This window comes from Paenibacillus rhizophilus (genome assembly GCF_003854965.1).
Classification (GTDB): Bacteria; Bacillota; Bacilli; order Paenibacillales; family Paenibacillaceae; genus Paenibacillus_AQ; species Paenibacillus_AQ rhizophilus.
Genome location: NZ_RQPI01000008.1, coordinates 172,542 through 216,516, shown reverse-complemented (window position 1 = coordinate 216,516; position 43,975 = coordinate 172,542). Strand labels below are relative to the sequence as shown.

Below are 43,975 nucleotides of genomic sequence, written 5' to 3'. Positions count from 1 at the left end.
TATGCACCAGAAGGTCTTATCCGGTATTAGCTACCGTTTCCGGTAGTTATCCCAGTCCAAGGGGCAGGTTACCTACGTGTTACTCACCCGTCCGCCGCTAAGTCATCTTGAGAGCAAGCTCTCAAGATGACTCCGCTCGACTTGCATGTATTAGGCACGCCGCCAGCGTTCGTCCTGAGCCAGGATCAAACTCTCCAATAAAGTATTGAAAGAGCGATTCGCTCATTTTGAAACATCTGACGAGAATTTGCATTCTCTTCATTTTGGAACTCGCCAGAAGCGAATTCCCACTCACTCGTTGTTCAGTTTTCAAAGATCAAACTTTTTTGCCGCCGTTCAACTTTGCCTCAGCAGCAACTTTTATAATATATCATATCGGTCCGTTTAATGCAAGCTCTTTTTTTAATTTCTTTTTGAAGCAGAACTCGTATTTCTTGGCCGGAATTAGAATATACCATGAACTCAAAATGAATACAAGCATTAATTTAATTTTAACTTCGGGGCCTCTCATTATTCCGCAAGCCGAAATCCATACCTCGTCCAGAACCGTTCTTCCAGTTCGGTATAATACTCCGGAGAGACGACTGGGCGGGCTCCGCGCAAAATTTCCCGGAGATAGTGCCCCGGCGGAGGCATCTCTGAATTTTTGTCCACAACCACGAACGTTACCGCATCCTGCACGCTTCCGTCTTCGCACTGAACAGGCAGAACCGCTGGACGATACATCCCGCTATCTACACCTTCCCTGAGATATAGGTACTCATCAAGACATTCCGTTGGTATCCGGTAAAGCTTCCCCTCCGTTTTGCCCCCGGTTTCAACGAGATCGGCCCGCCCGCCGTCCTTGGCCCTATACGTAAATAGAAGATTGAATCCGTCCGCTGCCGCACGCCCCTTCACATCCTCAAACCATCCTGCAGCTCCTGCGAGTGTGATTCTTTCCAAGTCCATGCAGCTTCCATAGGCAAAATAAAGCACATGCGAACTCCGCCTCAGCAGATGCAGTTTCCAGTCTCCACCGGCAATCACGTCCTGCCCCCGCTCCAGGTATACATACACCCAGGCTTCCTGCTGTCCGCTGTCCGTCGTCACAACCGCTCTGATCCGCTCATATTCATTCGCCGGATTTCCCTGGCCGTAATAATCCTCCAGTTCATCCAGCCGGGCCAGCACTTCCGGTGGCATTTCATACAGCTCGCCTGCCACCACGCCGGAGCCTTCCTGCACCATAGCCGGATAGCCCTGCCGCGTATCCATTAAAACGCCCTTGCTTTGCGCCATCAACGCAATCGGCCGGGCGTTGCACAATAGATGATGATTTTCCTCACCCTGCCGCAATGTTCCGTATACAAAAACAAGTTCCATGTCGTGTTTTCCCTTCTTATCAGGATGTAGACTTACTTTTCACTCTATCATACCACTTACTATGAAGAGATTTAAAAGGACAGTAAATGGCCTAACCGGATGCTTTAGAGCACATGGATTACAAGTAAACGGGTTACATTAATACCATGCTTATCGCCTAAAGGAGGAGAACCATGGACAGTACCCATGAATTTGTAGAAAAATTGCACGACACTCAGAAAAAGGACGAAAAAAACAAGCACCGTGCAAAAGGCAATCAAGGCAGCAAGCTCCCTAACAAGCAGCACAGCACGAACAAATAGCATGCGCTATGGCTGTAGCGTTAGCGAATGGTAATGGACCTTACGCAAAAAAGCGCCCCGAGCTTATGATGACCGGGGCGCTTTTGCATTATATGAAGATAAGCCCTACTAAGCATCATATTCTCCCGAAACAAACTCGTTCTCCGAAATCACCTTGAACCCTTCCCGTCTCAGCAAAGCCGCCGTTACGCCTTCTCCGGGGATTTTATTGCCCGCAAACCGGCCGTCATAAATCATGTTACTACCGCAAGAGGGGCTGTTTTCTTTTAGAACGATGAGCGAAGCATGGTGCTCCCGCGCCGTTTCGAGAGCTTTAAAGGCCCCCGCGATAAAAAGCCCGGTAACATCCTTGCCAGACCGGTCAATGACCTTGGCCTTTCCGGTTAAAACGTCTTCTCCTGTTCCAAAGGCAATCTCGGCCGGCTCGCGCGGCGTAGGACAGCCGCCGAACACTTCGGGGCAGACAAGCACGGCCTTGTTCTCACGGGCCAATTGTTGTATTTTCTCCTGCACATTATGTGAGCCGTCATACCTGCACTCGACACCGGCAAGGCAAGAGCTGACGAGAATCATGGCTGTTTCCTCCTTTGCTGGAGATGTCTTAGATAACAAAAAAGAGCAGATCCCCAACCTTGCTGCGGGCTGGAGCTGCTCTCTGGCTTCAGGCTCGTCCCTGTTTCAGGACTGTACTGTTATTTTACCGAAGACCATTTGCTTTCCAGCCACTTGTCGAAGTCTTCGCCTTTTTCGCCTTCATAAGCGTCATACACGTCGATTCTCATCTTCTTCAGCTTCTCTTTGAACTCTTCATACGTATGTTCCCGGGGAAGGCTTTTCTTGATTCGCAGCAGAATTTTGGACAAGCCTTTGAACAGCTCGGGCTTGTCCTTGGAAGGCGCCGCCACACTCTCTCCGAATGCTTCAAGCTTCCGGTAAGCCGCTTCCTGCACGGTGTACACCAGATCGCTTTCCACCAGACGCGTCAGGATGTCGATAACTTGTCTGTGGGGGTAATTTCCCAGCTCCTCGACCGCGGCAAGACGGGCTTTCCAATCCGCGGAACGTCCTGCAGCCTTTTTCAATTCCGCATAATTCTCAGGCAGTCCATTGCTCGTTTCTTCGGTGCTTATTTCCTCAACGTTCATTTCTTCATTATTCAAACGGCACAATCCCCTTCTGTGATCAATCTTGTGATAGGGATATTTTAGCTTAGTCCGGGGCTGGACTCAACATTCCCCTGGAAAAGAGCGGCAGACCCATATTAAATTCCTCTAATTTCTTAGCTCTCTTGATCTGCATTCGTACTCTTTGGAAAATAGCTTCCACATCCCAGCCCCTATCCGGATTTTTTGTAATAGGCATCCAATCCCGCTTTAATCCCTTTCACAATCTTGTCCTGATACTCAGGCATACTTAGCAGCCGGTCTTCCTTCCGGTTTGTCATGAAGCCCATTTCGATCAGCACCGAGGGGACCTTCGACCAGTTGAAGCCCGTCAGATCGTCACGGGGTTTTAGCCCCTGGGACTTCGCGCCGGTTTCTCTCAGAATCGCCTCCGACAGAACTTTGGCAGCGGCCAGGCTCTCCTGGGTAATGTCTTTGGTGTACCGGCTTTTTGCGGAAGGGTAGAGAAACGACATACCTTGTACACCGCTGCTGTCGCTTCCGTCGGCATGGATTCTCAATATGAGATCGGAGTCTGCTTTATTGCACTGGATGGCCCGCTCGCGATTCGAAATGTTCACCTCGTTGCTTCGTCGGATCATTTCGACTTTGTAATCATTGTCCAGCGCTTTCTCCAGTTTCAGCGCCACTTCCAGCGTCAACTTGTATTCCGGTTTGCCGGTAGCCACTCCCCGGGTGCCGCTGGATACTTTCGGTTTCATTGCCTTGCTTCCCGGAGCGACTGGCTCCTTGTCATTGTTGCCTTTGCCCTGGTGGCCCGCGTCGATGCAAATGATCGGCTTGTCGGCGGCGGAGGACGCCGTATTGCCGGCAGATGCGATGATTTCAGGCGACTCTGTCCGGAATGCAGTGCCCTTGGGTGCCATATCAGCACCCGCCGTGTTATCGAGGACCCCAGTCACCGAATCTGCGGTGTCAGACTCGGCTATGTCCCCTGGCGGCGCGGCCCCGGTTGATAGGGGCGAAGCATTCTCTTCCGTCAGCGCGGCAGCAGCGCCCGTTTCTCTTTCGCCGGACGGCTGGCCGGCTGCAGGCGCACAGCCCGTACATACAAGAGTCAAGCATATGGCCAATATCACGCTCAATCTTCGCATAGTGAACTCCTATTCGTTCAGTTCGGCCAAGGGTTGCCGCTGTATAATTTCTTCACGCCATTGTCGGAGCATAACGATCCTGGATCAGAACGATCTTAGTAAATCGAACATTCCTCCCGTCCGAAATTGCTCACCTGCCACTTATCGGACAGACTGTCCCACACAAGCGTATACGTGTTCAGATCAGCCTCGTGTACCTGTTTGTTATTCATCAGTACCGGAAACAGCTTGAAAAATTTAATTTTGTAAGAACCGTTCTGCAATTGGTCGATAGATTCCACCCGGTAATTCTCCAGCGGATCAATGATTTTGGGCTTACCCTGGTTACTGGCTTTAACATAGTCGATTTCAATGCGGTTTCTAAGGTTAGTGTAAAATTCAGAGTCTTCATCCACATTGTCTCCCACCACGCCGAAGTCCAATGTATTGACCGCCTGCGCATAATTGACCTGATACTCGAACAGACCGTTCTGTACATCAACGGAATTCTTGTCCAGCTTCCGCTCATACGTCAGCTCTCTCGTCTGCGCCTGGTTCCGGGGAGAATTCAAATTCATGGCAAAAGAAAACGGTTGACCGGGCGCAATCTTTTGACGTGGAGTATAAGTGAGCTTGTACTGCTTGACGTATCTTTGAAAGACTGTGTCGTAAATGCGGTGCAGTTCGGTTTCCAGGTCGTCGTCGGTGCTGAGATAAAAGGACTGGCCACCCGTTTCCTGGGCGATATATTTCAGGCTTTGGTCGTCCTCGCTGCCGAACCCGACGGTATAAATCGGAATGCCAAGCTGTCTGGACAGATCGACAACCGACTGCAGAGACGAACCGTAATTAGAGTCCTTGCCGTCTGTAAACGCAATGATATATTTCGGTCCCTGCTGCTCATTGGTATCGTATAGAGCCTTGGTCAAGGAGTCAAACAGTGCGGTTCTCCCGCCATCCGAAGCCAGTCCGGAAAGATATTGACTGACCCCAGTCCGATCGGATGTAAAAGTTATGTCGGCAACGGCAGGCACATAGTCGGAAAAAGTCAAGACCTCGAACCGCCCCTTGGCGCTTGAAGGGATGCCGTCAATAAACTGAACTGCGGCCTGCCGCACGAGATCCATCTTCGACTCAGACACGTTCATATTCGGCGGGTCCTGCATACTGCCGCTCTTGTCGAGGACAAGGTTAACGCTGACCGTGTCACTCTCCTCTACCAGAGAAAGCTTCTCCACCGGCAGACCGTTAATGGTGACCATGTCCTTGGCAAGCTGCATCGGCTGTATTTCCTGTTTGAATTCCGGATCAGCAAAGAGTGAAAAATATACATCTACTCCGCCATTCTCGTAACGCGCAGAGTCGACCTGGTTCACCTTAATGTACGCCGGATCGGCTGGAAAAACCACTGGAGAAGGTGATTGCTTGGGCGAAGCGGCAGGGGCTGCCGCCATGGCCGGAGCCGTGGGTGGCTTGCCTCCGTCCGATGCTTCCGGGGTGGCCTGTGCGCTCTGCTCGCTACCGCTTCCGGCGCCGTTGTCCCTCGTCCCCCACATAAAGGCGCCTCCGGCAATCAATAGCACCGCAACGGCTGCGATAACCGGCAGCCGCCAGGACCGCCGACGCCGCGTCCGCACAAGAGTCTCCATCGGCGGTGCCGCACCGGGAAATCCACTGCCGGATGACGCCAGATTGAATTCGGATGGCTTGGCTTCGGTTGCGGCCATTCCTGTTGTTATGCCATCCGGCTGCGAACCCGCAGTCCGGTTATCTTCATCTGGCGGTGCCGATCCGCGCGTGAGCGCACTGCCGCATTTTTTACAGTAACGGCCTTTAGGTCCCGCTTCCGTTCCACATTGACTACAAAACATATTCTCCCGCCTTTACTCTTTATCTTGAATAACGGATTGGTTTGATTTCAATTTGTTCCGGCTTGCTTTTGTCGTACGAAGTAATAGCAGCACAGAAGCAGCAAAATCGAAATAACGAAGCTTGCAAAAAAGATCGGCACCGCTCGAAAGCCCACAAAAAAGGTTCCACCCTCCCAATAGTCCGACAGCGACTCCCCCTGTACCGAAAACCCGAAGGCGGATATTCTAGCGATGACTGCCATGACCACTCCATAGGCCAGACTGAAAACCGTAATGGAACGCAGGTCGTTGAGGTTACTGGCTCTATTCCGAGTAAAACCGATGCCCACCCATATCAAAATGATTAAAGCAAGGATCAGTCCGCTATAAACATAGCCGTCTATAAAATGCATTGACAAATAATCGCTGGAAACGGGCATGCCGGTTCCGTCCTCCGAATCACGGCCCCACAATATCGAATAGCGCATCTGCTCGCCGTCTCCTCCGAAATGCAGCGTGCCCAAATGGGCAAAATTCCAGAAATACGTTCCAAGCTGCGGCGCAATCAGAAGGATTAGGCGAAAAGGAAACTGCCTGCCGAATTTCACACCTACAATTACAACTGCCAGTATAGAAAGGACAAATATACCGAGCGCGGCTGTACGGATGGCTTGCTCAACTGCACTTTTCCTGAAGAACCCGCTTCGATCGTTGTGTATAAGAGCATATAATCGGTATCCCGCCCAGCTGAACAGAAAGCCGAATATCCAGCCAAAAATGAACGCTTCCCAGGACGAAAAGGAATAATTAATGCGCCCCGACAAAGCCGACGAAAATAAATCCAGGCTGATCTCCCGGGAGAAGCCGGCAAATGCGGAGACGGCCAGCAGAAACAAGCCGTAGTATAAGCCGATGGCTAGCGAAACGGAAAGACCGGCGCGTTCATCGGATAACCTGTATCTGCGGGCGGATATATAGCCGCCGATGACAAGAGCCGCCAGCGGGACAATAAGCAGGGCAATAAGACCCGCGAAGATTTCCACACTGCCTCCCGCCGCATCAGAGTCTCCTCCCGTTATGAGCAGACGGGAATGCACCAAATTCACCGCCATAACAGCTTCCGGCACACCGATCAATTTAAAATCGCTGTCCGCGCCATATTGATTCATGAGCTCCTGAATAGGCAACTCCTGCCCCATCAGATCGGGCACTTGCTTGTTAAGGGTATAGCTGATCAGCAGGCAAAGAAGCAGTACACCGACAATCGCCACGATACCGCCCAGAGCTCCTCTTATTAAGGATGTCTTGTAATCGAAGGCCAGCGCTGCTTCGGCCGGTTTTCGGCCGACGGCAATTCCCGGCCTCCTGCCTATGACAGCCGCCGGTCTTACCATGATTTCGTTCCCCGCCTCTTCGCCGCAGATTATGCAGTAACCGGCATGCTTTGCCATGCCGGCTCCACAGGCCGAACAAAATTGGGCATCCGCCGGTTGAAGCGAGACTTCCCCCAAGTCGGTTCCCAGTTCCACTCCGTCATTGACGCAGTAGACGGCATAGTCGAAATTGTTAGTTCCGCATCTGGAACAGTACAAGGCTAGCACCCCTCTCGCGATTTAAAATGGGCCGCTGCGCCGCAGCAAGGACAGTAAGCCGCCTCCTGCGGAATTTCGGCCTCGCATGACGCACATGAAGTTTTGAGCTGAACTGTGATCGATTCCAGCTCTGCGTTCTTCCGTCCGCAAGCGGTGCAGAAAGGCTGGTCCTTCGGCAAAAAGGTTCCGCAGCCACATTTAACGCCACCAGGGAGCGGAGTATTCAATTCCTTGATGACCTTCAATGCCTCATAAATAATCTTATCCTGCGCAGTGAGCGGCTGGACGGTCTGAAGCAGTTCTTCGTTCTGAATCCGCCCTTCCCGGATCATTCGATAGACCTGTTTCCCCAACTCCAGATAAATTTTCGTTTTTTGCTGTGAAGCCTCCTTGATCTGCCGTTTCAGTTCAGCTGTCTCCTGCATATTCTGAAGCTTCTTTTTCCCCTGTTGGATACCTCCTTTGACTGTATTGAATCCTTCTTCGAATTTTGCTTGTACTTCCGGCATGACCAATCCCTCCTTGGCTTACACTCTTTCAACTGCCTTCTAAATTTTCAGCGTCCGCTCCGCCCATGATCCATTCTTTCTAGTCCATCAGGATCAGATTATGTATTTACAATGCTGCTATTTTCACAATGTACACAAGCAATTCAACAAATTCCATTAAATTCCTCACCCTGAGTCGCATTAATTATCGGCCCGATCGAGGCAATGGCAAATAACCGCTATCCGTAAGGGAGAGCGGTTGACTTAAAAGTTCACTATAATTGAGCATTCACACCTCTTAATCGGCAGCACGCACTATCGATACGGGCGCCGATCCCTCTGCTACCCCTTTTTCCGGGACGGCTTTATGCTCAAGATTCGGAATGATTCTCGAAGAAATAAAGGCGACTATGGGCACGGTTAAGACTACGCCGAAACAGCCGGTAAGTCCCAATAAAGCCTCTATCGTGACCATGTTCATGTTGACCAGTTGGGTAAAAGGAAGCTTGACCGCATAGAGAACCATAAGCGAGGCGAGCGCGGAGCCGGTAAAGGCCAGAATCAGCGTGTTCGCCATAGTCCCCATAATATCCCGGCCGACATTGACGCCGGATTTGAACAACTCTTTTCGGCTGAGATTCGGATTGTTCAAATAGATCTCATGCACCGTTGAGGCGATGGAAATGCCGATATCCATGATGGCCCCAAGGGAGGACAGCAGGATTCCGGCGAACAGCAACCCTTTAAGCTGCATCCCGGTCTGATCGGCGACGACAATCAGGACTTCGACCTGATCCGTGTTATAGCCTGAGATATGAAGCAAATTCCCTGAAATATAGGCAATAACCCCGGAAAGAGCCACTCCAATACCCGTGCCGACAATCGCTGCGGCGGTCTTGGAGCTCCAGCCGTTAAGCAGCAGGAGGGTGACACAGGTAATAAGGATGACAACCAGAACAGAAGCGAGAATCGGAGAATAGCCTCTGTATAACATAGGGATAAACAAATAAACAATACAGGCAAAAGTAAAGACGATGCCGAATACCGACTTCAGGCCCTTTTTTCCGCCGATCCACCACAGCAGTCCGAAAAACAGCAGCGCCATCGCATACAAAATCGGAGCTCTGTGATAACTGTATACCGTTACCAAATAGTTATTCGCATTGGCCGAATCAATATTTACGATAAGGGTCTGCCCTTGTTTGGCAACCACGTTTAAATAAGCGCTGACGTTGTTGGTGACGGTAAGGACTTCGCCCTTATGTTCGCCGGAAAGAATTTTCAGCTCAAGTTCCTGTGAGCCGTGATATAAATCCCCCCGCTGCTCATCCCTTTGCAGATCCTCGCTGATTACTTTCAGCACTTTGGCTTTTTCATATTTTTGGGATGTCGTCGTTCCCTGATCGTTATACTTGGGCTCGGGAGCTTGATTGAACAAATATATAGCTATCGAGATAATTAGAAGTAAAGTGGTAAAAAGCAAAGTGTTCCTGTTAATGAAAGCAGGCATCTTATTCCCTCCACAGATGATAGATTTATGCAAAATGCCCGGTTAAAAAAAGAGCCGCTGCGCCAGCCAGATCCCGCCGAGCAACAGCGCAATGCCGGAGCCTGCGAATACCGCGCCTCTGGAGAACCTCCAGCGGTGCAGCAGAACAAGCAGCGGGAGCAAAAGGGCGATCAGCGCCACCTGGACGGTTTCGATTCCGAGATTAAAGCTAATTAAGGCCGCCGCCAGCTGGCTTTTGGGCAGATTCATGGATTTCAAAATATCGGCAAAGCCCATGCCGTGGATCAAGCCGAATACAAAAGTGAGCATCCATCGGCGGCTGACCTCCCTTCGAATCATGTTGTCCACCGCGACGAAACAGATGCTGAGCGCGATCCCCGGCTCCACAATCCCGGAAGGAACATCGATAATGCCCAGCACGGTCAAGGTCAGGGTAATGCTGTGGGCGACGGTAAAAGCTGTAATCATCGCGGCATACTGCCTGAAGCTCTGCTTGGCGATAAGCAGCGAGAACAAAAACAGCAGATGGTCGTACCCCGTTAAAATATGGTTAATGCCAAGCTTGAAAAAGGAGTACCAGCCTGAGAGGTTTTCCGAAGTGCCGTCGGAACCGCCATGCACCTGTCCGGCTTGCCCGCCGCCGCTTTGCGGGGCTTGGCCTTTCCCCGACAGACCGGCATAGTCGTTCTCTGTCAGCTGCATCGTCCATATCCGGTGCTTCCCGGATAAAGCCTCCGTGCTGGTGCGGCCGCCATAATGAACCGTAAGCAGATTAACATAATTGGTCGCTTTGTCTTGTTCATACAGGTTGTCCGCCAGTGAAATCGCCGCGGAGGAAGAGACGGCTGGATAGGATACTTTCAGCTCGGCCTTTTCTGTGTTCCCTTGCTTACTTAGGGCAAATCTCCCCAGCCGGGTCCATTCGTAAGGTTTATTGTTTATTTCCAATTGTATATTTTCTTTGAGCAGGACCAGAAGCCGTTCCTTGATTCCGTCGAACTCCTTGGGCGAAAGCACACCGTCCTTATTGGTATCTCCGCCGGTTAGTTCAATTACGGACAACTGGTCCAGCGCATAAGTCATTTCCGTGGCCGATTGAGTCAAAGTTAGCGTAGTATAGCCGGCGCTATAAGCATGAGCGTCCGCTTTTTGTTGAAGCGGCATCACAAGCAGCGCCAAAGCGGATACCAGGCAAAGGGAATATCGAAGCCAAGCGCGGCATCGAATCACATTGCGAATATGAGGCATTGTCTTTCCTCCCAAAAAGAAACGGCACGCCATCTCTTAAAGACGGCATTCGTTACTCGTAGAAAAATAAGGACGCTTATAAGTGCGCGGCTTATACATGCTTGCAATTGGAAAATATAACAAGAATGCCGCTCGTTAAGAACGGCATTCCCGTTGCTCTTACTCTTACAGTTTCAGCAGATTATAGATCGCCACAGCCGCCTCCGCGCGGGTTGTAATGCCGCGAGGCTGGAACGTGTTCTCTTCGCGTCCGCCAACAAGATCAAGGGCAGCCGCTTGTTTGACATAGGACAAGGCCCACGATGAGATTTTGGATTCATCCTTGAATGATGCCGCAGGATTCGTAGAAGCTGCGCCGTGCTGCTTCGCATATCCGCGCATAAGCATAGTAACCATTTCCTCGCGGGTGATATTGGATTTGGCTCCGAAAGTCGCGGAGCTGTTCCCCTTAACGATTCCCGCTTTTACGGCCGCCGCAACCGAATCGGCATACCAGTCTCCGGCTTTCACATCTTTAAAAGCCACATCGCCTGTTCCCGTAAGCTGGAGGGCTCTGACCAGCATGGCCGTAAATTCGGCGCGAGTTACGCTGCGTTTAGGTTCGAAAGCACTGCTGCTTGTACCGTTCAGAATCTGCTTGGAGACCAGATCTTGAATGGCCGAAGCCGCCCAATATCCTGATGGAACATCGGTAAACGATGGTGCAGCCGCGGTTCCGCCATTGCTGCCGCTTGCTGCAGATGCGCTGGAAGCGGACGGACTCGGTGCGGCAGTGTCGGCCGGCGCCGCCACGCCTGTGCCGACTGGTGTCCCCGGGCCTGCTGGCGTGCCCGGCGAGACGCTCGAACCTGCGGGAGGCACCGGCACATTGGCAGTAACCTCGGCCGTGCCGTTTTCTATGACGGAAGCCGCTGTTCTGTGTTTATTTTGCGTAGTCAGCACAGAGCTTGTAAGTTGAACGCTTGTGGTTACCGAACTTTGCTTGGTGGCCTTAAGCTCGAAGGTCAGCTTAATAGCATCCTTATACGTTCCATACACATAGGACCGGATCGGAGCCGCAAGATTTGCGCTTACTTTTACTTCTCCCCCGTTATCCGTATAAGTAAAGGTTCCGCTATCCGGGGTTACCAGTTCCACCTTTTTAAGGCTGATCTTTGAGGTGTCGTACTTAAACGTCGTATCCAGTTTTTGCACCGCATTGGCGTTCTTGATCGCGTAATAATATTCAATGCCCGACGCTGTGTAGTCCAGTTTTGCTTGCTTGGTATAAATTTTTACGGGTTCAGCATCCTTAACCAGTCCGTAGCTGTCGAGCTTCTGCAGCGTATCCGAACGGTAGGTATTCACCGAAATGCTGTTAGGGGTAACGTTGATAGTCGAGAAGGTCGGTGTATGGAGCTGGCTTCTGACCTCGGAGTAAATTTCGGGAATCGCCTGCAGTTCATAGTATTTGCTTCCGCTCGCGGAGTTAGCGGTGACGTAAGTGTTGCCGGCAGGATTTACGTCTCTTCCCTGTCCGTCCACAAGCTGTCTGCCCTGCACGTTATCACCGTTCATCACATAGGTTCTGACATAGGAATGGTCATGGCCCATGAAGATCATGTCTACATCCAGCTTGTCGAAGAAAGGAAACAGGGCTTGTCTGAGACCGGTAATCTTGACTTCCGTGGAGTGAGGACCGGCGCCGTAAATATCATGATGGAAAGTAACGATTCTCCACTTCGTGTTCGGAACCTTCGCGACGGTCTCTTCCATAAACTGACCATGCTCAGCGCCGTTCAAATTGTTAGTGTTCAGCACCATGAACAGCGTGTCGCCGTAAGTATAATAGTAGTCGCCGCTGGCGTTGGTGCTGCCAAGAGTCGATTCGTTAGGCACGTTATAATGATATTTATAGTTCACACTGGTGTCGTGGTTGCCGACAACCGTCGCCACAGGCAGATTTCTCAGCACGTCAGGACTTTCAAAAGCGTCATATTCCGTTTCGCTGGTGCTATGCTCGACCTGGTCGCCCGCGGACATAATAAAGCTGAAAGCCGGGAAATTTCCGACTGCCTGATTCAGCGTTTTGGTCCAGCCGTAAGTATCATTCGTCACACTGCCGGAAGAACCGATCTGGGGGTCGCCGACAAACATCAAGGAGTAATTATAAGGATCTTGAGTGGCAAAATCGTAGGTCGGGCTCCAATGCCCGCTGGTACCGTCACCCACGCGGTATACATATTGGGTCTTCGGAGCAAGGCCCGTGGCCGTAACCTTGTTGGAGTAGTAAACTACCTCCGTAACCGTTGCGGCTTGAGAAGCTGTACCTGTGAAAGACATTACTTTGGAGCCCGTTGGGAAGACGCTGCCCGTCATATCGGATCTTTTTACCATCTGAACAATACTGGCTGCCGGTTCCCCGGGTGTGTACCATGTAAAATTCAATTGGCTCTCCTCTGCCCCGGGATTAAGCGCAATATCCTTGACGGCATAAGGAACTGCAGCCTTCACGACACTTACCGGACTAAGATTCGCATTGATGCCGGGAAGCTTCGAAGGAAGCACGCTCAGAACCAGCAGTGCCGACAATGTCAAAATGCATGCACTATACAGCCGCCGCTGCTCCTTACTGAATTTCTTCAACAATTAAAACACCCCTTACCTAAGATTTGTCCACGCTTGTACCAATATAGTCCTCATTTGTTAACGGAAATGCCGGGAAAGATTATCCATGTATAAATATGTAAGATGCACAAAACGTCTCAAGGGCAAAGCGGATCCTAACGTCAGACATAGGCCTTTACTGGGAGGTTTTTAATTTTAATTTAGAAGCTTTTTATTAGGAACACAATGAGGCCGAACAAGCCTGCCGCCGCCTGAAGCGCGGGAACCGACCGTCCGATTGAGCGCAACAGCAGAATTGCGGCATACCAAACCGCGGCAGCGATAACCAAACCGGCTTCGACGCCGGCAATAAAGGCAATCCACGAAGCGGCAAAATAGCCATCCTCCGCCCGGAGTCCGTATAATGCTTCGGCGAACCCGAATCCGTGCAATAGGCCGAATAATCCGGCAAGCCCGATCAGGAACTTAAAGTTGCTCCGGTTCGGCAAAAGAATCAAGGCGGCGCAAATCAAACTCAGCGGAAGAATGGACGCGGTAAAAGAAGCAGGCATATCCGCGATATTCAGAGCGGCTAGGGTCAGGGACAATGAAATTGCTCCCGCGAATACGGCAGCCGCCGCAAGACTTTGCTTCAACGAGCGGCACCCTGTCAGCAGGAGCATAATAAACAGAAGAGACTCAATTCCCTTAAATAAACGCCCGATTCCAAGCTGAACAAAATGGCTGGCCGTATCGTTCAGACTCGCACCGCCCACATGAATATCCCTAAGTTCGTTCACAATTACGGCCTCTTTCTTCAAATCGCCCAGATTGACCGTTACATAATTGATATGCCATTGATCGCTGTCGAAAACGAGGTCGTAATGAAATAGGAGACTTCTTGGAACTCTATCGGCCGGATACGTCAATACAGCTTCCGCAAACGGCTGGAGCTCGTTTTCTTTTTGAATGACGCGGAGATCGGTCAGCTTTCCTGTCAGCGGCAGAGAATCCGCATATAGGCTTGTATGTGACAGCAGGTAATGCTCCACATCCCCCTTGCTCCCGGTGACGAACCGTTCCAGCACCTCGGGAGTAGACAATCCTATGTCCGGATCATTCGGGGCCGCCGCCGCTCTCAGATCGTACATATCAATCTGCAGCACATACTTAATAAATCCATCGCCCGCCGAAATATCCGAATAGGCCAGACTATTGTTTCCATGGGCCAATGAAACCGGCGCCCCTGACGCAAGCATGAAACCCAGCATTGAAAAAAATACAGCCAACCGTCTGCTCCATTTCCAAACCACTTCCCCATCCTCCTAAACCGCCGCCTGCCGTTCTTGGCAGCATCAAATACTTCCAGCATAAACCTGGGAAATGATAGGAACGTAAAAATAAAGGGGGCTTTATGTAAAACGGGGGAGTTAGATATTGCTCGCTCTTTCGGATCAAAGCAAAAAAGGGCGGCCGCCCCTTATGGGACAGCCACCCGTTCATGTATAGCCATTCATTTCCCGTATAACTGTTGCCTCAACCCTATCGTACCTCCACCTTAGCCTTCCGGTAAATCAGCGCCCCGAGGGAGAACGCCGCCGCGCCCCACAGGGTGAGGATGCCGATGCCGCTCCAGAACGCGGCGTTGAAGAGGCCGGAACCATACACCATGCCGTCCCGCATCCCTTCCACGAAATAGGTCAGCGGCAGCACCCGGGTGACTGGTTTCAGCCAGTCGGGCAAGGTGCTGGTGGCGAAGAAGACTCCGCTGATGAACATCATCAGGAAGCTGGTGATGTTCGCCACACCCATGTAGGACTCCAGGGATTTGCTGAAGGAAGAAATCAGATAGCCGAGGGCGTTGAAGGCCAGAACCCCGATGAAAAAGGCGATTATCAGTACCGGCAGATTAAGGTTCAGGTTCGCGCCGAAGCCGAAGACGCCGATGACGGTCAGCAGGACAATCTGCACGAAGCTGAGCACGAAACGGACCATCATGCCTCCAAGGCCATACAGCCCCATCCGCATCGGGGTCATGCGCAGCCGCTTGAGCAGGCCGGACCTGCGGATCTCGACCATGTCGACCATCCCGAACAGTCCGGCCTGGGCGATGGACAGGGAGATCATGCCGGTTAGAAGGAATTCGGCGCTGCTGATGTCCTTGCTGCCGCTGGACACCGACGACGTCTGCAGCCGGTAAGCCGGTTCGATTCCCGCCGCCGCAAAGCTGGCTTCCTGGACGTACCGGTCCAGAATGCCCCGGATTGCCTGGGTGGTGGCGTTGCTCTCATTCTCGGCATTGACGATCAGGCGGATGTCGCCGCCGTTCCCGTTCTCCGGCAGAACGATGGCCGCGTCCACATCCTTGCCTTTCACCCATGAATCGGCCTGGTCGCTATCGACGGCCTGCTCCGACTTCCACTCGAAGACCGGAATCTTCCGCAGACCGGCCTCCAGAGAATCGCTGGCCGTGCTAGACGTCGGCTTAACCAGCGCCACCTTCGCCTTGAAGTCTCCGCCGTCCCCTCCTCCGCCGAAAATAACCATAAACAGCACCATGAGAATAACCGGGAAAAATAAATTCCAGAACCAGACCGCCTTCTCCCGGAACATCGTCTTCAATTGAGCAATAAATAATTTCTTGAGCTGGGTGCCTGCGTTCATGATCAATCCCTCCATTCCTTGCCCGTGAAGGCAATAAAGACATCTTCAAGGCTCATTTCGCGAATGGATACATGCTCGACCCGGTAACCATGCTCCTTGGTGAATCCAAGCAGTCCATATAACGCCTGCTCCGGTTCAGGCGACCAGAGGGTCAGGTTCGCACTGTCCCGTTCCATCCTCACAATCTCTTGACGGTCCCGGAGCGCTTGCTCGGTCCGCGCAGCCGCATCTTCCCCATCGAAAAAAGACAGCCGCACTTCCCGCTCCCGCGTCAGCTTGCCGATTAGAGCCGCCGGCGTGTCGAGACTGATGACCGTGCCCTGATCGACGATGCAGACGCGGTCGCTCAGTTTTTCCGCCTCTTCCATGTAGTGGGTCGTCAAAATGATAGTTGCGCCAAGCTGCTTTAGTTGAAGAATAATATCCCAAATGTTGCGGCGCGCTTGGGGATCGAGTCCCGTAGTCGGCTCATCGAGAAAAATCACCTGCGGGTCGTTGATCATCGCAAGACCGATGGCCAAACGCTGACGCTGCCCGCCGGACAACGATTTAACCCGCTTGTTCCGGTGCTCGGTCAGATTAATCATTTCCAGCACCTCTGCAGTCGATTTGCGCTTAGGGTAAAATGAAGCGAATAAGTCCAGATTCTCCTCGGCGGTAAGCAGATCGAACAAGGCGCTCGACTGGGGCTGTACGCCGATCCGCGTCTTGATCTCGCTTTCGTCCTTGCCCCAGGACAATCCCGCAATGGTAATACTGCCGATATCCGGCGGCTGCAAGCCTTCGATCATCTCCAGGGTTGTCGTCTTGCCCGCTCCGTTCGGTCCGATAATCGTAAAGACTTCTCCCGCTTCCACCGTGAAGCTGATGTCTTGAACAGCCTTGACGTCACCAAAATATTTTCTCAAGTTTTTAACCTCAAGGATCGTCAATGGTACCCCTCCCATATATCCGTTTCTGCAATTCAGCTCTATTATAATCCGAAGGCCGAAATGGCCCAAACCGTCCGCAAGCCGATTTCGGACTCGGTCCAGGGATGTAGGCAAAAAAATAACCCGCTCCAGCCTATGGGTCGAATACGGGTTATAGAACTATAGGTTTCTCAGAAGGCGCACGGTCATTTCTCCTCGCCGAATGTTTTTCTCCATGTCCATAAAAAGGGCCGCAAAGCGAAGTAAAGAAAGTGCAGGCGCCTCGGCAGCGGCAGCGTCTTCGCATCCGCCGCATACGGATGCAGAAATCCGAGCGCGTAGAGGAGCTGCTGCCCCCGCGATAAAATCGCCGGCTGATAATATTTGAAATGCCGCTCTACTTCAGGCGGCAGCGGCGGATTATGCAGATTGACCATTCGCCCCACGTAGAACATGGCAAGCCGGGCCAGACGGCGGGCTTTCGGCCTCTCCGCCAAGCGGGACAGGCCGGGATCAATCGGCGCCTTCAATAAATCGGCGGCCAACAGAAGGGCCTGTCCTCCGACATCTTCATAGCCGTAGCGATGAAGAAGCCGGGTCAATATGCCGGGGTCCGGCTGCTGCAGCAGCAGCTGCTTGATATCCAGCAGCCATCTCAATCTGGACCAGCCGTGCCTGGCTCCGTGCGCGGACAAGAACAGAACCAAATCCTCCGGTCCCAAATAATGAATATTCCGGCCCAGGAGATTGCTGGTCCTCCTCCGCTCCCACAGTTCATCGAAGTCCGGCTCCCTGGAAGGCGCCGGACTCAACCTCCAGTGGACCTCGGCCTTAATATTGTTGCCGGGGTGGTGGAACGTCTTATGATGCTGCCTCCATTTCCAGTCTCCCAGAATAGCCTCGAATTCTTCTTCCTCTACATAGCCGAGCCTGACTAGCAGGGCTTCCGCTTCGGCCAGCTTGCCTAAGGGCACGATAAAATCGAGATCGCGGGATGTGCGGAGCGAGATATCGCCGTACAAATCCTGCGCCAGCACCGGACCTTTCAGAAACAGAGCGCGGATGCCCGCGCCTACAAGCTCATCGCCGAGCCTGCCCATTTCGCCGCTGAGGTGGAGCATCTGAACGGTATTTTTACAGTATTCTTGTTTCAGCCATTGGATGAGCTCTGAAGGAATCGGCCCTTCATGCATGCGGCTAAGCTTCGGATACAGGAAAGGATATACGCGATGATGCATGGCAAGCTGCATAAACTGTTTCCAATCGACGTCCGCGAACATCTCAGGCTGCCGATCTGCCGTCTCATCAACCTTGACCGCGGCAAGCAGCGTAAGTAGAAGCAATAGTTCCGCAGATAAAATCCCTTTATCAAGCGCGTACCGGTCAGCCATAGGGGACTCTCCTTCATACCGCGATGTATTTTGAAGTGAGCGTAACACCGCTGCCAGAAATATGTCAAACTCTTTGCCTCTCTTCGCATTACTTGCCACTGGTTCCGCCTGGTCCAATTCTCATTGCCCCCTTTAATTCTCCCTACTTCGATATCCGTATTCCACGCTAGCTTTCGCTCAAAGGCAGCCTCTAGCCGCAAAAAGTATCTGAGTGATTCCTGATATGAAAACCTGCATTCACACCTTTTAATCAATATTTTGACCATTAAAAATCAAGTAATATGCCGGCGATCAGTCATGCCATCCATCGTTATGCAGCGGTGGGATGAAGGGGGCAGGGGATCGGCTGTTCAGGTGGAGCCTGCGTTTTCCTGCAAACCTGCAGGTTTTTCGGCGTATTTTGCTTAGAAAGAAGGAAATGGTTGCAATAGTGCAGTCATTGGATGCTTAAACGCCGGAATGAGGAGAATGGAAGTGTAATGCATGCATCTTTGCAGGCATTGGTTTTGGTGGAGAAGCTTATGGGGAAAAAAGATGTACACCTGCAGTTATTCTTCGAAACCTTCCGCCGCTGAGACCACTTGCTTTGAGGGGGGGGGGGCTATGTAAAAGCCAAACAACCCGCTGTCGGCTTAAGCGCCTACAGCGGGCTGTTTACTCCTGCATAATATACTTCCCTGTTTTACACCATTATCTTGCAAATATCGTTCGTGAACTCCACCGGATCGCCGACCGGCAGCCCTTCGATAAGCAGCGCCTGGTTGTACAGCAGATTCGTGTAGAGCGCCAGCTTCTCCTTGTCCTTGTTCTGGGCATCCTTCAGGGACTTGAAGACGTCATGGTTAACGTTGATTTCCAGCACCTTGTCGGCCTGGACATCGCCGGCGTTCGGCATCGCCCGGAGCGTTTTTTCCATCTCGATGGTCAGATCGCCTTCAGAGGACAGGCAGACCGGATGGGATTTCAGCCGTTTGGACGCCTTGACGCTCTTGACCTTGCCGCCGAGCACGTCCTTCATCGCTTCGAACAGATCCTTGTTCTCGGTATCGGCGCTTTCCGCCGCTTTCTCCTGTTCTTCCGTATCGATGCCAAGGTCGCCGCTGGAGACGGATTTGAACTCTTTGTCCTTGTAACTCATCAGGATTTTGATAGCGAATTCGTCGATATCGTCGGTAAAATACAAGATTTCGTAGCCTTTATCGGCCACCAGCTCCGTCTGCGGCAGCTTCTCGATCCGTTCGATGGACTCACCTGAAGCGTAGTAGATGTATTTCTGATCCTCGGGCATTCTCGACACGTATTCGTCCAGGCTGACCAGCTTCTTCTCCTTGGAGGAGTGGAACAGCAGAAGATCTTGAAGCGTATCCTTGTTGACGCCGTAATCGTTATAGATGCCGAATTTTAGGCCTCTGCCGAACGCGCCATAGAACTTCTCGTACTTCTCTCTCTCGTCCTTGAGCAGACTTAGCAGAGCGCTCTTGATCTTGTTCTTGATGTTCTTCGCGATCAGGCTGAGCTGGCGGTCATGCTGAAGCAGCTCGCGGGAGATATTCAGCGACAGATCCTCGGAATCGACCATGCCTTTGACGAAGCTGAAATAGTCGGGAAGCAGATCGCCGCATTTGTTCATGATGAGGACGCCATTCGAGTACAGCTCCAGGCCTTTTTCATACTCCTTGGTGTAATAATCGAAAGGCGTATTCTCCGGAATGAACAGGATCGCGTTGTACACCACCGCGCCGTCGGCGCTGATATGGATATGCTTCAACGGCTTATCGAAGCCGTAGCGCTTCTCCTGATAGAAGTTCTCGTAGTCCTCTTCTTTCAGCTCGCTCTTGTTCTTGCGCCAAATCGGGACCATGCTGTTGACGGTCTGCTCTTCCGTGATTTCCTCGTACTCGTTCTCCGCGCCTTCCTTCGGCACACTGCGGGTAACGTCCATCTTGATCGGATAGCGGATAAAATCGGAGTATTTCTTGATGATCGATCTCAGCCGGTACTCTTCCAGATATTCGTCGTAGTTGTCTTCCTCGGTGTTCTCCTTGATCTTCAAAATAATATCGGTGCCGACCGAAGCCTTCTCGCAAGGCTCAATCGTATAGCCATCCGCGCCTTCGGACTCCCATTTGAGAGCCGTATCGCTGCCGAGCGGCCGGCTGATCACCGTAATATTGTCGGCTACCATGAAAGCGGAATAGAAGCCTACCCCGAACTGGCCGATAATATTATGGCCGTCCTTCGCTTCGTTCTCCTTCTTGAAGGCGAGCGAGCCGCTCTTCGCGATAACGCCGAGATTGCTCTCCAGCTCTTCCTGCGTCATGCCGATTCCCGTATCGGAGACGCTCAGGGTGCGGTTCTCTTTGTCGACAGTGATTTTAATGAAATAATCCTCTTTGTTGAACGTGAGCGTATCGTCGGTCAGCGCTTTGTAATAAATCTTGTCGATCGCGTCGCTGGAATTGGAAATGAGCTCGCGGAGAAAAATCTCACGCTGTGTGTAAATCGAGTTGATCATCATCTCCAGCAATCGTTTGGATTCCGCTTGAAACTGCTTTTTGACCATGCCTAGTCTCCTTCCAAGATAAAATACAAATGAATGCATATTTAGCACTCTAACTCTTTGAGTGCTAATCCCTATTTTTATATACCACATTCATATAATGAGGTCAATATCCTAAAGTCGAATCTAAAATTACCCCTGTGGACAGTTGACTTTGGTATAGCTGAATGTTAACTTATTATTATAATAACGTTCTCTATAAAGAACATGAAATCGTATTGAATTCCTTTGATTTATCCTCCCAAATTTCCTATTAAGGAGTGGATTATCAATGATGAAACAGCCAAAGATTTTATCGATAGATACCGTTCTTGTTCAATGCGAAGGCAACATTGTCAGCGATATGGATGGCGAAAAGGTGATGCTCAGCGTACAAAAAGGAAAGTATTTTAACCTGGGACAGGTTGGAGGAGATATTTGGAGCGCAATCAGCACTCCCCGGTCTGTAAAGGAAATTATAGAATCTCTTCAACAAATCTATGAAATTGACGCTGACATTTGCGAGCAGGACGTCATTCCTTTTTTACAGCATCTGCTGAAAGAAGATCTGATCCGTGTGGCTGATGCCGAATGAAGCTCGTAAGCAAACTCCGGTTGTTGTTCACATTGGACAAGACTACCCTTTTGTTTTATTTGGAAGCCTTTGTGCTATTGGGATGGGCGCGCACCCTCCTCTTCTACAAGTTCTCCAAAGTGGCTCCTTCGCTCGGTGAAAGAGGACAGGAGACGGATCGGGACAGCGATTCAGAACATACTCCCTCGATGAGGCATATTGCCAATTCCATTAATACGATCAGCAAATATACACCATGGGACAGCAAATGCCTGGTAAGGGCTATAGCGGGTATGAAAATGCTGGAGAGAAGGGGCATCGGCTGCACCCTTTATTTAGGAACGGCCAAGGACAAGGACGGAAATCTGATAGCCCATGCTTGGCTTCGCAGCGGTCCTTATTATATTTCCGGAGCGGAAGTCATGGATCAGTTTGTTATCGTCGACAAATTCGCCAAATCTGCGGGTACCAGCTAAGTAACGGAGGTCAGCTATGATCGGTAAACGGATACAACAGCTTCGTAAAAAGAAGAACTATTCCCTTACGGAATTGTCCGAAAGAGCCGGAGTTGCCAAATCTTATTTAAGCTCGATCGAACGCGGAATCCAGAAGAATCCCTCCATTCAGTTTCTGGAAAAGGTCGGCTCCGTTCTGGGCATAACCGTAGAAGAATTCCTGCATTCGGATCAGCGGAAGGAAGACGCCGAGCAGACGGATATGGAATGGAACGACTTAATTAAGGAAGCAATGCACTCCGGCATCAGCAAAAGAGAGTTTCGCGACTTCCTGGAGTACAACAAATGGAGGATGGAACGACGGTAGCCAGCGTGAACTTATACATTTTTTTATTTTAAGAAGAAACGGCTTCGCCGTCCTCTGGAAGAGGAAGGCATCTGTTTCTCGTAAAAATATCAGGCTAAGGATAAGCGCTAAGCTTATACTTTCTGATATTTCAAAAAAAGCCTTCTCTCCAGCAATTACGCCTTCGAGACGGCTCTGTTTTACTTCGCTTTTTCCAGTTCACTCTCCGCATAGCCTCCGGGATTCACCGATTGCCACCGCCACGTATCTTCGCACATCTCTTCAATTCCGCGGTTAGCCTGCCATTGCAATTCTTCATTCGCCCTGGACGTATCTGCGTAGCAGACGGCGATATCGCCCGCTCTTCGTTCTGCAACTCGGTAAGGTATGACCTGGCCCGACACCTTCTCGAAGGCCCTCACCATCTCCAGCACGCTTAAGCCCCGGCCCGTTCCCAGATTGTACACATCCACAGAGGCACGTTCCATAATCCGCTCCAGCGCCTTCAAATGGCCCTGCGCCAGATCCACGACATGAATATAATCTCTTACGCCCGTGCCGTCAACTGTCGGATAGTCATCCCCGTATACGCTGAGCGTGGCCAGCTTGCCGACGGCTACCTGGGAGATATAGGGCAGCAAATTGTTCGGAATGCCGTTCGGATTCTCGCCGATCCGCCCGCTCTTGTGGGCTCCTATCGGGTTAAAATAGCGCAGGATCGAAATGGCCCAGCGGGAATCGGACACCGCAACATCGCGCAGAATGTGTTCGATCATTTCTTTGGTGCGTCCATAAGGATTGGTAGCGCCGACAGGAGAATCCTCCGTAATCGGCACAGACTCCGGAGCGCCGTATACGGTCGCCGATGAGCTGAAGACAATGCGGAACACCTCGTATTTCTGCATAACCTTGCACAGCGTCAGGGTGCTTAGCAGATTCGTATGATAGTACTTGAGCGGGTTCTCCACCGACTCCCCCACCGCTTTAAGCCCCGCAAAATGAATCACAGCCTCGATAGAGTGCCGGGCGAATACGTCGTCCAGCCCTTCACTATCCAATAAATCTAACTCATAAAATGGAAACGTCCGGCCCGTGATTTCCGTGATCCGCCGGATTGCCTCTGGATGGCTGTTGGCGTAATTATCGACAATCACAATTTCGTATCCCGCTTCCAGCAGTTCCACCGCGGTATGGCTGCCGATATAGCCGGCGCCTCCGGTAATTAGAATAGCCATGCCATCATCCTCCGTTCTTCAAATGGGGCTTGAACTTTAAGGTGACTTTGCCAAACATAATCTTGGTAATGCCCTGAAGGTATTTAAATTCTTCCTTCCGATGAAATACCGCGAAGTAGATCAGGTTGACGGTTGCAAACGCGACAATTCCTTTTACTATCAGCTGTGAAAAATTTCCCGCATGGATAAAACCGCTTGTATAGTACGCTGCAAAAAAAGCGCTTATCCCAATCAATGAATAATAGCCATATTTCAGGTAATAGTCGGCGACGGGCAGATGGAACACCTTTTTATAGACCAGATAGGGCGTCGTCCAGAAGGGCATGGCCAGGGTGCCGAACAGGGAGCCGATAAAGACGCCGGCAATGCCGATCTGCCGCACAAGGATAATGGAAACTCCAAGTCCGAGGACGGCCTGGGCCAGCGGAACGAAGCGGTCTTCATGAAAAATACCGGCCGTCGTCTTCACCGTGCTGATTGGATTGCGCATTCCCCGTTCATAGAACAACAGCAGCAGGACGAGCAGAACCCCGCCGGTCATTAGGAACTTTCCGCCGATCCAGAGCGCGATAAACGGTTCGATCAGGAGATACAGGAGGATCGTAAGCAAGGAATACAGCCAGAAGCTGAGCAGCAGCATTACTTTATAGACACTGTATATCTTCTCCTCGCTCTCGCTGGATACGAGATTCCCGACACTGTGGTACAAATTGCTGAACACCTGATTGATAAAAGTTCTGGCAATATCGATTAACATTTTATAGTTGGAATACAGGCCCACGGCCGCGACGCTAATAAATGTGGAGATCAGAATATTCTCCGTCCCGAGCACCAGATAGCTGCCGATGTTCTGGATGACGATCGCTTTGACATTTTTGATGATTCCGCCTTTGGTTTCCGCGTCGAGCTTGCCAATCGCCTTTTGCCTCAGATAGGGATATTTCCGGTTGGCGGTCATGGTCAGAAATACCGAGGTAACGATAGTCAGGATGCTGTCGATGATCAGGAACAGGATATAATTCGCAGTAAAATACAGGATGCCGATTTTGAGACTGGTTGAAAGAATGGAGGATGCGGAATACGCCACAGTCACGATATAGCTCTTCTGGTTCACATTCAGGAATGAATTCTTATAGGAGAAGAGATATGGCGTCACCGTATTGAGAAGGAAGATCAGATAGATCAAATAGAGATGATGTATGCTTGTGTTTTTGACGATTTCATCAAGAAAAGGGAGAAGGGACAGGCCCAGCGCCGTGACGACCAGTGCGATGACCAGATAGGCGCTGCGGTACAGCCGCATCAGCTTGTTGATCTTCTCGTAGTCGTTCTCCGCAATCGGCTTATACAGACTGTACATAATGCTTGTTCCGATTCCCGCCTCCGCCAGCGTCAGCATCGCGAGAATATTCGTGAACAGTCCATTCACGCCCAGATACTCGATGCCGAGGCTGTTAATGAAGACGGTTCTGGATACAAAGCTCAGCAGGGTTATTACCAGTTGATTGCCGATGCCTGCCGTTATGTTGATGATGGAGTTTTTTACTCTCATGGCCATCCCCTATATCCTTTTCAGTGTGCTTGAACGAACTAGGGCCGCTGCAGCATAAGCTTCCTCAGCCGCACCAGACATGTGGCGGTGAATAAAGTCAAAGGATGTATTTCCAAATAGCGGGCCGCCTGTCTCAGACCGGTTCTGCCTCCCACAAAATCGTAGTACAAGTTGTAGTTGGAAAGCCTTCCCCGCAAATCATATTCATAGTGCTTAATCTGCTGTTTGATATAAAGAGCCGTCCCTTGCGGATTTTCCGAAAAAATCCGTTTCATATTGTGGGTCAATCCATCTTCAAGATAGTCGCAAATATAAATGGTTTGATTAAACCATCTGATCTTTAATCCGTCGTAGGCCATGCGGTCCCACACCGTTGATTCCGTAATGAATGTCTCGCCCTCGATTTCGTCGAACTTGTAATTTCTTAAAATTTCTGTATAAAAAATCTCGGCCTTATCGCCGGTAATGCCGAGCCGGGTTCTTTCAAGCGACGTGGCGTCCACATATTCGCCCTCGAAAGTGGTCCCCAAAATATGCTGTTCATTCGCTCCCCGGTTTCCGGCGACGCCGCAAAAACGGCTCTTGTCCGTAAGCCCCTCTTCCCATTTCACGATGCTCTCCAGCGCATCCGGTGTCAGGCGGTCGTCCGAATCGACGATAAAGAACAGCTCGCCTTCCGCCAGATCCACCCCCTTGTTGATCGCCCGGTGCTTCCCCCCGTTCTCCACCCTGTAATAGCGGACAGAGAACCGGTTCTGCTCTCGCAGCCAGGCGTCAAACAGCTCATGCGTTCGGTCGTTCGAGCCGTCGTCGATCACCAGCCATTCAAAATCGGCGAAGGTTTGAGCCTTCAGCGATTGATACAGCTCTGGGAGGATGTACCCCCGGTTATAGGTCGGGGTAAAGACGGTTATTTTCATCTCGGCTCCCCCTTCTTATGGAAAGTGTTCAGATACCGGTTGATCGTGCGGATGGCATAGCCTTGGGTAAAGGGCAGAACATCGAACAGCATCGAGTAGACACCGATATCTTTCGTGTCTCCTTGTGAGAAATCAACGGCTCCGCTGCGTCTCGTCACCCCCATAAGGTACTGCATGGCGGTTTCTGCCGATAAACGGCATTCCGCTGAAATCCGGTCGATGGCCGAAGCGCCCAGCAGAAACCACGACAGGGTGGCCGCCGCTGAAGAGTCCGGCCGGCATTCGCCGCGGGTAACCGTCCATTTCCAGCTTCCGTCCGGATGCTGGAAGCGCATGACCGCCCGGGCATACGTCTCTACGCTGCGTTCAAGAACGGGCTTGTGCCGGTGACCCGGGGGCAGCTGGCTCCAGGCGTCGATGAGTCCGACGGCGAACCAGCCGAGCCCGCGGCCCCATCCGTACAGCCCAAGCGGGACACGGTTCTCCACTTTGTAGGCATGCACCGGGATATGATGGGACTCAAGCATGCCGTATTGCTCGTATTCGACTATCTGCTTAACCGCCAGATCGATGCACTCCGGCTGATCGTACTTTAAGCCGTAGGCCACAAGGAAAGGGCAGATGAAGCCGACCGTGTCCACATAGCGGTACCCTTTCATCGATTGACGGTAGTTTACGGTCCCGTCGCCGCCCAGATGTTCCCGGATCAGTTCCCATATGGCGTGTATCGCCGGCTCATACCGGTCAGAATCGATAAAATCAAGGCTCAGGATCGCGTAGGCAAGAATAGCGGTGTCCACATGCTTCGGCTGTTCTTTCCATCGGCCGCCGCCGTCCAATTTCGAATCCAGGAATTTCATGATGCTCTGTCTGGCGGCAGGATCGTCGTTATGCCGCAAATATTCGTTGAGGCCGAGCAGCAGGGCGGCCTCCTGCCAATGCTGGATCGCGCTTTTCGTATAATTCCCCCTGAGCATATCCAGCACGATGAGGCGGGTATTATCGGTGACTTTAATCGCGGGCATCCTGCTAAGCCAGGATAAGCCCCTCACGGTCAGCGCGCGGCTCCAGACCCGCTTGTCGCTATAGCGGCCGATATGTATCCGCCCAAACCAGCTTTTCCAGACAGGGATAAGATCAATGGCGATGGCGATGACAACAATAGCAAGAATGAGATAAAGCAGAAGCTGTATAACCATCTCGGGCAAATCCTTTCGGGATCGTATTTAGGCTCAAGGCTCACTTCACATAGCCGACGGAGCCATTCATCAATTGATCCGACATTTGTCTGCACATATCCGGCGAAATCCGGCGGCCGATGGTCCATGTCTCGTCGTACAGGTCCGACTGTTCCATCTTCTCCTTATGCTTTTGAATATAAGCCTCGGTTGTGGACAGAACTCTTGCAGGATTGCCTGCAACGACCATGCCCTCCGGCACGGATTTGGTCACGACGCTGCCTGCGGCTACGATTGAGTTCTTTCCTACGGTTACGCCCGGCATTATCAAAGCTCTTGCTCCGATAAAGGCCCCGTCTTCAATGACGATCTTCGCAATCTTCGTATAATCCAGATGCCGCTTGGTGCTTGCGTCGTGAGCCAGTAAATACACCTGCGGAGCGAAAGTGACATTATCGCCGATTTCGATCAGCCAACAATGCGCGTAGTCGATTGTCGCGGCGCCTAACCCGTGGCAGCCCCGTCCGACCGTCATTCCCTGGTTGATACATGCATTGATGTTCAATTCCTCCGCGCTGATTCTCCCCAGCCGGAACGCGATGGCTTTCTTAACTCTCTCGAACATGGGCTCACCCCTTCACGAGATCAATTCATAAAGCTTATTCACTTCCGCTTCCGTCCCCAGCTTCTCCCGGGACAGACGTTCCGCCCAACGGGTCCTAAGAGGTACGTCCTCGATGACTTTCCGTATTCCCTCGGCAAGCTCTTCCGGATTCATCCCGGCGATCCAGCCGTTTAGCCGATGTTCAATCTGTTCCTTGGCGGTGCTGAAATTGGTGACGACGATCGGTTTCGCCATAATTTTGGCTTCATCGACGGCAATGGATTTCCCCTCGAACCGCGAGGGCTGGACGTAAATGTCTGCCGACTTCAAATAAGGATAGGGATTATCGACCGTTCCCAGCAGCCTGAAGCATTCTTCCAGACCGTATTGCCGGATCAGCCGGGTGCATTCCCGCAATTCCTGATCGGTCCCGTAACCGAGAACATTCCAGCGGATTCGGTATCCTTGCTCCACCAGAATCCGGCAGGCTTCTATCGCAATGTCGATCCCCTTCACTGGACTGAGCCGCGCCACGGTTGTAATATTCGTACAATCCTTGCCGGAATCGGAAGCCGGCGGCTTCGGCATTGCCAGATCGGACATCCGCCGGATAATGGATGGTGAAACGATATTATGGATCACCTTGATCTTGCCGGTATGATTCTTAAACGCCTTGTGCAGCGCGCTTGCGCATTCGTCGGAGACGGTAACGATATAATCGAGCCTGTCAAAAAAAGGCCTGTCGATCGCCGCATCCATCCGCAGGCTGGCGTAATTGGTATGAATCCAGCCGATCTTAACCTTCGCATCCACCTTGTCGATGACGCAATAGATCGGATTCTTCTCAAGAAAACCGATGGCCGCATCATACTTGCCGCCAATCCGGGGGATCGAAGCGGAAACATATTTCCACGCCCGCTGCTCGGAGCGGGCCTCATTCTTCTCGGTTACAAAGATGTACTGCGCGAACAGCCGGGCAAGGGCCACCTTGATCTTGCCTTTACGGAAGCAGTCGGCGAACGCCGTTTTGATCGACATATTAAAGTAAAGATTATCCGGAGGCGGTTTCATCAAATTCACGGACCCCGGAATCTGGGACATGAACAAGCCCTCATGCCTGAACAGAAACAGGTCGACCTCGTAGCGGGAATAATCCAATGTCTGCAGCAGAGAAATCAGGGACTTCTCCGCGCCGCCGCAGTGAAGATTATTCATAATGAACAGCAGCTTCTTCTTCATTGCGCCTCACCTACAAGCTTATAAAGTTTATCGATCTCTTCCTCCGTGCCCAGCTTCTCCCGGGAAAGATTGCGGGACAGCCGGGTTCTCAGCTCCGGGTCCTCAATCAGCCGCATGATTCCGCGGGCGATATCCTCCGGATTCATTGAGGCAATCAAGCCGTTATGCTCATGCCTAATCTGATCCTTGGCGGTGCTGAAATTGGTGACAAGAATCGGTTTATTCAGGATTTTCGCCTCATCAATGGCAATGGATTTGCCCTCGAACCGGGAGGTCTGCACATAGAAGTCGGCATGTTTGATATAGGAGTACGGATTGGTCATCAGCCCCAGCAGCTTGAAATTCTTCTCCAGACCGTTCTCCCGGATGAGCCTTGTCAGCTTGGCCTTCTCCTCTCCGCTTCCAATAATATTCCAGCGGATATTGTATCCTTGGGTTACCAAGAGCTTGCAAGCCGCAATCGCCAATTCGTAACCCTTCTGGGGATGCAGGCGGCCAATGGAAAGAATCACGATTTCATTCCCGGACCGTCCGTACACGTCTCCTTTGGCCTGATCGGCCATTTGCCGGATGATTCTCGGGGAGATGATATTGTAGATCAATTCAATTTTGTGCCGCTGCTCCGGAAACCGTCTGCCGAGAATGTCGGCGCATTCCTCCGATACCGTGACAATGTGATCCAGCCGCTGAAAATACCCTTTGTCAAACTCCGGGTCCATGCCCAGTTTGTCATAATCGATGTGAACCCAGCCGATCTTTTTGACAGCGCTCACTTTATCGACGCAGAAATAAGTAGAAGTCTTTTCAAGGAAGCCGATAGCAACATCGTATCGTTTCTCCAAGGGCTCCACCGACCTTGAAATATACTTCCAGCTGTATTGCTCGGTAACCGCGCGGCTCTGCGAGGTGGCATTCTTGAAAGCAAACATCGCCCGGCTGTATGCTAGAGGGAGCTTTTGCCGGAGCACCAGCTCCTTGACGGAACGGGCAAGCGGCAAATTGAACAGCCTGAAGCTCTCCGGAAGCGGCAGCACATTTACCTCTTTGGGCAGGAACTCCATAAAAATCCCTTCGTGGTTGAAGAGGAACAGGTCGACGGCATATTTCTCGAAATCAATCTGGGAGAGCAAATTAACCAAGCTTTTTTCTCCTCCACCGGCGGACAGACTGGGCATGACGAACAGTATGTTCTTTTTCATAACGGGCCTCACGCCAGTTCTTTTAAATAATCGACGGCTTTGTATGACATGGCTTTGATTTGGGGAATGGACTTCTGCAAGGCGTGCCTGATCCGGTCCTCTTCTCTCAGCATTTCGTCAAATTTATGAATCAGCTTGGCTCCGCTGGATATTTCCTCGATCCCGAGCACCAGCTTCTCCTCGCCGAAAATATCTTTGGAGATGCCCTTCGACTTCACGCTGTAGCCCAGTACCATGGTCGGCACCAAATTGGAATAAGCGGCTATCGTGGCATGGGTCCGGGCTCCGATGAAAAATCTCATTCTCGCGATATAACCTTTATACTGGATGGCTGTTAGATGATCAGGCAGCAGGATCACCCGGCCAGTATGCTTAAATTCCTCGAAGTATTGCTTCAATACCTCATAATCATTATTCCCGTTCTCGATAACATGGGGAGTGAGGGCGATCGTCATATCTGTAGTGTCCAAAATGTGGTTGAGCAGCTCCCGGGCGGCTGTACCGGATTGCTTGTTGCGGTTCATCACCAGCGGGCTGAAGTTGAAGCCGACCGTATTTCCGGTCTGCCAGCCTTCGGGCAAGGGCAGCTCTTCTTTTTCCATCGTAAAAGCCGGATCGGCGCATAAACGGACATTGTGCAGTCCCTTGCCCCTCAGCATGTCATAGGTCAGCGATTCGCGGGCCAGGATCAGATCAAATCTTTTCAGATCCTCCAATTTCAGAGCGGTCATATCCTCCTCTCCGATGGAGCAGCCCCACAGGACAAGCTTCTTGCCCTCCTCCTTGACTCTCCGGTCAATTTCATACCACCCCGGCTGCTCGCCATAGCAGTAGTTGTCCCCGCCAATCGAGAGATAGACATCCATATCGTGGATATGCTTAATAATGTTGTGATGGATTTTGCCGAAAATAAAGGATTCATCTTTAAAAAATTTCACTTTAAACGAGGACAGGAGCCAGTCATACGAGTACTTCCTGATCGTCTTGTCAGACCCGTCGTAAATCCCGTCCAGAGCCGTGATCACCCGGTCGCTTTCCGGCCGGTTCGAGGCCAGATAGACTTGGGAATCATTGATTTTCTCCTTGATGATGGTGGTGGAGGAGCGTACAATCGCCTCGCATCCCCTGTTTAAACTCCCACCATGTAAAAACATCATGATCTTCATGGCTCCGCCTCCTCGTTATCTGTTTCGCATTCTGCTGTATGCAGTTGCTAAATATAAGCCTGGCACGACTTTTCTTCGGATCATTCCAAGCAGCATTCTCCGGTACCGGTCCGAGTTGCTGAAATGATTCTCCAAATAGATGGGCAGTGCTTCCCTCACGGTTCGGCTGCCGATCATGTCCCTGATATACTTGTATCTTTGGCGCAGCCCCATCTCCCGGGAAGGCTCGAAATATAGGTGAATGATGGACATCACCGTATTGATCAGCTTCTCCGATTTCAGTTCGGCAATTTTCTTCCCGTCAAGCAGGCCCGTATAGATCTGCGGCAGCCGGGCTTCATAAACCTGAACCGCCCTGGCGAAATAATCCTTCTCCGCTATATTCCGGGTAGCGCTGCCTGCCGTTTCTTTGTAGTGATACCCGCAATAATCGATGTATACCGCACTGTCCGCCCCGCTGAAAAAAAGGACATTAAAGGTTCCGTCCTCCCCCAGCGAAACTTTTGCGGGAAAAGCGACCCGGTTGCCTTTGACAACCTCCGCCTTGTACAGCTTGTTCCAAACGGAATTGAGTACATCCGATTTGATAAATTCGGGCAGCAGCTGCCCCCGGATATATTCCCGGTCAAGCTTTACGTTTCGGGGCAGCGGAAAACTCGTAACGATACGATGAGAACCTGCGCTGCTTGCAAAATCGGAAATGACGGCATCGCAGCCCCATTGAATGGCTCCGTTATATAACACCTCGAACATATCGGGTTCCACGGTGTCGTCGGCATCCACGAACCCGATATATTGTCCGCCGGCTGCCTTAAGGCCCGCATTGCGCGCGATGCTGACTCCCTCATTTTCCTGATTGATGAATCGAATTCTCGGGTCAAGCGGAAGATGTTCTTCTATAATCGCTCTGCTGTCATCCGTAGACCCGTCATTCACAAAAATAAACTCGCACTCTCCGAGCGTCTGCTTCATCAGAGATTCTATGCATTCTCTAAGATGGGAGCCCGCATTATACACCGGAATAATAACGCTCACTTTAACACTCATAGGTTTAGGCGGCTCCTTCGTGTTAATTTAGGAAGGGATCAGCTCATAAAGTTTGTTCAATTCATAGCTGTTGCTGTAGTTTTTATCTTTAAGATTATGAATGAGGACGTTTCTCGTCTCGCGGCTTTGGTACAGGCTTTGAACGGCTTCCGCAATCCCGTCCGGACTGAGCTCGCAGATTCTTCCGTCCACTCCGTCCGTCACCTGGCTTGGCGCCGTGGGGTAATTCGTGATGATGACGGGCTTGCCCAGAATCTGCGCTTCCGTAATCGTTATGGCTTTCCCTTCATAGCGGGATGGCTGGACGTACACGTCGCATCTTTTGATATAGGGATAGGGATTTAATTTTTTGCCCAAAAGGATGAAGTTCTCCTCCAGTTCGTTTCGGGCGATCTGCTCCTTCAGCTCCTGCTCATAGCCTCCATATCCGATCACATACCACCGGATGTCGGTCATCCCGCGGTCGTGCAGCGTCTTCAAAGCCTGAACGGCCATGTCGTAACCCTTGACATAGGATAGCCGGCCGACAGACATTACGTTAAACGTGTTCGTAACCTCGGGCGCATCTTCCGCAGCGGACATCTTCCTGATGAATTCGGGCGAGATAATATTTTCGATCTGGACAATTTTGGGGCGGAGCTCAGGATATGTACTTATAAAAGAGGCGGTACAGTCGTTTGAGATGGAAGCGATGTAATCGAACTCCCGCCACACCTTGAGATCCATCCTGTTGTCGATTTCCAGCTTGCTGTAATCCGTATGAATCCAGGCGAGCTTTTTGCGCGCTTTTACCTTTTTGAGGGCGATGTCATGCGGCCAGCCGTTGCTGATGACCAGATCATACGTTTTCCGTAAGTTGGGAAAATAATACGAAGACAGCCTGGCCTCCCACTGCATCTGGATATAGCCGGGACCTTCGTTCAGCCTTCTTCGCATAGCCCGGGTGCGGGCCAGGGCCTTCGAGATCAGCCGCACTCCCGCGGCGATATAGCTTCCGTCCGCAAGACACTGCCGGAGCGACTTTCGGAGTGCCGTATACGGCTTCATTTCAGGCAGCAGATTTACAGCCCGGGGGATCATCGCCATAAAGTCTCCCTGGTGACGGAAGACGAGCAGATCGACCTCGTAACGCTCGTAATCGAAAGCTTCCAGCATATTGATCAGACTTCGTTCGATTCCGCCGATTTCCAGATCGTACACGGATATGAGGATGTTCTTCTTCAAGGCTGTCCCCCCGATACGGCAGGCGCCATAGCGAATACGTTCGCCCCTGCAATTTCTTTATAGCTGTTCTCCCGCTTGTTAAGGAACAAGGTGTACGGCGGCACTGTCCCTTTGACCACGCTCCCGGCCGCAACCACCGAATGGTCGCCAATCACGGTTCCCCGCAAAATCACCGTATTCGCCCCGATCCATACATGGCTGCCGATAATGACCTCATCCTGAAGCAGATGGCTTTCCGAATCCGGCTTATAATTATGGTCATGATCGTTGATGCAGACATTCGGGGCGATTTTTACATAATCGCCGATCGTGATGCGGTGAACGCAGTTGATCGTACAGTTATCGTTGATGAACGTTTTATCCCCCAGGCTCAGCTCGCCGCCGTGATCCAGACGGATGCTGACATTCTTGCGGATAAATACGAAGCTGCCGAGCTTCAGTCTGGATTTCCTGTTGAAGATCTCGATCGTGCTGTTGCCCTGCATGGAGAACGGGGCATATGAAATGCTGCCGAAATAGATCAGCTTATAGAACAGCCCCCGCACAAATCCGATGAAATGAGACAGGTTCATGGCCAGCGTACTTAACAAGCCCCGTTCGCGGTACTGCCTGTAGACCGTCTTCAGCACTTTTCCAATCATCCCCATGCTCATCCCCCTTCGGTAAGTGTCGAAGCTGAATCAGGTAAAGCGTTTGCTCTTCCTCCAGGCCCATAAAAAGGGCCGAAGCGGAACATACAAGAAATGCAGCGGTTTGGGCAGCGGCAGCGTCTCCGCATCCTCCGGGTAGGGAAAGAGAAAGCTCAGGATGAACACGAGCTTCTGAACCGGCGCAAACAACGCGAATTGATGCCGCTTGTGATAGGAGGCCACATCCTCGGGAACGGGGAGAGAATGCAGATTAACCATCCGTTCCAGATAGAACATCGCCGCCTGCGCCATCGCCCGCGATTTCGGAGCGCGCTCCATGCGCCCAAGGTCACCTGCGATCTCGGCGTCCAGCAATCCCCGGGCCAAGGTCAGCGCCTGTCCGCCGACGTGGTAATAGCGGTACTTGCGAAGCAGAGCGGTCAGCTTGCCGGCATCCGGCCGCTGAAGCAGCAGCTGTTTAATATCCAGCAGCCACCGCAGTCTCGACCATCCGTGCCGAGCCCCGTGGGAAACCAGAAACAGGAACAGGTCTTCCTTCCCCAAATAGGCAACCGGCCGGCTGGTCAGCTTGCTTAGGCGTCTTCGTCCCCACAGCTCCTCGAAATCGGGTTCTCCGGAAGGAGCCGGATTCAGCCTCCAATGAAGCTCCACCTTGACGCCCTTTTTCGGATGGGTGAAGGTCGTGTGGTGATGCCGCCACTTCCAATCGTTCAGAACGGTATGGATATAATCGTCCTTGATATACCCCAGACTGGACAGCATCGTTTCCGCACCGGACAGTTCAGACATCGGGATCAGGAGATCCAGATCGCAGGAGGTCCGCAGGGAGATATCCCCATACAGATCCTTGGCAATAACAGGCCCCTTCAGAAAGAGTGCGCGGATATTTCTCCGGGCCAGCTCTCCGTCGAGAAATTCCATTTCAGCGCTTAAATGAAGCATCTGAAACGTGTTTCGGCTGTAGTGCGCATACAGGCAGCCGATCACTTCGGCGGGCACTGCATCCTCCTCCAGATTTTTCATCTTGGGATAGAGATTGGGATATACGCGGTGATGCAGCGCGAGCTTTACAAACTCCTCCCAATCCGCCGTGCGGAACAGGTCCGGGAAGCGGTCCGGCAAGTCCCAGGTCTTCTCCGCCGCGAGAAGCGCCAGCAGAAGTCGCATTTCGGTTGACAGAACTTCCGTCTTCAGCGCAAATAGATTTCCCATGGGATATCTCCTTACTATCGAGAGCATAGCGAACGAGAACATTACGAACGAGAACACAGCGAACAAAAATCATCGTTTTTGTTCTATTTAACGAACACAAGTAAAGCGTAACACTCCTGCCTGAAAGTTGTCAATTGTTAAGTTGCAAAAACTATAAATTGATCCGGGATCGTTGGCGGTATGCTATATTGAAAACAGAAAGGGGGACTGAGGTTTGAAGAAAAACATCGTCGTATTCGGAGCGGGAGGGCATGCCAAAGCGGTTATTGATGCCATTGAGCGGGAAGGACAGTACCGGATCGCCGGGCTGCTCGACAGCTACAAGGCCGCCGGCTCCGAAGTTTATGGATACCGGATTCTCGGAAACGAACAATATCTTTTGGAGCACCGGGAGGAAATAGACGGCTGCATCGTCGCCATCGGAGATAACTGGGGCCGGGCAGGCATCGTCGACCGCATCTCTTCCCTCTGCCCGGATTTCCCCTTCGTTACGGCTGTCCATCCGGGTGCCTGGATCGCCAGGGGAGCCGTACTGGGACAAGGCACCGTTGTGATGGCGGGGGCTGTCGTTAACAGCGACACGGTCATCGGCGAACACTGCGTGCTGTATCCGAAGGCATCGGTCGATCATGACAGCCAGGTCGGGGATTATGCCACCCTGGCTCCGGGCGCCACGACGGGCGGGAACGTGACGATCGGCGAATACAGCGTTCTCTCTCTGGGGGCGAACGTCATTCACTCCGTTCGCGTGGGAGAGCATACCGTAATTGGGGCGGGGGCCACCGTGCTTAACGATATCGGCGGGTACGCCGTGGCCTACGGAACGCCTGCCGCCGTCGCAAGATCGCGCGCCGCGGGCGAGCGGTATTTGTAGATTTGTAGCGGCGGGGATGCGCGGAGCGGCGGGGATGCGCGGAGCGGCGGGGTTGCGCGGGGCGGCCGAGCCTCAAGTTCCCGTTGGGGGCCCCACCGCAAGGATCCCGTTGGTTACGGATTAGTTTAGGTCTCCTGTTGCAAAACGGCGAAAGTGCAGGTTTTTTCGAGCAGAAACGAGAGTTAGCGGGAAAAACCGGCTATGGCGCAGGAATTTCAGGATTTTCCGGCTGAATTGGAGAGTTGAACCGGAAATAACTGTATTTTTGTAGGCATCCCATCCAGTGAAAGCTCCAAGTCCGACAAAAGATGTACAATTTCAGGTTTTTGAATTATTTGGTTCGTTTGGGTTCGTTTGGTTCGTTGGGTTCGTTTGGTTCATCGCCTCACTGCAGCTCGTGCCGAACCACATGTTGGCCAAATGCTCCGGTCACGGCGGTAATCCATGCAAGTTCCCGATTCAGCCGGTTCCGGATTCGCGAACAGCGGGAACCGGCCGGAAGTCCGGGCGCCTAACGGGCAGGGTTCGCCACCTTCCCCAGCGAGCGCCGAATGCAGTCAATCACCCGCTGCTGCTGATCCAGGCTTAAGCTCGAGCCGGAAGGAAGACAAATTCCGGACTGGAACAGCCGCTCGGATACGCTTAACGTCTCGCTGTGCGGATAAAAGCGCGAGCCTTCGAACACCGGCTGAAGATGGAGCGGCTTCCACAACGGTCTGGCTTCGATATTATCGGCGGCAAGCGCTTGAAGCAAATCGCTTATTTTGACCGCGGCTTCCTCTTCGTCAATGGTAAGGGCGGTCAGCCACCGGTTGGAACGCGTATTCGGCAGTTCCGGCATGAACTCGATGCCCTTCAGTTCACCGAAAGCCGCCCGGTAGTTCTCGAATATCGTTCTTCTGGCCTTCATCCGCTCTTCCAGAACCTGAAGCTGGGCCCGGCCCACTCCCGCGAGAAGATTGCTGAGCCTGTAATTATATCCCGTGACGCTGTGCTGGTAATGCGGCGCCTGGTCTCTCGCCTGTGTAGCCAGGAAGCGTGCTCTGCTTAACGCTTCTTCGTCATCGGAAACGATCATGCCTCCGCCGGAAGTCGTAATGATTTTATTGCCGTTGAACGAGTATATGCCGAACTTGCCGAGCGTGCCGCTCGCCTTGCCTTCATAGGTGGAGCCCAGCGATTCCGCGGCATCCTCGATCACCGGCACCTCATACCGGTTGCATACGGCCAGGATTTCGTTCATCTTGGCGCTCTGCCCGTACAAATGAACAACGATGACCGCCTTGGGCAAACGGCCCTCCCGATCGGCGTCCTCAAAGGCCCTTTCCAGCGCTTCGGGCGACATGTTCCAGGTCTGCGGCTCGGAATCGATGAAGACCGGCTCGGCCCCGACATAACGCACGGGATTGGCGCTCGCTATGAAAGTAAAGCTTGAGCAGAACACCCGGTCCCCGGGTCCGATATTAAGCAGGGAGAGCGCGATATGAATGGCGGCCGTACCCGAGCTCAGCGCAGCCGCTCCGAGGGCGCCGGTATATTCGGCAATCTCCCTTTCAAAGGCGTCGACATTGGGCCCGAGCGGGGCAATCCAGTTCGTCTCGAACGCTTCATCGATATAAAATTGCTCCCGGCCGCTCATATGGGGCGGGGACAGAAATATCCGTTCTTTTGCCATCATCATCAACCTCGACCTCCTTCTTCTTTGTTCACGCCTCCCTGAAATACAGGCATGGTCACGTGATTTCCGCTGCTGATGCCTTCCGATTTGACTACTTTGAGCAAGGTCAACACCAAAATTTTCAGATCCAGAGCGAAGCTCCAGTGATCGACATACCATGTATCCAGCTTGAATTTCTCTTCCCAGGAAATCGCGTTGCGTCCGTTCACCTGGGCCCAGCCGGTTATCCCCGGTTTGACCAGATGACGTCTGCCCTGCTCTTCCGTATACAGCGGCAGATAGTCCATAAGCAGCGGCCTCGGGCCGACCAGGCTTATATCTCCTTTGACCACATTCCACAACTGGGGAAGCTCGTCAAGGCTGTATTTCCGGAGAAACTGTCCGAACGGCGTAAGGCGGATATGGTCGGACAAAAGCTGTCCCGAATTATCCCGCTCATCCGTCATCGTCCTGAATTTATAGACATCGAACGGATGGCCATGCAGCCCGGGCCTCTGCTGTTTGAACAGAACCGGCGAGCCAAGCTTCAGACGGACCAGCAGCGCCGTCGCCGCGATAACGGGAGAGAACAGGAGCAATACCGGCAGCGACACGGCTAGATCAAACCATCTTTTCATGATATTCACGACCCCTGGGAGAATAGCTTTCGCATTCTCGCAATATTATTTGGACCCACCACACGGCTGACCGTCCGCTTCACGCCGCTCCTGATCCTGACGTGAAGCGGCAGCCAGGACTGCGCGAAATGATGAATCGTATAGCTCTCCCCGGTCAGATAGCTACCGCCGTTTATGTAGTCGTAAGGGCTGAAGTAAGTCCGGGGAAAAAAGCTTACGCCGTTCTCCGTCACCTGATACTGCCCGTTAAGCTCCAGACCGTGCCGCATACATATCTCGCTGATCACCGCGGTGTTCGTTGTCGTATCGGGCGAGCCGTCCGGCAGAAGAAAGCTCCGGTTTTCGTAATAATCCAGAAGTTCCTTGATCCAGGGGTGACCGGCGACCGCCCCCATCGTGCCGGATTGCAGAAAATGCCCATCCTCGAATCCGGAAAAAGCCTCCAGCTCCAGAAAACGGTCCAGCGGTCTGATGACCTCAACATCCGTGTCCATGTAGATTCCGCCCTGACTATATAAGGCGTGCAGCCGGGCATAGTCACTGACAAAAGCATATTTCCGCTGTTCGTAGGCTTCCTGTACATACCGGTTAACCGTCACATCGAAGTTGTCCTCGTTCCATTCCACGAATTGAAATTCAGGCAGGTGCTTATGCCAGCTTTTGATGCACTTCTGCAGCTTTCCCGGCTTCTCGCCGCGGCCAAACCAGCAATAATGGACAACCCTGGGGATCCTCTCCGAAGAATTCATCCGGCTGCCTCCTTAATTGAACCAAGTAATGAAATTGCTTCGATATTCGATGCCGAGAGTGAGCACATTTTCATAAAAGAAATAGACAAGGTACACACCCAGCACAATCATGTAGACCAGCTTCTGATCCTTCTTCCGGAACGCTTTCACAATCCACGCCACAAGCAAAATCTGATAAAGGTTGAAATAGATCGCCAGTCTTGCAAAAATCCAGTTCTGGGTAGAAACGAGCATCAATACAAAGCCGATCAAAGCCATATTCACGATCACATCGATATCGGAGAAGATTGCGCTCAGCTTCTGCCTGCCGAGATAAGCGACAGCCAGCGGGAATCCGTAAAAGGCCACCCGCAGCATATTGGCGCCCCCCTCCGAGAACGTCTCATACTTGCCATAGTTCGTATCCTTGATCGCCGAGAACAACAGCTCCGAAAATTGGTTGAAGCCGAAGACGATGATAACCGCGACTCCCAGCAGCAGCAGGGTCGATACGGTCCAGGCCTTTCTGCGGACGATGAAATAGATTGGAATAAGGACCAGGGCGCTTTGATGAAACAAAGAGGCGAACAGCACTACCGGGATATACCTCTTCCAGTTGCCTTCAAAAAGATATTTCGTCGCGGCGAAAACGATCGAAGCCGCCAGAAACTGCCGAATTCCGTTCATCGAGACAATAAACGAGCCGGAAGTGATATAGATAAATACGCCAAGCTCGAACAGCCGGGCATATTTATACAGCACCATAATAATGAGCATGTTGGTGACAAACGCCGTAATCAGAATCATATACTGCGGGTTGCCTGTATACATCTTCAAGATCTTTTGAAAAATATTGAACCCTATATCGCCGGTCTTCCAAATATACTCCCAGGTGAAATCAGCTGTGCGAAAGGTGTGGATATACGTTTCCGTGTCTCCGATATTTTTTCTCAGCCCGGAAATGAGGCAGAACCATAACGCTGTCAGGAAGAACAGAAGACGATTCGGTCTGACGTTTACAGGAAGCGCCGCAACCGGGGTGGAGAAATACCTGGCCGATAGCGAGAACAGATAAGCAAATGCCAAGTGAATCCATAACACGGTCATTGCGCGTCACTCTCCTGCACCAGCCTGGCCGGATTCGGCGTTTCCGGCGCGGAGACCGGCGCGGAACGCTGCGTCCGCCGGATGTACAAGTACAGCAAGATTCCGAGCGGAGACGCCAGCAGCGTCATCCCCTTGCGGGGCGACTCCGCAACAAACTGGCGGTTCCCCATGATCAGGCTGCTGGACACATAATGAACGGCTTCGCGGAACCGTTCTTTAAACGACGGCGCATACTGCATCGCCACTTTCCGAAAAAAAGCGAAGCCCTGCGGGTTTCTGCGGTATTGGTTAAGCATGTTCAGGCTCGAGCCGTCGGTTCGGTATTCCACATGGCACAGCACCTCGTTCATAACCAGCAGCGGAAGCTGCTGATCGATCAGCAAGTATTTATACGAGAGCGGAACATACCGCTCGCCCTGATAAATCGGGTATGGCGGAACGCCGCTTGTCACCCGCGTGCGATATACCAGCTTCTTGTCGCCCTTGACCTTCCACTTGGCATACAGGCCGCTCAGGGTCGACGCCTTCAGCTTCTCCGGCATTTTCGTTCCGATAACCTCTCCGTCAGGCGAGGCGTCAAGGCCCACGATGCCGGCATATTCCCCGCTTCCATGCTTCCTCCAGAAGGAAATGATTTTGTCCACGGCGTCATCGGCCAAATAATCGTCGGAGTCGATACAAACGTTAAGCTCCGTATCGATCCGTTCATAGGCGGCGTTATGCGCGCCATGCATTCCCTGATTGTCCTGGTAGTGGTAACGGATGGGCACCCTGCCCTCGCGTATCCAGCCCTCCACCAGTTCCCGGGTCTGGTCCGTCGAGCCGTCGTCGATAATCAGCCAGACAAAATCGCCGCAGGACTGCCTGATCAGGCTCTGATAGCATAAATGCAGCGTATGCGCTCTATTGTAGGTCGGGGTAAAGACCGTAAGCGTTGGGGCCATTTTGCTCACCTCTGATTAAGAATCGGCTGACATTCCGTATGGTAAAAAGAGGCCAGCCACTCTGCGGTCTTCGCGGAGTCATATCCGCTTTCGCGCAGCTGCTCCGATGTATCCGCACGCTCACAGGAACTGTCCAGAATCTCCCGCGCCCAAAGGTCGGCCGGCTCCTGAAGACCGATGAACCGCACCCTGCCCGTTAAATCCGACTCCGGGGTGATCGAGCTTGAAGCCATGCATCTTAGTCCCGCCGCCTGCGCTTCCACCAGAACGACAGGCAGCCCTTCGAACAAGGACGGGAACAGGAACAAGTCCATGCCCTGCATCAGCCGCGGGATATCGGAACGGACACCCAGAAAGGCGACATGATCCTTTAATCCGAGCTGTTCGACTTTTTGCCTGATCGCCGGCTCCAGATATCCCTCTCCGACCAGAACCAGGAGCACATTGCGGTTCCTCTGGTAAACGTTGTAAAAGATGTCAATCAGGAACGAGTGGTTCTTCTGCTCGTTGAACCGGCCGACATGGCCGATAACCAAACGTTCGCCCGCCTGAAACTCGCTCCTGACCTTCTCGCGTACGGCGGGGTCAAAGGCAAACTCCCGAAGGTTGACCGCGTTATTCATCACAACGAGAGAGTTCCGTTCCTCAATCTCTCTGCCGAACAGCCAGCGTCCCGCGTTCTTCGAGCAGGCAAAATACCGGTTGGGATTATCCTTCATCACATATTTGGCGTATACGCGGAAAGGAAATTTCAGGTCCAGCCTTAGATCGCTGAGGTGGCTGTGCGCAATCCGGCACGGAATACCGGCTCTTTTGGCCTCCCTAAGAACAAAGCTGCTGTTCTCGTTGATATGGGAATGGACCACCCTGTATTCGCGATGCGCATGAAAGAACTCCGTCAGTTTATTGAAATACAGCCGGTAATTCCCCGGTTTGATTGGCGGCATTCGATAGATGACACCGCCCATCGACTCGATTTCATCGTCATAGTGTCCCCTTTCCGGCCTGTGCACCATAAAATCAAACTGAATGTCGGCGCGGTCCATCTGGCGATAATAGTTCATGAGCATCGTTTCCAGTCCGCCCCTGTTCATGACGGTGACGACCTGCAGAATTCGAACGGGCTCCATTGTCCACACCTCCCGTCTTCCTCATTCGCAATCGGTTGATTACGTTCAGCATGAAATACATCCCTGCAGCCATTTTCCATTTGCCCAGCAGGAAGAATATCTTCCAGGCCCCGGTGCAGTATTGCAGTTCAAATCCGGCGAAACAGGATGCCACCTCGGGCCTTACAACAAGCGCTCGGATCTCCTTGATTTTGGTGAATGCCGACGCCTTATAATCCTCGCTTATGATATTGAGTCCGAGCCCCAAGGTATTGACGCAAATCCGGTTATGCAGCGCCGCCGTATATTCCTCGGGCAGCCCGCGCTCCCGGATATAAGATTTCATGTGGCCGTACAGATTATTGAATTTGCTCTCCAACAAGGGATTGTGGCGTGAGGTGATAGATGAAGTGTTGGCCTTCCAGTAATGATAGAACGGGCGGCCCAGAAAGACGAAGGAACGGGCATGGTGGCATACATGGATGTTGAAGAGCGAATCCTCGTTGGTTCCGATCGTTTCCAGGTCGATAAAAGAGGCTGCCGCCCTCTTGATTAAATCCGCCCGGTACAGCTTGCCCCACACGGTCCCCCAGGCGTCCAGATAATCGGGCTCCGCCAATTCCTCTCTCAGCGGACCAAACAGCCGTCTTGTAATCCGGTCCTGCACCTCTTGGTGACGGTATATTTTCATGTCTGGAAGCGGGAAGACTTTCTCTTTCGCGTGCGTGCCGAATTCGCGCATATACGTGCACATGACGATATCCGCCTCTTCCCGCTCCGCCGCTTCGCGCATCTCCATGAACATATCGCGCTTCACCCAATCATCCGGATCGACAAAGGCGATGTACCTTCCTCTTGCGTTTCTGATGCCTTCATTACGGGCAGAAGATACGCCGCCGTTGTTCCGGTTGATCGGGATGATGCGGTCGTCCCGGCCGGCATATTGCCGGAGGATGGAGAGGCTACCGTCCGTCGATCCGTCATTAACCGCGATAATCTCCAGATTGCCGAAGGTTTGGTTCAACAGGCTGTCCAGAGAACGCTGCAAATAGGCTTCCATATTATATATGGGCATGATAATGCTGATTTCCGGCTTCATAGCTCTCCTCCTCCCGCATATGCCCTATGTAGATGGAGCCAAGCTCCTTGACGACCGACGTCAAATTATACGTTTGGACAAGCTCCAAACTCTTCTTCCCCATCTTGCTCCGCAGTTCGGAGGACCGGCTAAGCTCAAGCATATATCCGGCCATCCGCTCTTCTTGCCCGGTTCCGGGTTCAACAAGATATCCATTTTCCCCGGGCTTCACAAGCTCCGCATGCCCCCGGTTTCTTGTGGCGATAACGGGAAGGCCGCAGGCCATCGCCTCCATAATATTGACCGGCAGCCCCTCCCGCAGGCTTGACGAAACCGCCGCGTCGCACAAGGGCAGCAGCCGGTCAATATCTTTCCGGTAGCCGAGAAAATCCACCTGGCCCGCGACCCCAAGCTCCGATGCCAGCAGGCGGCACTGCTCCTGAAGCGGACCGTCCCCCGCGAGCAGCAGCTTGATTCCGGCTCCTTGATCTTTGATCCGGGCCAAAGCGCGGATGAGCAGCTGATGATTCTTGTTG

At 52.2% G+C, this 43,975-nt stretch carries 40 protein-coding genes and 1 rRNA gene (1 of these 41 running past the window's edge); 5 read left to right on the top strand and 36 right to left on the bottom strand.

The features are described 5' to 3' along the window. A 16S ribosomal RNA gene (locus tag EH198_RS15510) occupies positions 1–201 on the bottom strand; the annotation flags it as partial. Positions 202–510: 309 nt separating this feature from the next. Next, a complete protein-coding gene (locus tag EH198_RS15505) occupies positions 511–1,365 on the bottom strand; it encodes a gamma-glutamylcyclotransferase family protein (protein ID WP_124696412.1) in 855 nt (284 codons plus the stop codon). Positions 1,366–1,538: 173 nt separating this feature from the next. On the opposite strand from EH198_RS15505, the gene EH198_RS15500 reads away from it, so the two are divergent. Further along, positions 1,539–1,667 (top strand): DUF4023 domain-containing protein, encoded by a 129-nt coding sequence (locus tag EH198_RS15500; protein ID WP_124696411.1) that lies wholly within the window; start codon positions 1,539–1,541, stop codon positions 1,665–1,667. A 108-nt stretch (positions 1,668–1,775) separates the two neighbouring features. Here EH198_RS15500 and EH198_RS15495 read toward each other — a convergent pair whose 3' ends face one another. The 14 genes from EH198_RS15495 to htpG form a co-directional block, all read right to left on the bottom strand. Next, entirely contained in the window at positions 1,776–2,240 is a 465-nt protein-coding gene (locus EH198_RS15495; RefSeq protein WP_124696410.1) for a 2-thiouracil desulfurase family protein, read from the bottom strand. Between the two features lie 119 nt (positions 2,241–2,359). Further along, positions 2,360–2,797 carry a HEAT repeat domain-containing protein gene (locus EH198_RS15490; protein WP_379309589.1) on the bottom strand — a complete coding sequence of 146 codons (438 nt, stop codon included), beginning with the start codon at positions 2,795–2,797 and terminating at the stop codon, positions 2,360–2,362. 206 nt (positions 2,798–3,003) lie between these two features. After that, the gene (locus EH198_RS15485; protein ID WP_246014352.1) at positions 3,004–3,945 is read right to left on the bottom strand and encodes an N-acetylmuramoyl-L-alanine amidase; all 942 of its coding nucleotides are present in this window, start codon (positions 3,943–3,945) and stop codon (positions 3,004–3,006) included. Between the two features lie 95 nt (positions 3,946–4,040). Then, the gene (locus tag EH198_RS15480; RefSeq protein WP_124696409.1) at positions 4,041–5,795 is read right to left on the bottom strand and encodes a VWA domain-containing protein; all 1,755 of its coding nucleotides are present in this window, start codon (positions 5,793–5,795) and stop codon (positions 4,041–4,043) included. Between the two features lie 47 nt (positions 5,796–5,842). Next, positions 5,843–7,366: a zinc ribbon domain-containing protein gene (locus EH198_RS15475; RefSeq protein ID WP_124696408.1), complete on the bottom strand. Its 1,524-nt coding sequence runs from the start codon at positions 7,364–7,366 to the stop codon at positions 5,843–5,845. 2 nt (positions 7,367–7,368) lie between these two features. Beyond that, positions 7,369–7,875 carry a zinc ribbon domain-containing protein gene (locus EH198_RS15470; RefSeq protein ID WP_124696407.1) on the bottom strand — a complete coding sequence of 169 codons (507 nt, stop codon included), beginning with the start codon at positions 7,873–7,875 and terminating at the stop codon, positions 7,369–7,371. A gap of 277 nt (positions 7,876–8,152) precedes the next feature. Then, complete coding sequence (locus EH198_RS15465; RefSeq protein WP_124696406.1) at positions 8,153–9,364, bottom strand: YibE/F family protein; 1,212 nt, start codon at positions 9,362–9,364, stop codon at positions 8,153–8,155. Positions 9,365–9,406: 42 nt separating this feature from the next. Beyond that, positions 9,407–10,612, bottom strand: a complete 1,206-nt coding sequence (locus EH198_RS15460) for a HupE/UreJ family protein (protein ID WP_185702911.1) — start codon at positions 10,610–10,612, stop codon at positions 9,407–9,409. Between the two features lie 165 nt (positions 10,613–10,777). Continuing rightward, the gene (locus tag EH198_RS15455; RefSeq protein WP_185702910.1) at positions 10,778–13,237 is read right to left on the bottom strand and encodes an S-layer homology domain-containing protein; all 2,460 of its coding nucleotides are present in this window, start codon (positions 13,235–13,237) and stop codon (positions 10,778–10,780) included. A gap of 182 nt (positions 13,238–13,419) precedes the next feature. Beyond that, positions 13,420–14,511, bottom strand: coding sequence for a HupE/UreJ family protein (locus EH198_RS15450; RefSeq protein ID WP_124696403.1), 1,092 nt, complete (start codon positions 14,509–14,511; stop codon positions 13,420–13,422). Between the two features lie 229 nt (positions 14,512–14,740). Then, entirely contained in the window at positions 14,741–15,862 is a 1,122-nt protein-coding gene (locus EH198_RS15445) for an ABC transporter permease (RefSeq protein ID WP_124696402.1), read from the bottom strand. 2 nt (positions 15,863–15,864) lie between these two features. Further along, a complete protein-coding gene (locus tag EH198_RS15440) occupies positions 15,865–16,794 on the bottom strand; it encodes an ABC transporter ATP-binding protein (protein ID WP_124696401.1) in 930 nt (309 codons plus the stop codon). A 185-nt stretch (positions 16,795–16,979) separates the two neighbouring features. Further along, a complete protein-coding gene (locus EH198_RS15435) occupies positions 16,980–18,164 on the bottom strand; it encodes a nucleotidyltransferase domain-containing protein (protein ID WP_124696400.1) in 1,185 nt (394 codons plus the stop codon). A 682-nt stretch (positions 18,165–18,846) separates the two neighbouring features. Then, a complete protein-coding gene (gene htpG / locus EH198_RS15430; RefSeq protein ID WP_124696399.1) occupies positions 18,847–20,727 on the bottom strand; it encodes a molecular chaperone HtpG in 1,881 nt (626 codons plus the stop codon). 268 nt (positions 20,728–20,995) lie between these two features. On the opposite strand from htpG, the gene EH198_RS15425 reads away from it, so the two are divergent. The 3 genes from EH198_RS15425 to EH198_RS15415 are packed head-to-tail and all read left to right on the top strand — an operon-like array spanning position 20,996 to position 22,099. Next, entirely contained in the window at positions 20,996–21,298 is a 303-nt protein-coding gene (locus EH198_RS15425; RefSeq protein WP_232101715.1) for a lasso peptide biosynthesis PqqD family chaperone, read from the top strand. Beyond that, positions 21,295–21,753 carry a lasso peptide biosynthesis B2 protein gene (locus EH198_RS15420; RefSeq protein ID WP_124696398.1) on the top strand — a complete coding sequence of 153 codons (459 nt, stop codon included), beginning with the start codon at positions 21,295–21,297 and terminating at the stop codon, positions 21,751–21,753. Before EH198_RS15425 ends, EH198_RS15420 begins: the two co-directional genes overlap by 4 nt. A 16-nt stretch (positions 21,754–21,769) precedes the next feature. Then, the gene (locus EH198_RS15415; RefSeq protein WP_124696397.1) at positions 21,770–22,099 is read left to right on the top strand and encodes a helix-turn-helix domain-containing protein; all 330 of its coding nucleotides are present in this window, start codon (positions 21,770–21,772) and stop codon (positions 22,097–22,099) included. A gap of 179 nt (positions 22,100–22,278) precedes the next feature. Here EH198_RS15415 and galE read toward each other — a convergent pair whose 3' ends face one another. From galE to EH198_RS15355, 12 genes are read right to left on the bottom strand one after another with little or no spacing between them, the layout of a single operon-like run. Beyond that, the gene (gene galE / locus EH198_RS15410) at positions 22,279–23,313 is read right to left on the bottom strand and encodes a UDP-glucose 4-epimerase GalE (protein ID WP_124696396.1); all 1,035 of its coding nucleotides are present in this window, start codon (positions 23,311–23,313) and stop codon (positions 22,279–22,281) included. Positions 23,314–23,317: 4 nt separating this feature from the next. Then, complete coding sequence (locus EH198_RS15405; RefSeq protein WP_124696395.1) at positions 23,318–24,865, bottom strand: lipopolysaccharide biosynthesis protein; 1,548 nt, start codon at positions 24,863–24,865, stop codon at positions 23,318–23,320. A 38-nt stretch (positions 24,866–24,903) separates the two neighbouring features. Further along, a complete protein-coding gene (locus EH198_RS15400; protein ID WP_124696394.1) occupies positions 24,904–25,785 on the bottom strand; it encodes a glycosyltransferase family 2 protein in 882 nt (293 codons plus the stop codon). Further along, positions 25,782–26,984 (bottom strand): glycoside hydrolase family 88 protein, encoded by a 1,203-nt coding sequence (locus EH198_RS15395; protein ID WP_124696393.1) that lies wholly within the window; start codon positions 26,982–26,984, stop codon positions 25,782–25,784. Before EH198_RS15395 ends, EH198_RS15400 begins: the two co-directional genes overlap by 4 nt. Positions 26,985–27,024: 40 nt before the next feature. After that, positions 27,025–27,588: an acyltransferase gene (locus tag EH198_RS15390; RefSeq protein WP_124696392.1), complete on the bottom strand. Its 564-nt coding sequence runs from the start codon at positions 27,586–27,588 to the stop codon at positions 27,025–27,027. 12 nt (positions 27,589–27,600) lie between these two features. After that, on the bottom strand, positions 27,601–28,806 hold the full coding sequence (locus EH198_RS15385; protein ID WP_124696391.1) for a glycosyltransferase: 1,206 nt from the start codon (positions 28,804–28,806) through the stop codon (positions 27,601–27,603). Next, complete coding sequence (locus tag EH198_RS15380; RefSeq protein ID WP_124696390.1) at positions 28,803–30,005, bottom strand: glycosyltransferase; 1,203 nt, start codon at positions 30,003–30,005, stop codon at positions 28,803–28,805. The genes EH198_RS15385 and EH198_RS15380 overlap by 4 nt, the downstream gene beginning before the upstream one ends. A gap of 8 nt (positions 30,006–30,013) precedes the next feature. Then, a complete protein-coding gene (locus EH198_RS15375) occupies positions 30,014–31,171 on the bottom strand; it encodes a polysaccharide pyruvyl transferase family protein (protein ID WP_124696389.1) in 1,158 nt (385 codons plus the stop codon). Between the two features lie 15 nt (positions 31,172–31,186). Further along, a complete protein-coding gene (locus EH198_RS15370) occupies positions 31,187–32,218 on the bottom strand; it encodes a glycosyltransferase family 2 protein (protein WP_124696388.1) in 1,032 nt (343 codons plus the stop codon). 27 nt (positions 32,219–32,245) lie between these two features. Beyond that, positions 32,246–33,442 carry a glycosyltransferase gene (locus tag EH198_RS15365; protein WP_246014350.1) on the bottom strand — a complete coding sequence of 399 codons (1,197 nt, stop codon included), beginning with the start codon at positions 33,440–33,442 and terminating at the stop codon, positions 32,246–32,248. After that, the gene (locus EH198_RS15360; protein WP_246014347.1) at positions 33,439–34,089 is read right to left on the bottom strand and encodes an acyltransferase; all 651 of its coding nucleotides are present in this window, start codon (positions 34,087–34,089) and stop codon (positions 33,439–33,441) included. The genes EH198_RS15365 and EH198_RS15360 overlap by 4 nt, the downstream gene beginning before the upstream one ends. 33 nt (positions 34,090–34,122) lie before the next feature. Next, positions 34,123–35,304, bottom strand: coding sequence for a nucleotidyltransferase domain-containing protein (locus tag EH198_RS15355; protein ID WP_124696387.1), 1,182 nt, complete (start codon positions 35,302–35,304; stop codon positions 34,123–34,125). A gap of 214 nt (positions 35,305–35,518) precedes the next feature. Between EH198_RS15355 and EH198_RS15350 the strand changes: the two genes are divergently transcribed. Then, positions 35,519–36,178: an acetyltransferase gene (locus EH198_RS15350; RefSeq protein ID WP_124696386.1), complete on the top strand. Its 660-nt coding sequence runs from the start codon at positions 35,519–35,521 to the stop codon at positions 36,176–36,178. Between the two features lie 511 nt (positions 36,179–36,689). Here EH198_RS15350 and EH198_RS15345 read toward each other — a convergent pair. The 8 genes in view from EH198_RS15345 to EH198_RS15310 are tightly spaced (at most 12 nt apart) and all read right to left on the bottom strand, a layout consistent with a single transcriptional unit that may run on beyond the window. Then, on the bottom strand, positions 36,690–37,856 hold the full coding sequence (locus EH198_RS15345) for an aminotransferase class I/II-fold pyridoxal phosphate-dependent enzyme (RefSeq protein WP_124696427.1): 1,167 nt from the start codon (positions 37,854–37,856) through the stop codon (positions 36,690–36,692). A 2-nt stretch (positions 37,857–37,858) separates the two neighbouring features. After that, complete coding sequence (locus EH198_RS15340; RefSeq protein WP_124696385.1) at positions 37,859–38,473, bottom strand: sugar transferase; 615 nt, start codon at positions 38,471–38,473, stop codon at positions 37,859–37,861. Between the two features lie 5 nt (positions 38,474–38,478). Further along, a complete protein-coding gene (locus tag EH198_RS15335) occupies positions 38,479–39,222 on the bottom strand; it encodes a glycosyltransferase family 32 protein (protein WP_124696384.1) in 744 nt (247 codons plus the stop codon). 12 nt (positions 39,223–39,234) lie between these two features. Continuing rightward, positions 39,235–40,308 carry an EpsG family protein gene (locus tag EH198_RS15330; RefSeq protein ID WP_124696383.1) on the bottom strand — a complete coding sequence of 358 codons (1,074 nt, stop codon included), beginning with the start codon at positions 40,306–40,308 and terminating at the stop codon, positions 39,235–39,237. Next, the gene (locus EH198_RS15325; RefSeq protein WP_124696382.1) at positions 40,305–41,252 is read right to left on the bottom strand and encodes a glycosyltransferase family A protein; all 948 of its coding nucleotides are present in this window, start codon (positions 41,250–41,252) and stop codon (positions 40,305–40,307) included. The genes EH198_RS15330 and EH198_RS15325 overlap by 4 nt, the downstream gene beginning before the upstream one ends. Before the next feature lie 5 nt (positions 41,253–41,257). Beyond that, on the bottom strand, positions 41,258–42,382 hold the full coding sequence (locus EH198_RS15320) for a glycosyltransferase family 1 protein (protein ID WP_124696381.1): 1,125 nt from the start codon (positions 42,380–42,382) through the stop codon (positions 41,258–41,260). Then, positions 42,273–43,460 (bottom strand): glycosyltransferase family 2 protein, encoded by a 1,188-nt coding sequence (locus EH198_RS15315; RefSeq protein WP_124696380.1) that lies wholly within the window; start codon positions 43,458–43,460, stop codon positions 42,273–42,275. The genes EH198_RS15320 and EH198_RS15315 overlap by 110 nt, the downstream gene beginning before the upstream one ends. Next, positions 43,423–43,975, bottom strand: partial view of a glycosyltransferase family 4 protein gene (locus tag EH198_RS15310; RefSeq protein WP_124696379.1) — the end only. Its footprint extends 623 nt past the window's final position; the window shows 553 of its 1,176 coding nt (coding positions 624–1,176); the start codon falls outside the window, past its right edge; the stop codon is at positions 43,423–43,425. The genes EH198_RS15315 and EH198_RS15310 overlap by 38 nt, the downstream gene beginning before the upstream one ends.

What these genes read in the sequence shown, in the direction of transcription:
- EH198_RS15505 (WP_124696412.1), bottom strand. Translation starts at nt 1,365, where the DNA reads ATGGAACTTGTTTTTGTATACGGAACATTGCGGCAGGGTGAGGAAAAT.
- EH198_RS15500 (WP_124696411.1), top strand. Translation starts at nt 1,539, where the DNA reads ATGGACAGTACCCATGAATTTGTAGAAAAATTGCACGACACTCAGAAA.
- EH198_RS15495 (WP_124696410.1), bottom strand. Translation starts at nt 2,240, where the DNA reads ATGATTCTCGTCAGCTCTTGCCTTGCCGGTGTCGAGTGCAGGTATGAC.
- EH198_RS15485 (WP_246014352.1), bottom strand. Translation starts at nt 3,945, where the DNA reads ATGCGAAGATTGAGCGTGATATTGGCCATATGCTTGACTCTTGTATGT.
- EH198_RS15480 (WP_124696409.1), bottom strand. Translation starts at nt 5,795, where the DNA reads ATGTTTTGTAGTCAATGTGGAACGGAAGCGGGACCTAAAGGCCGTTAC.
- EH198_RS15470 (WP_124696407.1), bottom strand. Translation starts at nt 7,875, where the DNA reads ATGCCGGAAGTACAAGCAAAATTCGAAGAAGGATTCAATACAGTCAAA.
- EH198_RS15465 (WP_124696406.1), bottom strand. Translation starts at nt 9,364, where the DNA reads ATGCCTGCTTTCATTAACAGGAACACTTTGCTTTTTACCACTTTACTT.
- EH198_RS15460 (WP_185702911.1), bottom strand. Translation starts at nt 10,612, where the DNA reads ATGCCTCATATTCGCAATGTGATTCGATGCCGCGCTTGGCTTCGATAT.
- EH198_RS15445 (WP_124696402.1), bottom strand. Translation starts at nt 15,862, where the DNA reads ATGAACGCAGGCACCCAGCTCAAGAAATTATTTATTGCTCAATTGAAG.
- EH198_RS15435 (WP_124696400.1), bottom strand. Translation starts at nt 18,164, where the DNA reads ATGGCTGACCGGTACGCGCTTGATAAAGGGATTTTATCTGCGGAACTA.
- htpG (WP_124696399.1), bottom strand. Translation starts at nt 20,727, where the DNA reads ATGGTCAAAAAGCAGTTTCAAGCGGAATCCAAACGATTGCTGGAGATG.
- EH198_RS15425 (WP_232101715.1), top strand. Translation starts at nt 20,996, where the DNA reads ATGATGAAACAGCCAAAGATTTTATCGATAGATACCGTTCTTGTTCAA.
- EH198_RS15420 (WP_124696398.1), top strand. Translation starts at nt 21,295, where the DNA reads ATGAAGCTCGTAAGCAAACTCCGGTTGTTGTTCACATTGGACAAGACT.
- EH198_RS15415 (WP_124696397.1), top strand. Translation starts at nt 21,770, where the DNA reads ATGATCGGTAAACGGATACAACAGCTTCGTAAAAAGAAGAACTATTCC.
- galE (WP_124696396.1), bottom strand. Translation starts at nt 23,313, where the DNA reads ATGGCTATTCTAATTACCGGAGGCGCCGGCTATATCGGCAGCCATACC.
- EH198_RS15405 (WP_124696395.1), bottom strand. Translation starts at nt 24,865, where the DNA reads ATGAGAGTAAAAAACTCCATCATCAACATAACGGCAGGCATCGGCAAT.
- EH198_RS15400 (WP_124696394.1), bottom strand. Translation starts at nt 25,785, where the DNA reads ATGAAAATAACCGTCTTTACCCCGACCTATAACCGGGGGTACATCCTC.
- EH198_RS15395 (WP_124696393.1), bottom strand. Translation starts at nt 26,984, where the DNA reads ATGGTTATACAGCTTCTGCTTTATCTCATTCTTGCTATTGTTGTCATC.
- EH198_RS15390 (WP_124696392.1), bottom strand. Translation starts at nt 27,588, where the DNA reads ATGTTCGAGAGAGTTAAGAAAGCCATCGCGTTCCGGCTGGGGAGAATC.
- EH198_RS15385 (WP_124696391.1), bottom strand. Translation starts at nt 28,806, where the DNA reads ATGAAGAAGAAGCTGCTGTTCATTATGAATAATCTTCACTGCGGCGGC.
- EH198_RS15380 (WP_124696390.1), bottom strand. Translation starts at nt 30,005, where the DNA reads ATGAAAAAGAACATACTGTTCGTCATGCCCAGTCTGTCCGCCGGTGGA.
- EH198_RS15375 (WP_124696389.1), bottom strand. Translation starts at nt 31,171, where the DNA reads ATGAAGATCATGATGTTTTTACATGGTGGGAGTTTAAACAGGGGATGC.
- EH198_RS15370 (WP_124696388.1), bottom strand. Translation starts at nt 32,218, where the DNA reads ATGAGTGTTAAAGTGAGCGTTATTATTCCGGTGTATAATGCGGGCTCC.
- EH198_RS15360 (WP_246014347.1), bottom strand. Translation starts at nt 34,089, where the DNA reads ATGGGGATGATTGGAAAAGTGCTGAAGACGGTCTACAGGCAGTACCGC.
- EH198_RS15355 (WP_124696387.1), bottom strand. Translation starts at nt 35,304, where the DNA reads ATGGGAAATCTATTTGCGCTGAAGACGGAAGTTCTGTCAACCGAAATG.
- EH198_RS15345 (WP_124696427.1), bottom strand. Translation starts at nt 37,856, where the DNA reads ATGATGGCAAAAGAACGGATATTTCTGTCCCCGCCCCATATGAGCGGC.
- EH198_RS15340 (WP_124696385.1), bottom strand. Translation starts at nt 38,473, where the DNA reads ATGAAAAGATGGTTTGATCTAGCCGTGTCGCTGCCGGTATTGCTCCTG.
- EH198_RS15335 (WP_124696384.1), bottom strand. Translation starts at nt 39,222, where the DNA reads ATGAATTCTTCGGAGAGGATCCCCAGGGTTGTCCATTATTGCTGGTTT.
- EH198_RS15330 (WP_124696383.1), bottom strand. Translation starts at nt 40,308, where the DNA reads ATGACCGTGTTATGGATTCACTTGGCATTTGCTTATCTGTTCTCGCTA.
- EH198_RS15325 (WP_124696382.1), bottom strand. Translation starts at nt 41,252, where the DNA reads ATGGCCCCAACGCTTACGGTCTTTACCCCGACCTACAATAGAGCGCAT.
- EH198_RS15320 (WP_124696381.1), bottom strand. Translation starts at nt 42,382, where the DNA reads ATGGAGCCCGTTCGAATTCTGCAGGTCGTCACCGTCATGAACAGGGGC.
- EH198_RS15315 (WP_124696380.1), bottom strand. Translation starts at nt 43,460, where the DNA reads ATGAAGCCGGAAATCAGCATTATCATGCCCATATATAATATGGAAGCC.